The organism is Pseudooceanicola sp. HF7 (genome assembly GCF_011806405.1).
In the GTDB taxonomy this organism is placed as follows: domain Bacteria; phylum Pseudomonadota; class Alphaproteobacteria; order Rhodobacterales; family Rhodobacteraceae; genus Pseudooceanicola.
On record NZ_JAATOW010000005.1, the window covers coordinates 111386 to 168930 of the forward strand.

Annotated in this window: 48 protein-coding genes and 1 tRNA gene (2 of these 49 running past the window's edge); 23 read left to right on the forward strand and 26 right to left on the reverse strand. The window is 63.8% G+C overall.

Annotation, left to right across the window (positions count from 1 at the left end):
* The 9 genes from aroB to HCZ97_RS04505 form a co-directional block, all read left to right on the forward strand.
* Positions 1-451: the end of a 3-dehydroquinate synthase gene (gene aroB / locus HCZ97_RS04465; RefSeq protein WP_167687475.1), read on the forward strand. Its footprint begins 683 nt before the window's first position; 451 of the gene's 1134 nt are visible here — the last part of the coding sequence; the start codon falls outside the window, past its left edge; its stop codon occupies positions 449-451.
* 138 nt (positions 452-589) lie between these two features.
* Positions 590-1105, forward strand: coding sequence for a DinB family protein (locus HCZ97_RS04470; RefSeq protein ID WP_167687476.1), 516 nt, complete (start codon positions 590-592; stop codon positions 1103-1105).
* A 412-nt stretch (positions 1106-1517) separates the two neighbouring features.
* On the forward strand, positions 1518-1931 hold the full coding sequence (locus HCZ97_RS04475) for a universal stress protein (protein WP_167687477.1): 414 nt from the start codon (positions 1518-1520) through the stop codon (positions 1929-1931).
* Between the two features lie 78 nt (positions 1932-2009).
* A complete protein-coding gene (locus HCZ97_RS04480) occupies positions 2010-3650 on the forward strand; it encodes a BCCT family transporter (RefSeq protein ID WP_167687478.1) in 1641 nt (546 codons plus the stop codon).
* 134 nt (positions 3651-3784) lie between these two features.
* Positions 3785-5206 carry a deoxyribodipyrimidine photo-lyase gene (locus tag HCZ97_RS04485; protein ID WP_167687479.1) on the forward strand — a complete coding sequence of 474 codons (1422 nt, stop codon included), beginning with the start codon at positions 3785-3787 and terminating at the stop codon, positions 5204-5206.
* A gap of 118 nt (positions 5207-5324) precedes the next feature.
* Positions 5325-6449: an NUDIX domain-containing protein gene (locus HCZ97_RS04490; RefSeq protein ID WP_167687480.1), complete on the forward strand. Its 1125-nt coding sequence runs from the start codon at positions 5325-5327 to the stop codon at positions 6447-6449.
* A gap of 56 nt (positions 6450-6505) precedes the next feature.
* Positions 6506-7537: a cysteine synthase A gene (locus HCZ97_RS04495; RefSeq protein WP_167687481.1), complete on the forward strand. Its 1032-nt coding sequence runs from the start codon at positions 6506-6508 to the stop codon at positions 7535-7537.
* Between the two features lie 15 nt (positions 7538-7552).
* On the forward strand, positions 7553-10057 hold the full coding sequence (locus HCZ97_RS04500) for a DUF3772 domain-containing protein (protein WP_167687482.1): 2505 nt from the start codon (positions 7553-7555) through the stop codon (positions 10055-10057).
* 139 nt (positions 10058-10196) lie between these two features.
* A tRNA-Ser gene (locus HCZ97_RS04505) sits at positions 10197-10286 on the forward strand.
* 133 nt (positions 10287-10419) lie between these two features.
* Here the strand turns inward: HCZ97_RS04505 and HCZ97_RS04510 are convergent.
* On the reverse strand, positions 10420-10776 hold the full coding sequence (locus HCZ97_RS04510; RefSeq protein ID WP_167687483.1) for a hypothetical protein: 357 nt from the start codon (positions 10774-10776) through the stop codon (positions 10420-10422).
* Between the two features lie 346 nt (positions 10777-11122).
* Here HCZ97_RS04510 and HCZ97_RS04515 point away from each other — a divergent pair, with 346 nt between their 5' ends.
* Entirely contained in the window at positions 11123-11893 is a 771-nt protein-coding gene (locus tag HCZ97_RS04515; RefSeq protein ID WP_167687484.1) for a YbaY family lipoprotein, read from the forward strand.
* An 84-nt stretch (positions 11894-11977) separates the two neighbouring features.
* On the opposite strand, the gene HCZ97_RS04520 is transcribed toward HCZ97_RS04515, so the two are convergent.
* The 5 genes from HCZ97_RS04520 to HCZ97_RS04540 all read right to left on the reverse strand — a co-directional run bounded on the left by HCZ97_RS04520 (position 11978) and on the right by HCZ97_RS04540 (position 17321).
* On the reverse strand, positions 11978-12502 hold the full coding sequence (locus HCZ97_RS04520; protein ID WP_167687485.1) for an HdeD family acid-resistance protein: 525 nt from the start codon (positions 12500-12502) through the stop codon (positions 11978-11980).
* The gene (locus HCZ97_RS04525) at positions 12499-13026 is read right to left on the reverse strand and encodes an HdeD family acid-resistance protein (RefSeq protein ID WP_167687486.1); all 528 of its coding nucleotides are present in this window, start codon (positions 13024-13026) and stop codon (positions 12499-12501) included. Before HCZ97_RS04525 ends, HCZ97_RS04520 begins: the two co-directional genes overlap by 4 nt.
* A gap of 44 nt (positions 13027-13070) precedes the next feature.
* Entirely contained in the window at positions 13071-14618 is a 1548-nt protein-coding gene (locus tag HCZ97_RS04530) for a phospholipase D family protein (RefSeq protein WP_167687487.1), read from the reverse strand.
* A 348-nt stretch (positions 14619-14966) separates the two neighbouring features.
* Complete coding sequence (locus tag HCZ97_RS04535) at positions 14967-16286, reverse strand: GH1 family beta-glucosidase (RefSeq protein WP_167687488.1); 1320 nt, start codon at positions 16284-16286, stop codon at positions 14967-14969.
* Between the two features lie 3 nt (positions 16287-16289).
* Positions 16290-17321: a LacI family DNA-binding transcriptional regulator gene (locus HCZ97_RS04540; RefSeq protein WP_167687534.1), complete on the reverse strand. Its 1032-nt coding sequence runs from the start codon at positions 17319-17321 to the stop codon at positions 16290-16292.
* Between the two features lie 247 nt (positions 17322-17568).
* Here HCZ97_RS04540 and HCZ97_RS04545 point away from each other — a divergent pair, with 247 nt between their 5' ends.
* The 5 genes from HCZ97_RS04545 (at position 17569) to HCZ97_RS04565 (ending at position 23868) form a co-directional block, all read left to right on the forward strand.
* Entirely contained in the window at positions 17569-18837 is a 1269-nt protein-coding gene (locus HCZ97_RS04545; protein WP_167687489.1) for an ABC transporter substrate-binding protein, read from the forward strand.
* A 106-nt stretch (positions 18838-18943) separates the two neighbouring features.
* Positions 18944-19951: a carbohydrate ABC transporter permease gene (locus tag HCZ97_RS04550; protein WP_167687490.1), complete on the forward strand. Its 1008-nt coding sequence runs from the start codon at positions 18944-18946 to the stop codon at positions 19949-19951.
* A 12-nt stretch (positions 19952-19963) separates the two neighbouring features.
* Complete coding sequence (locus tag HCZ97_RS04555; RefSeq protein WP_167687491.1) at positions 19964-21112, forward strand: carbohydrate ABC transporter permease; 1149 nt, start codon at positions 19964-19966, stop codon at positions 21110-21112.
* A 9-nt stretch (positions 21113-21121) separates the two neighbouring features.
* Positions 21122-22780: an alpha-amylase family glycosyl hydrolase gene (locus tag HCZ97_RS04560; protein ID WP_254871338.1), complete on the forward strand. Its 1659-nt coding sequence runs from the start codon at positions 21122-21124 to the stop codon at positions 22778-22780.
* Between the two features lie 2 nt (positions 22781-22782).
* Positions 22783-23868 carry an ABC transporter ATP-binding protein gene (locus tag HCZ97_RS04565; protein ID WP_167687492.1) on the forward strand — a complete coding sequence of 362 codons (1086 nt, stop codon included), beginning with the start codon at positions 22783-22785 and terminating at the stop codon, positions 23866-23868.
* A gap of 4 nt (positions 23869-23872) precedes the next feature.
* Here the strand turns inward: HCZ97_RS04565 and HCZ97_RS04570 are convergent, their stop codons facing one another.
* A complete protein-coding gene (locus HCZ97_RS04570) occupies positions 23873-26113 on the reverse strand; it encodes an ATP-binding protein (RefSeq protein ID WP_167687493.1) in 2241 nt (746 codons plus the stop codon).
* A gap of 58 nt (positions 26114-26171) precedes the next feature.
* On the reverse strand, positions 26172-26645 hold the full coding sequence (locus HCZ97_RS04575; protein ID WP_167687494.1) for a molybdopterin-dependent oxidoreductase: 474 nt from the start codon (positions 26643-26645) through the stop codon (positions 26172-26174).
* Positions 26646-26952: 307 nt separating this feature from the next.
* Here HCZ97_RS04575 and HCZ97_RS04580 point away from each other — a divergent pair, with 307 nt between their 5' ends.
* Genes HCZ97_RS04580 through HCZ97_RS20805 form a run of 3 tightly spaced genes read left to right on the forward strand, consistent with a single transcriptional unit; the run spans position 26953 to position 31634 of the window.
* Entirely contained in the window at positions 26953-30003 is a 3051-nt protein-coding gene (locus tag HCZ97_RS04580) for a methyl-accepting chemotaxis protein (RefSeq protein ID WP_167687495.1), read from the forward strand.
* Positions 30003-31088: a chemotaxis response regulator protein-glutamate methylesterase gene (locus HCZ97_RS04585; RefSeq protein WP_254871339.1), complete on the forward strand. Its 1086-nt coding sequence runs from the start codon at positions 30003-30005 to the stop codon at positions 31086-31088. The genes HCZ97_RS04580 and HCZ97_RS04585 overlap by 1 nt, the downstream gene beginning before the upstream one ends.
* Before the next feature lie 12 nt (positions 31089-31100).
* Positions 31101-31634 (forward strand): chemotaxis protein CheD, encoded by a 534-nt coding sequence (locus HCZ97_RS20805; protein WP_368484320.1) that lies wholly within the window; start codon positions 31101-31103, stop codon positions 31632-31634.
* Between the two features lie 102 nt (positions 31635-31736).
* On the opposite strand, the gene HCZ97_RS04595 is transcribed toward HCZ97_RS20805, so the two are convergent.
* From HCZ97_RS04595 to HCZ97_RS04645, 11 genes are all read right to left on the reverse strand, one after another.
* A complete protein-coding gene (locus HCZ97_RS04595; protein ID WP_167687496.1) occupies positions 31737-32153 on the reverse strand; it encodes a hypothetical protein in 417 nt (138 codons plus the stop codon).
* Between the two features lie 1572 nt (positions 32154-33725).
* On the reverse strand, positions 33726-34418 hold the full coding sequence (gene phoB, locus HCZ97_RS04600) for a phosphate regulon transcriptional regulator PhoB (protein ID WP_167687497.1): 693 nt from the start codon (positions 34416-34418) through the stop codon (positions 33726-33728).
* Between the two features lies 1 nt (position 34419).
* Positions 34420-35154 carry a phosphate signaling complex protein PhoU gene (gene phoU, locus HCZ97_RS04605; protein WP_167687498.1) on the reverse strand — a complete coding sequence of 245 codons (735 nt, stop codon included), beginning with the start codon at positions 35152-35154 and terminating at the stop codon, positions 34420-34422.
* A gap of 28 nt (positions 35155-35182) precedes the next feature.
* Entirely contained in the window at positions 35183-35980 is a 798-nt protein-coding gene (gene pstB / locus HCZ97_RS04610; protein WP_167687499.1) for a phosphate ABC transporter ATP-binding protein PstB, read from the reverse strand.
* Between the two features lie 23 nt (positions 35981-36003).
* Positions 36004-37368: a phosphate ABC transporter permease PstA gene (pstA, locus tag HCZ97_RS04615; RefSeq protein WP_167687500.1), complete on the reverse strand. Its 1365-nt coding sequence runs from the start codon at positions 37366-37368 to the stop codon at positions 36004-36006.
* Entirely contained in the window at positions 37368-38831 is a 1464-nt protein-coding gene (pstC, locus tag HCZ97_RS04620) for a phosphate ABC transporter permease subunit PstC (protein ID WP_167687501.1), read from the reverse strand. Before pstC ends, pstA begins: the two co-directional genes overlap by 1 nt.
* Positions 38832-38963: 132 nt before the next feature.
* A complete protein-coding gene (locus tag HCZ97_RS04625) occupies positions 38964-40004 on the reverse strand; it encodes a substrate-binding domain-containing protein (protein ID WP_167687502.1) in 1041 nt (346 codons plus the stop codon).
* A gap of 157 nt (positions 40005-40161) precedes the next feature.
* Positions 40162-41199, reverse strand: coding sequence for an ATP-binding protein (locus HCZ97_RS04630; protein WP_167687503.1), 1038 nt, complete (start codon positions 41197-41199; stop codon positions 40162-40164).
* 40 nt (positions 41200-41239) lie between these two features.
* The gene (locus tag HCZ97_RS04635; RefSeq protein WP_167687504.1) at positions 41240-41767 is read right to left on the reverse strand and encodes a gamma carbonic anhydrase family protein; all 528 of its coding nucleotides are present in this window, start codon (positions 41765-41767) and stop codon (positions 41240-41242) included.
* Positions 41764-42405 carry a guanylate kinase gene (gmk, locus tag HCZ97_RS04640; RefSeq protein ID WP_167687505.1) on the reverse strand — a complete coding sequence of 214 codons (642 nt, stop codon included), beginning with the start codon at positions 42403-42405 and terminating at the stop codon, positions 41764-41766. Before gmk ends, HCZ97_RS04635 begins: the two co-directional genes overlap by 4 nt.
* Positions 42406-42555: 150 nt before the next feature.
* A complete protein-coding gene (locus HCZ97_RS04645; RefSeq protein WP_254871340.1) occupies positions 42556-43434 on the reverse strand; it encodes a YicC/YloC family endoribonuclease in 879 nt (292 codons plus the stop codon).
* Between the two features lie 416 nt (positions 43435-43850).
* On the opposite strand from HCZ97_RS04645, the gene HCZ97_RS04650 reads away from it, so the two are divergent.
* Positions 43851-44564, forward strand: a complete 714-nt coding sequence (locus HCZ97_RS04650; protein ID WP_254871341.1) for a PAS domain-containing protein — start codon at positions 43851-43853, stop codon at positions 44562-44564.
* A 150-nt stretch (positions 44565-44714) separates the two neighbouring features.
* On the opposite strand, the gene HCZ97_RS04655 is transcribed toward HCZ97_RS04650, so the two are convergent.
* The gene (locus HCZ97_RS04655; RefSeq protein ID WP_167687508.1) at positions 44715-46085 is read right to left on the reverse strand and encodes a class II 3-deoxy-7-phosphoheptulonate synthase; all 1371 of its coding nucleotides are present in this window, start codon (positions 46083-46085) and stop codon (positions 44715-44717) included.
* Between the two features lie 170 nt (positions 46086-46255).
* Between HCZ97_RS04655 and HCZ97_RS04660 the strand changes: the two genes are divergently transcribed.
* Positions 46256-47263, forward strand: coding sequence for a GlxA family transcriptional regulator (locus HCZ97_RS04660; RefSeq protein WP_167687509.1), 1008 nt, complete (start codon positions 46256-46258; stop codon positions 47261-47263).
* Positions 47264-47288: 25 nt separating this feature from the next.
* Here HCZ97_RS04660 and HCZ97_RS04665 read toward each other — a convergent pair whose 3' ends face one another.
* Positions 47289-48419 carry a PQQ-dependent sugar dehydrogenase gene (locus tag HCZ97_RS04665; RefSeq protein ID WP_167687510.1) on the reverse strand — a complete coding sequence of 377 codons (1131 nt, stop codon included), beginning with the start codon at positions 48417-48419 and terminating at the stop codon, positions 47289-47291.
* Between the two features lie 810 nt (positions 48420-49229).
* Between HCZ97_RS04665 and HCZ97_RS04670 the strand changes: the two genes are divergently transcribed.
* Positions 49230-49862 carry an invasion associated locus B family protein gene (locus tag HCZ97_RS04670; protein ID WP_254871342.1) on the forward strand — a complete coding sequence of 211 codons (633 nt, stop codon included), beginning with the start codon at positions 49230-49232 and terminating at the stop codon, positions 49860-49862.
* A gap of 99 nt (positions 49863-49961) precedes the next feature.
* Here HCZ97_RS04670 and HCZ97_RS04675 read toward each other — a convergent pair whose 3' ends face one another.
* Genes HCZ97_RS04675 through HCZ97_RS04690 form a run of 4 tightly spaced genes read right to left on the reverse strand, consistent with a single transcriptional unit; the run spans position 49962 to position 54217 of the window.
* Positions 49962-51173 (reverse strand): beta-ketoacyl-[acyl-carrier-protein] synthase family protein, encoded by a 1212-nt coding sequence (locus HCZ97_RS04675; protein ID WP_167687512.1) that lies wholly within the window; start codon positions 51171-51173, stop codon positions 49962-49964.
* Positions 51170-51433: an acyl carrier protein gene (locus HCZ97_RS04680; RefSeq protein WP_167687513.1), complete on the reverse strand. Its 264-nt coding sequence runs from the start codon at positions 51431-51433 to the stop codon at positions 51170-51172. The genes HCZ97_RS04675 and HCZ97_RS04680 overlap by 4 nt, the downstream gene beginning before the upstream one ends.
* 34 nt (positions 51434-51467) lie before the next feature.
* A complete protein-coding gene (locus tag HCZ97_RS04685; RefSeq protein WP_167687514.1) occupies positions 51468-52559 on the reverse strand; it encodes a UDP-3-O-(3-hydroxymyristoyl)glucosamine N-acyltransferase in 1092 nt (363 codons plus the stop codon).
* 38 nt (positions 52560-52597) lie between these two features.
* Positions 52598-54217 carry a murein L,D-transpeptidase gene (locus tag HCZ97_RS04690; protein WP_167687515.1) on the reverse strand — a complete coding sequence of 540 codons (1620 nt, stop codon included), beginning with the start codon at positions 54215-54217 and terminating at the stop codon, positions 52598-52600.
* A 329-nt stretch (positions 54218-54546) separates the two neighbouring features.
* Between HCZ97_RS04690 and HCZ97_RS04695 the strand changes: the two genes are divergently transcribed.
* Positions 54547-55116, forward strand: coding sequence for a DUF882 domain-containing protein (locus HCZ97_RS04695; RefSeq protein ID WP_167687516.1), 570 nt, complete (start codon positions 54547-54549; stop codon positions 55114-55116).
* Between the two features lie 141 nt (positions 55117-55257).
* On the opposite strand, the gene eutB is transcribed toward HCZ97_RS04695, so the two are convergent.
* Positions 55258-56274 (reverse strand): hydroxyectoine utilization dehydratase EutB, encoded by a 1017-nt coding sequence (gene eutB, locus HCZ97_RS04700; RefSeq protein WP_167687517.1) that lies wholly within the window; start codon positions 56272-56274, stop codon positions 55258-55260.
* A 213-nt stretch (positions 56275-56487) separates the two neighbouring features.
* Between eutB and HCZ97_RS04705 the strand changes: the two genes are divergently transcribed.
* Positions 56488-57545 carry the 5' portion of a M24 family metallopeptidase gene (locus tag HCZ97_RS04705; protein ID WP_167687518.1) on the forward strand. The gene runs 127 nt beyond the window's last position, so the window shows 1058 of its 1185 coding nt (coding positions 1-1058); its start codon is at positions 56488-56490; its stop codon lies beyond the right edge, outside the window.

The window sequence follows — 57545 nt, forward strand, 5'->3', positions numbered from 1 at the left end:
CAAACGCTCTTGCGAGATGAAGGCCGAGATCGTTGCGCGCGACGAGACGGAGCAGGGCGACCGCGCGTTGCTGAACCTGGGCCATACCTTCGGCCATGCGCTTGAGGCCGCGACGGGCTATTCCGACCGGCTGCTGCACGGCGAAGGGGTTGCCATCGGCTGTGCCCTGGCCTTCGAGCTTTCGGCCCGGCTGGGCCTTTGTGCCCAGGAGGATCCCAGCCGCGTGCGCGCCCACCTGTCCGACATGGGCATGAAGGTGGACCTGTCCGATATCCCCGGCGAGCTGCCCGATGCAGAAGCGCTGCTGGCGCTGATGGGGCAGGACAAGAAGGTGATCGATGGCCAGCTGCGCTTTATCCTGGCGCGCGGGATCGGTGAGGCCTTCGTCACCGCCGATGTGCCCCGCGATAGCGTGCTTGAGGTCCTGCAAGAGGCCCTCGCCCGTCGCTGAGCGCGGCTGCAGGCGTTCGTTCGCCCGCGCCATGACCCAAATCGCAGGGCCGCAGCGGGGCGTACCCCCCTGCGCCCCTTGCATTTTTCCCCGGCGCGCGGTGAAATCCCCCCGTCTTTGAAACGGCGGAGGCCCCCGATGATCACCCCGGCCTATTGTCTGACCATGGCGCGCTACAATGCCTGGCAGAACCGGAACATGCGCAAGGCGATGGAAACGCTCTCTCTTGAGGCGCTGACGGCAGACCGCGGTGCCTTCTTCCGCTCCATCCTGGGCACGGCGAACCACCTGCTCTGGGCCGATGCGATATGGATGTCGCGGCTGAGCACCTGGCCCAAGCCCGAGGTCCCCATCAAGGACGGCCCGCAGATGCATCCCACCCTTGGGGCCTGGTCGGCCGAGCGCTTTCGCATGGATGGTCATATCCTGGCCTGGGCAGAGAAGATCCGCGCGCTGGACCTGGTGGGGGATTTCACCTGGTTCTCAGGCGCGACCCAGAAGCAGCTGAGCCAGCCAAGGGGGCTGTTGGTGATGCAGGTCTTCAATCACCAGACGCACCACCGGGGCCAGATCCACGCAATGCTGACCCAGGCGGGCTGCAAGACCGAGGACACCGATCTGCCCTTCATGCCCAGCACCGGCCCTTGGATGTAAATCGGGGGCAGGGGCGCATCAGTTTGGCTTCGGCAACCTCTGCACCGACCTCGGCAAACCGGCCTTGCACCCATCAAACCCTGCGTCACCTAGCGCACCGGCGATGCAAATTTGCTTCACGCGTGTACTTCTTTCTGGACAGCAGGGCGCGCGCCGCTAGGTGACGCCCACGGCTGCGGCTGGCGGAAATCCCGCGAAAAAACGGGACCCGGCGGTTCGTGATCGGGTGGGGCATGTCAAGAGGATGAGACGGATCTGCAAGAGGAATGGCCGGGAATGTCGCTTTCAGCGCAAGATCATTCGGCTTCCGCCTATGCCTATGTTAAGCTCTTGTTAACGTCGCGTAATAGCCGGAGACGGCCATTGCATCCGTCAGCCCGCCACAGAGCGGGGATCTGCAAAGGAGGGCAGAATGTTCAAGAAAATCCTCATGCCGGTCGACCTGGCGCATCTTGAAAAGCTTGAGAAGGCTTTGAGTTGCGGCACGGAGCTTGCAAAGACATTCGACGCTGAAATTGTCTATGCCGGTGTGACCACGGCGCTTCCCGGTGCGCTGTCCCATACCCCTGCCGAATACGCCGAAAAGCTGAAGGCCTTCGCTCAGGAACAGAGCACTGCCAGCGGTGTGCGCTGTTCCTCGGTCTCCCAGATCAGCCACGACGTCTCCATCGACGTGGACAATGCGCTGCTCAAGTCAGTTGAGGAAACCGGCGCGGACCTGGTCGTGATGGCCAGCCACGTGCCGGGCATCGTGGATTACGTCTGGCCGTCCCACGGCGGGCGGTTGGCAAGTCACGCCAAGATCTCCGTCATGCTGGTGCGCTGACCCGGCAGATCACGGGGATCCGCCGCCAGGGGCTCCTCCCGCGCGGCACAGGAATTTATAATAACAAGGAGTGGACAGATGACGGACGAAAATGCCGACCAGGGCATACCAGCCCCGGAAGGGGCTGCCGATATCATCGACACCGATTACGAGATCGGACAGGACAATATCGACGGTCAGGTCGGGCCTTTCGGCTTCGACATCCATAACCCGGTCTTCCTGGTTTCGGGCCTGGCGATCGTCGCCTTCGTCTTTTACACGCTGGCGCTGCCCGAGCAGGCCGGTTCGGGTTTCACCTGGCTTTTCAGCACGGTGACCACCAGCTTTGACTGGTTCTTCCTGGGGGCTGCAGATTTCTTCGTGATCTTCTGCCTGCTGCTGATCGTCTCTCCGCTGGGCAAGGTCCGGCTGGGCGGGGCGGATGCGACCCCGGATTACAGCTACATCGGCTGGTTCGCGATGCTCTTCGCCGCCGGCATGGGCATCGGCCTGATGTTCTACGGCGTCTCAGAGCCGATGAGCCACTTCTCCAGCTCCTTCGGCGGCATCGCCAGCGAGGGCGGAGTGCGTACCGACTGGGCACCGCTGGGCGGCGCTGAAGGCGATGCAGAGGCCGCGACGCGCCTTGGCATGGCCGCGACGATCTTCCACTGGGGGCTGCACCCCTGGGCGATCTACGCCATCGTGGCGCTGGCGCTGGCCCTGTTCAGCTACAACAAGGGTCTGCCGCTGACGATCCGCTCTGCCTTCTACCCGATCCTGGGCGACCGGGTCTGGGGCTGGCCGGGCCACCTGATCGACATCCTGGCGGTCTTTGCGACGCTCTTCGGCCTGGCCACATCGCTTGGCTTCGGGGCAACCCAGGCCAATGCCGGCCTGAACGAGCTGTTTGGCGTGCCGATCAACGACACCGTGGAAGTTCTGCTGATCTCCGGCATCACCGCCATCGCCCTAGTCTCCGTGCTGCGGGGCCTGGACGGCGGCGTCAAGATCCTGTCGGAAATCAACATGGGCCTGGCCTTCCTGCTGCTGGTCTTCGTGCTGATCGCCGGTCCGACCATGCTGATCCTGACCGGCTTCGTGGATTACCTGGTAGCCTATGTTCAGTACCTGCCTGGCCTGGCCAATCCCATCGGGCGCGATGACGTGAACTTCAGCCAGGGCTGGACCGCGTTCTATTGGGCCTGGTGGATTTCCTGGAGCCCCTTCGTCGGCATGTTCATCGCCCGCGTCAGCCGGGGCCGTTCGGTGCGCGAGTTCATCATCTGCGTGCTGCTGATCCCCAGCCTGGTCTGCGTGCTCTGGATGTCCGTCTTCGGCGGCGTCGCGATCGACCAGGTCGTCTCTGAGGGCTACACCGCCGCGCAAGAGGCCGATCTGCCCATCCAGCTGTTCAAGATGCTTGATGCGCTGCCGCTGGCCGGCATCACCTCTCTGATCGGGATCGTGCTGGTCATCGTCTTCTTCGTGACCTCCTCGGACTCCGGCTCGCTGGTGATCGACACGATCACGGCAGGCGGCAAGGTCGACGCCCCGGTGCCCCAACGGGTCTTCTGGTGCATCTTCGAAGGCGCCGTGGCCATCGTGCTGCTGCTCTCTGCGGGTGGGCTGTCCAGCCTTCAGTCCATGGTGATCTCCACCGGGCTGCCTTTCACCATCGTGCTGCTCATCATGTGCTTCGCGATCTGGAAGGGCCTGCGGTCAGAGATGAAGGCCTGATCACGGCGAAAGCGCCCCCCGATCAAGGGGACACCTGACCAACGGAGACCCCGGCAGCCTGGCTGCCGGGGTTTTCTTTTTGATCTTCTGGAATTTTCCCTACGTAGACAGGGGAAGGAACAAAGGAAGACCGCATGCCCGCTGCCACGATCCTCTGGTTTCGCCGCGACCTGCGGCTGAGCGATCACGCCGCCCTTGATGCCGCCCTCAAGCGTGGCGGCCCCATCATTCCCCTTTATATCCGCGACAGCACCACCGACGGGCTGGGGGCCGCCGCCAAGCTGCGGCTGGAGCTGAGCCTGAAAGCACTCGCCGATCAGCTTAGCCAGATGGGCGCGCGGCTGATCCTGCGCTCTGGCCCTGCGCGGGAGGTGCTGGAAGAGCTGCTGCGCGACACCGGGGCAGAGGCCGTCTACTGGCACCGTCTTTACGATCCCGAAGCGATCGAGCGTGACAGCCGGGTGAAATCCGCCCTTGGCGACGCCGGGATAGAGGCGCGCAGCTTCTCCGGCCACCTGCTGTTCGAACCCTGGAGCGTCTCGACCCAGCAGGGCGGCTATTACAAGGTCTACAGCCCCTTCTGGCGCGCGGTGAAGGACCGCGAGCTGCCCGATACGCTGACCGCCCCCGGCACGCTGCCCGCGCCAGACCGCTGGCCGGAGAGCGAAGACCTGGCGGACTGGGCCCTGAGCAAGGCCATGAATCGCGGCGCAGCTGTGGTGGCCGCCCATGTGGAGGCCGGCGAAGCAGCCGCCCAGCAGAGCCTTGCGATCTTCGCCCGCGACCGGATCGAGGACTACCGCGCGCGGCGCGACTTCCCGGGCGAAGCGGCGACCTCTGATCTGTCCCAGCATCTGACCACTGGAGAGATCTCTCCGCTGGCCTGCTGGCACGCGGGGCTGCGCGCCGTGGAGGCGGGCAAAGAGGGGGCCGGGACCTTCCTGAAGGAACTTGTCTGGCGTGAGTTCGCCTATCACCTGATGTTCCACACCCCCCGGATCCTGACAGACAACTGGCGCGAGGGCTGGGAGGAGTTTCCTTGGGACACCGATGCCGACAGCCCGCAGGTGCTGGCCTGGAAACAGGGCCGCACGGGTGTGGCGCTGGTCGATGCCGCCATGCGCGAGCTCTTCGTCACCGGGCGAATGCACAACCGCGCCCGGATGATCACCGCCAGCTACCTGACCAAGAACATGCTTTGCGACTGGCGCATCGGGCGCGACTGGTTCGAGGACTGCCTGGTGGACTGGGACCCGGCGTCCAACGCGATGGGCTGGCAATGGGTGGCGGGCTGCGGACCGGATGCCGCGCCTTATTTCCGCATCTTCAACCCGGAGACCCAGGCGGAAAAGTTCGATCCCGACCAGAGCTACCGCCGCCGCTGGCTGGCAGAGGGGCAGGGGAATCCGCCGGACACCGCGCTGGCCTTCTACGAGGCCATGCCGCGGTCCTGGGACCTGTCGCCCTCTGACGATCCGCCCCGGATGGCGCAAAGCCTGAAAGAGGGGCGTGAGGCCGCGCTGGCTGCCTACCAGGAGCTAAAGGCAGAGGATTAGGCGCAGGTCCACGACGATCCGCGCAGCCACGCTTCGCTGTACCCTCTGACCTTGTGCGCCCCCGGCGCGCCATCTACCACTAAGGCGAACAGCGACAAGACACTTTCCGGAGGCCCCCTTGGCGAGCAATCTCTTTCTTTTCGGCACGCTGCGCCATGCGCCACTGCTGGAGGCCGTCGCCGGCACCCTGCCGCCCCTGCTGCCTGCGGGGCGCGAGGGATTCCGCATTGCCCCCTCGGGCGAGGGCGACTGGCCGGTGCTGGTTCAGGAACCCGGCGCAACGGCCCACGGCCTGCTGATCCGGGACATCCTTCCGGACATGCGCGATCGCATCGCCCATTACGAAAGCGCCTTCGACATGCACCTGCGCGAATGCCAGGTCGAGGTGAACGGGCAGGTGGTCCCGGCAGAGGTCTTCGTGCCGGCCAATCCGTCGAGCGTGCTCTCGGGCCATTGGAACCTGGACGCCTGGGTGGCCAACCGCGCCCCCGCCGATATCCTTGCCGCGCAAGAGATCATGGGGCTCTGGGGCCGCTACGAGGGCGATGAGCTGCGCTTTCGCGTCTCGCAGATCGAAGCGCGCGCCTATGCCCGCCTGCGCGCCCGAGATCAGGCCGTGCCGCATCGTGTCGGCACCGGGCCCCATGACCCGCAGGTGGAGCTGCTGTCGCGCCAGGACGAACATGCGGGGTATTTCTTTACCAGGACCTACCAGCTGCGCCATCGCACCTTCTCTGGCGGGATGTCACCCGAGGTCCGCAGAGAGGTCTTCCTGGCCCCCGATGCCGCCATCGTGCTGCCCTATGATCCGGTGCGCGACCGGGTGCTTCTGGTAGAACAGTTCCGCATGGGCCCCTTTGCCCGCGGAGAGGATCTGCCATGGATGCTTGAGCCGGTCGCCGGGCGCATCGATCCGGGCGAGGATCCCGAAACCTGCGCGCGCCGCGAAGCGAAGGAGGAAGCCGGGCTGGACCTGACGCGACTGCTGCACATCGCCTCCTGCTATCCGACTCCGGGCTGCGTGTCGGAGTATTTCCATTGCTATCTTGGCATTTGCGACCTGCCGGACCGCGCCCCGGGCACCTTCGGACTGGAAGAAGAAGCGGAGGATATCCGGACCCACGTCCTGAGTTTCGACGACGCAATGGAACTGATTTCTTCCGGCGAGGCCCGGAATGCGCCGCTCATCCTTTCGCTGATCTGGCTTTCGGGCAAGCGTTCCCAATTGCGGGGCGCAGCTTGAGTTAGCCTTGGGGCAGCGATACATCAGGATCGACAAAAGTTGGAAGGAAGTGCTCGATGTTCATCGCCCAGGATCTGGCTAGCGCCATTGGCCACACGCCGCTGATCAAGCTGCGTCGCGTGAGCGAGGAAACCGGCTGCACCATTCTTGGCAAGGCGGAGTTCCTCAATCCCGGCCAGTCGGTCAAGGACCGCGCGGCGCTCTACATCATCCAGGATGCGGTCAAGCGCGGCGCGCTGAAGCCGGGCGGGACCATCGTGGAAGGGACGGCTGGCAACACCGGCATCGGCCTTGCGCTGGTAGGGGCCTCCATGGGGTTCAAGACGGTCATCGTCATCCCCGAGACCCAGAGCCAAGAAAAGAAGGACATGCTGCGCCTTGCGGGCGCTGACCTGGTGCAGGTTCCGGCCGCGCCCTACCGCAACCCCAACAACTTCGTGCATTACTCCGAACGGCTGGCCCAGGAGCTGGCGCGCACGGAAGAGAACGGCGTGATCTGGGCCAACCAGTTCGACAATATCGCCAACCGTCAGGCCCACGTGGAAACCACCGGCCCCGAGATCTGGGAACAGACAGGGGGCGAGGTCGATGGCTTTGTCTGCGCGGTCGGCTCCGGCGGCACGCTGGCAGGCGTGGCCGAGGCGCTGCAACCCAAGGGCGTCAAGGTGGCCCTGGCCGATCCCATGGGCGCGGCCCTTTACAGCTATTACAAGACCGGTGAACTGGCGGCAGAGGGCTCTTCCATCGCCGAGGGCATCGGACAGGCGCGGATCACCGCCAACCTGCAGGGCTTCACGCCGGACTTCGCCTACCAGGTCCCGGACGAGGAAGCGCTGCCCTATGTCTTTGACCTGCTCAGCGAAGAGGGGCTTTGCCTTGGCGGCTCTTCCGGCATCAACGTGGCGGGCGCCGTGAGGATGGCAAAAGAGATGGGGCCGGGACACACGATCGTGACTGTTCTTTGCGATTATGGCACCAGATACCAGTCAAAACTTTTCAACCCCGATTTCCTGAGGGAAAAGGGGCTTCCGACGCCGGGCTGGCTTCGTGAAGCGCCCCGCTCCATCCCGGGAGTATTCTCGGAATAAGACGAAAGAAGGCCCATGCTTCGGACCATCGCGACCCTCCTCCGCCTGCTGATCGTTGTGACATTGATGGCAGGGGGGCCGGGGATCGCGTTGGCCCAGCAGGCCGGATCCTCTGGTGCCGCCGCCCAGTCGGGCGAGGGCCCGCATGCACTGAGCGAGTCCGACCTGAAGGAATGGGAAGCCCTGGCCGACCAGGCCGAGGAGCTGGTCAACAACGACTCCGCCTCGGACGCCGCGCTGACAGAGGTGCGGGGCAAACTGTCCTACTGGCGCGGCCGCTTCGACGATGCCCAATCGGCCAACAGTGCGGCCATCCAGGCGGTGCAGGCCCAGCTGGACACCCTGGGCGATCCCCCGGCAGAGGGGGAACCGGCCGAGTCGGAAGCGGTCGCGGATCAGCGCGAAACGCTCCAGTCGCGCCTTGATGAGCTACGCGCGCCGGCCCGCGCGGCAGAGCTTTACTACGCAGAGGCCGACAGCCTCATCAGCTCGATCGACGCGATCCAGCGTAGCCGGCAGGCAGATGAGTTCCTGGAGCTCACTCCGACGCCGCTGAACCCGGCAACCTGGCCGACAGCACTTAGCGACCTCACGGGCTACTTCGAGGCCATCGTCACCAATGTCTCCGGCAACTGGGACGATGCCGGCAAGCGGTCAGAATTCCGCAATAACCTGCCGCTAATCCTGATCATGCTGGTGGCCGCCGGGGTGCTGGTCATGCGCGGCGTGAGCTGGCTTGAGAGCCTGGCCAACCACTTCATCGGCGATGACCGCTCCGCACAGCGCTGGCTGCTGCGCTTCGTCGTGTCGCTGGCACAGATCGTCGTACCGGTCTCCGGCCTTGTACTTGTCTCTGTTGCCGCGGCCCGCAGCGGGCTTTTCGGGGCGGAGGGCAACGCGCTGCTGCACAGCCTGCCAGCGGTGGGTGTGCTGCTTTATACCGCGCGCTGGCTGGGGCATTACGTCTTCCCTGTCTCCGACAACGTTGATGCCTCAGTCTATCTCAGCACCACGCAACGGCGCGAAGGGCGGGTCTACCTAATCACCTACGGCGCGCTGATGGGCATCCTGGTTATGATCAAGGCCGCTGCCGAGGCCGCGGACTGGCCCGATCAGACCTCGGATGTGCTGGTCCTGCCGGTGCTGGTGGTCATGGCGCTCTTCATGCTGCGGATTTCGCGCTTCATCATCCTGATGGGTCAGTACACCGAGGATGACGGGGAAGAGCACGGCTTCCGCAAGCAGCTGGTCATGGTGCTGGGGCGGGTCGTCTTTTTCGCCGCCATTCTGGGGCCGATCCTGGCCGGCATTGGCTATTTCACCATGGGCGAAGCGCTGATCACCCGGACCGGCAGCAGCCTGATGGTAATCGCGCTGCTGTTCATCCTGCAACGCCTGATCATCGAGATTTACGTTCTGATCACCCGGGACCGGGACGGCGTGAAGGACGCGCTGCTGCCGGTGCTGCTGGGCTTCCTGCTGACGCTCTGCTCTCTTCCGATTTTCGCCCTGATCTGGGGCGCGCGGGTCACCGACCTGCTGGAGCTCTGGACGCGCTTCCTGCAGGGCTTCTCTGTTGGCGGGCTCACGATCTCTCCCAGCAACTTCATCATCTTCGCGGTGGTCTTCGTGGCCGGCTACGTGGTCACGCGGGCGGTGCAGGGGGCACTGAAGACCTCTGTCCTGCCCAAGACCAAGCTGGACCTTGGCGGGCGCAACGCGGTGGTCTCAGGCCTTGGCTACGTGGGGATCTTCCTGGCCGCGCTGGTGGCCATCACCATGGCGGGGATCGACCTCAGCTCTCTTGCCATCGTCGCCGGTGCGCTGTCCGTCGGTGTCGGTTTCGGCCTTCAGACCATCGTGTCGAACTTCGTGTCGGGGATTATCCTGCTGATCGAACGCCCGATTTCCGAAGGCGACTGGATCGAGGTCGGCGGGCAGATGGGCTTTGTTCGCTCCATCTCCGTCCGCGCCACCCGGATCGAGACCTTCGACCGCACCGATGTCATCGTGCCCAACGCCGACCTCATCTCTGGCCAGGTGACGAACTGGACACGCGGCAACCTGGTGGGCCGGCTGATCGTCAAGGTCGGCGTCGCCTATGGCACCGATACCCGCCGCGTGCATGGCATCCTTCAGGAAATCGCGGAAGAACATCCGATCATCGTGCTCAGCCCGCCGCCGGGCGTGGTCTTTGCCGGCTTCGGGGCAGATTCGCTCGATTTCGAGATTCGCGCGATCCTGCGGGACGTCACCCAGATCATCGACGTGCAGACAGAGCTGAACCACCAGATCGCCGAACGATTCGCCAAGGAAAACATCGAGATTCCCTTCGGTCAGCGCGATATCTGGCTGCGCAATCCCGAGGCGCTGGCCAAGGCGGCCATCGAGGCCCGCAAGGACGGGGCAGAACAGAAAACCGCGCCGCCCGCAAAGCCCGCCGATTCCTCGCATATTACGCGCGACGACATGCATGACGGCGACGACGGAGAAGCAGAGGCAGACCCGGACGCCGAATGATTTCGACCTGCCGGGGGCAGTTGACGCAGCGATCCATGGGGTCGCGGCACAGGGGCGCAAATCATTGGTCAGAAAAGTTGAAATTAGACGATCTTGGCCCTTGAACTCCCCCGGCTGGTAGGGCTAAAGAACGCCCCACGGAGAGGTGGCCGAGTGGTCGAAGGCGCACGCCTGGAAAGTGTGTAGGCGGGAGACCGTCTCCAGGGTTCGAATCCCTGTCTCTCCGCCATCATCACAAGCTGATGATATTGCAGCGGAAAACCGGGTCCCTTTGGGGCCCGGTTTTCGTTTGTGCAGGGTCTACTGAGTTCAGGTGGCCCGATGTCCCCAAGGGGGCACCGGGCCGGGAAAGAGCGCTGCAGTTACTTCACCACGTGCCAGACACCGCCCACGCCATCGCCGTTGGTCTGCCCCGGGCGCTTGTCGCCCGCCCAGTAGTAAAGCGGCATCTCCTTGAAGGCCCATTGGGCCTTGCCGTCCGCGCGGGTCACAAGGGTGAAATCCCCCTCAGCCGCGGCATCCGAGCCGGCGAGGAAGGGTGGCCAGCTGTCAGCGCAGCCCCCGGCGCAGTTGCTGACACCGGGCGCGTCCTTGTCGAAGATGTAGAGGGTCATGCCGGCCTTGTCGGCCATCACGCCGGAGTCCGAGACGGCGGCAGGCGCGGCCAGTGCGGCGCTTGTGCCAAGGGTGAGGGCGGCGATCAGGGCAGTCAGTTTCATAGTGTGTCTCCTTGGATGGGCGACGGACCACCCTGGCCCGTTCGCTGACAAGGCTTTGTCGCCTTAGCTCGGGCAACGGTTCAAAAATCGTCGAAAGTTTCTTTGCCAGTTTTCTTTTTGGGGGCCAGGCCACGCGGCGAAGCCGTATCGGCAAGAAGACAGACGGGCCGGGAGGGCGCAAAAGTTTCCCTTGTCGCCTCAAGGTTGTGGCGTCACCTTGAAGAAAGATCTTGCCGTCCGCTGCAGGGAACGCCGCGTCAGACGCCTTCTTCCAGGCAAGGGCATGATTATGTGTGACATTCGGGACCGGCCAAACGCCCATCCCTGATCCAGAAGGAGACAGTAGATGACCCCGCTCAAACGCGTGTTGCCGAAGGTGCTTGCAGGGGTGCTGGCCGCGCTCAGCGTCACGGCCCCGGCGCTTGCCCAATCCGAAACGGTCGAGGTGACAATCACTTACCGCGAACGAATGGCCCTGCCGCCGGACGCGGTGCTGGAAGTGAAACTTCTGGATGTCTCTCGCATGGACGCCCCGTCGACCACCATCACGGAAGGCAGCTTTCCGATCTCGGGCGTGCCGGTCATGGTGCCCATCACCTATGACCCCGCAGAGATCGACGACCGGATGAGCTATTCCGTCTCGGCCCGGATCCTCTCTGGCGACAGCGTGATCTTCCGCTCGACCTCGGCCTATCCGGTGATCACCCGCGGCGCGCCGGACACCGTTGAAATGGTGTTGGAACGCAGCGCGACCCCGGTCACCCCTGCGGCCCCGCCCCCCTTTGCCGGCATCGCCTGGGCCGCGACCGAGATCACCGGGCGCGCCCTGGTCACCGATGACCCGCCCACCATGACCGTGGACGGAGAGGGCAACATCGCGATCTACGCGGGCTGCAACCGCTACGTCAGCAAGATCGCGACCGACGGGGACAGCCTGCGCTTTCTCGGCCCGCTTGCCGGGACGATGATGGCCTGCCCGGACGCGCGCATGAAGCTGGAATCCGACACCATCGCGGCGCTGGATGACAGCGTCAGCTTCGTGCGCTACGGGAACAACCTGACCTTCTCGAACGAGGCGGGTATCGCCGTTCTGCGGTTCCAGGAACGGCCCGAGTAAGATCCGACGAAAAGCCCTGCATCAAGGCAAAAGAGACCCCGTACCAGGGCTGGTGCGGGGTCTCTTCCTTTTCGTGAGGCGCTGTCAGGCCGGATCTTCGGTGCGCTTGCGGCGCAGCGCCAGGCTGATCATGAAGGCGCCTACTGACAGCAGTTCGATTGCCAGCACGATGCCCAGGGCATTAGCCAGGAAGCCCGGGAACCCGGTCAGGATGATCAGGCCCAGAACCGCCGAAACAGCGCCCGCGATGAGCACGGGCAGAAAGATCTGGTCCCGCTGAAGATGGCGCACCGACCAGACCTTGGCCGCGCCGGAGCCCAGCAGCAGGAGGCCCAGCAGCAGCCGGACAAGGCTGCCATCCCCGAAAGGTCCGAAGGTCAGGGTCAGACCCATGAAGATCGCCAGCACCGCGAGGACGCCCGCGCCGGCGCGGGTCTGCAGGGAGGGCGACCTATAGGCCGAATAGGCCTGCAGGGCCCCCACGACCAGCAACGCCAGCCCCGTGATGGTGGCAGTGGTTGCGACGGCGGAGGCCGGGTTGAACAGGGCAAACAGCCCGCCAAGGACCGCGATGCCGCCGGTCCCCATAAAGATCATCCAGTGTTTCATGCGACAAGCTCCTCTTGGGATTTGCGGCCCAGCGAGATGGCGATCAGGCTGACCCCGTTAAAGAGCAGCTCGATCCCGAGGTAGATCCCCAGGACCGCCGTGGCCGAGGCCGGGAAGTTAGAAAAGATCATGAACGCCAGCAGGATGGAGACCGCGCCGGACAGGATCAGCAACCAACGGAACTGGGCGTATTCGGCCTTCATAGCCATGATGATCCGCATCACGCCGATGACCAGCAGGGTCACGGCGGCGGCGATGGTCAGCGACACGATCCCGATCAGCGGGTGGCCGACAAGGTTGTAGCCCATCCAGGTGATCACAAGGCCCAGCAGGATCGCCAGGATCCGCGATCCCCAGCCGTTGTCCCCGAAGGCAGAGATGATCATCATCACCCCGACCACCATGAAGGTGCAGCCCGCCAGCAGGTTGGCTGTCAGCGAGGCCACGAAGGGATTGAACAGCGCCAAGAGCCCCCCGATGACGGAAAAGATCCCGGCCAGCAGCCAGAGAAACCAGTATTTCATGTCATTTACCCCCGTTTCGCTCCGGGCCGCCCTCTGGTCGACCTTCAGAGCATCCATTCCACCGGGAACACCCCGATGACCACGATCGCGATTTGCTGGAACCAGGTGGCGCCAGGCTCTTCCTGGTAGATCTTCATCTCTCCCTCCGGGTTCTGTTCGATCCAGGCCATCTTACCCTCGACCGTCAGGACGGGCTGGTAGCTGACCCCGGGAACGCCCCGGTCAAAGGCCCGGCTGATGCGCTTGGCCATGGCCGGGCTGTCGATCAGGTAGCCCATTTCGCAGTTCAGCTGGGCCGAGCGCGGATCAAAGTTGAACGACCCGATGAACAGACGCTCGTCATCCATGGCAAAGGTCTTGGCATGCAGGCTGGCCCCCGAGAGGCCAAAGGGCCTGAGCTGCTTGGCCGGTACCGCGGGCAGGCCACCGCGCAATTTCAGCTCGAACAAGTCGACCCCGGCTTCCAGCAGCGCCCGGCGATACTTGGAATAGCCCGAATGCACCATCAGGACATCGGTCGTGTTCAGGGCATTGGTCAAGATATTGACCTGCTTGCCGCCCATGGCCAGATCGCCGAAAACCTCGACCCCCAGCTTGCCAGGCACGAAATAGGCCGAGACCAGATCCAGCCGTGATGTCGTCTGACGCAGGATCTCGGCCAGTTTGACCACCGTCAATTGATCGGGGCGGGCGGTGCCCAGGCCCTTGACCGGATCATCCGCGATCAGCTGCACATCGGTCCATTCCAGCCGCGCCGTCTCAGGCCGGAAGCGCTCCATCGTGGCGATGCTTTCGCCAAAGAAGTCTTTGGCATCCTGGCCCTGCACGATCTCTTCAACGCGTGCCTGGAACCCGGGCAGATCGCCGTTTCCGTCGATCACCTTTTCCACGCCATAGACCGACTGGCTGTTCCAATAGGCGTCAAATACCTCTTCGGTTTCGCGCACCACCTTGCCGGTCGCCAGCACGTCCAGGTCGACATAGAAGCTGTCCTGCCCAACCTTGAAGTATTCGTCCCCCACGTTGCGCCCGCCTATGATCGCGGCGACGCCGTCGACCACGAAGGACTTGTTGTGCATCCGCCGGTTCATGCGGAAGAAATCAAGGGTATAGCCCATCAGCTTGGGCGAGCGCACGGTCGAGGGGTTGAAGAGCCGGATATCGAAGTTCTCATGGCTGTTCATCGCGGCCATGTAGGCATCCATGCCCGGCACGCCATTGTCATCCAGCAGCAGGCGCACCTTCGCCCCGCGCTCGGCCGCGCGGTAAAGCGCATCCATCAGCAGGATGCCGGAGGTGTCGTCGGACCAGATGTAATACTGCGAGTCGATGGAGCGTTCGGCGGCCTCTGCCAGCGCGATCCGCGCGGCCAGCGCATCCGGGCCGGCCTCCAGGGACATGACGCCGGTCTTGCCCGGATGATCCGCCCCGATCCGCTTGGCAAAGGCCCCCAGGTAAGTGCTGTCATCGACGGGCAGGGCCAGGCTCTCGGCCCGGTCGGAGATATCAGGAAGGGGGTAAAGCAGGCGCCCGCCAAGGATGAAGACAGCCAGCAGGACGGTCAGGACCAGCAGCGCACGCAGGACTTTCATGATCAAGGGTGCGCCCTCCGTCGCTTTGGCCCACAAGCGGGAAAGGGCAGGGCGGATCGCAAAGGCATCGGTGCTGTTCCCGTTCTGGAAGACCCCGTCGGGACAACGATCCACTGCGGCAGGAAGCCTGTCTTACCCGGCCCCGGTTTGTTGCTCGATGATCGCTCCCGGTTGCAGAAAGAATGCCCACCACATGGCCACGTTGCAATTAATTATTCTTAATCAACCTTGAATATTCGGGACTTGCGCCGGAAATGCCAGCCCGGCGCCTTCCCCGCGGGGAAGATGACTATACGCACCGGATACCAAGTAAAAAGGCCCGGAGTTGTCGCTCCGGGCCGGTTTCGATCAGCTCAGCGCCTCTTTCAGCGCGTGGTAAGAGGCCTTGGGCGTTCGCACCATCGTGTCGAAATCGACGTGGATCAAGCCGAAGCGCTTCTCATAGCCAAGCGCCCATTCGTAGTTGTCCAGCAGCGACCATAGGAAGTAGCCCTTGACCGGCGCGCCCTCGGCAATGGCGCGCTTCACGGCCGCCAGGTGGGCCTCGATATAGGCCGTGCGCTCTGGGTCCTCGATCTTGCCATCGCTCAGCACATCGGCGTTCGCCATCCCGTTTTCCGTCACATACAGCGGCAGGACCCCGGTGTATTCCTGCGCCGTGCGGGTCAGGAACTTGTAAAGCCCCTCCGGGTAGATCTCCCAGCCCATCTGGGTCTTGGGCAGGGGGCCTTCGGCCTCTTCATGAGAGGGCCAGGGATCACTGTTCGGCTTCATCAGCTTGCGGGTATAATAATTGATGCCACACCAGTCGACCGGGCTGGCGATCACGTCGAAATCATCCTGCCAGTTGGCCGGCATATGTGGGCCAAGCCCCTCCATCACGTTTGCGGGGTATTCCTTCTTGAAGACGCCACCCAGGAAAAACCGGTTGTAATAGCCGTCGTAGAGATCGGCGGTGGCGCGGGCCTCTGGGCTGGCGTCAGCCGGATCGGCCCATTCCATGTTGAAGACACCGCCCAGGTTGTCCATGCCAAGGCCGCGCATCGCCTGGATCGCGCTGCCATGGGCCAGAAGCACGTGGTGCATGGCGCGGGCCGTGGCACGGATATCGCGCAGGCCGGGGGCGTGATGGCCAAGGAAGTGGCTCAACCAGCCGACGCACCAGGGTTCGTTGATCGGCGCGACAGAATGCATCCGATCCCCGATGCGGCCCATGATGACCTCCGTGAAATCGGCGAACCAGCCGGCGATATCCCGGTTGCGCCAGCCGCCCAGGTCCGCCAGCGCGGAGGGAAGTTCCCAATGGTAGAGCGTCGCGCAAGGCTTGATCCCGCGTTCCAGCATCGCGTCGGTGAGCCGGTCATAGAAATCGAGGCCTTCGGGGTTCGGCGTGCCGCGCCCCTCTGGCAGAACCCGCGCCCAGGAGGTCGAGAACCGGTAGCAATCGAAGCCCGCGGCAGCGACCAGGTCCAGGTCTTCCTCGTAGCGGTGGAAGTGGTCGCAGCCCCGATCGCCATTCTCGGCGCGGACCACGTTGCCGGGGGTTGCGGCGAAACTGTCCCAATGGGTCGGGCCGGCGCCCCCGAAGGCATGGCCTTCGATCTGGTAGGCAGAGGTCGCAGTTCCGAAGAGGAAGTCCTGCGGGAAATCCTTGCGGGTGAAATTCATGGGTCAGGTCCTTTTCGGGGCAGGTCCGGTGGAGCTTCCGACAACCAGCTCCGCTTCAAGCATCTTCTGGATCGGCACCACGGAGGGGTCCTTGATCAGCTGCACCAGGCTTTCGGCCAGCAGCTCTCCTGCCTGGCGGACAGAGGAGCGCGTGGCGGTGAAGATCGGCATGTCCGAGCCGTTCTTGAGATACGACAGGTCATCGTCATGGGTGATGACAGAGACATCGGGCCCCATGCGCAAGCCCGCCTCCTGGATCGCGCGGCGCACGCCGAGCGCCGCGATCATGGAGGCGCAGAGGAAGGCGGTGGGCGGGTCTTCGGAGGCCAGCAGGGAAACGGCCAGGCGGTGGCCGTATTCCTCTGTCATTTCCTCGCTGTGCATCAGCGCGGGATCAGTGGGGATGGCGCTGTCCGCATGGGCATCCAGGTAGCCTTGCCGGCGGCGGAAGGCGAAATCCATGTGATCAAGGCCGTTCAACAGGGCGATGCGCCGGTGGCCGAGGTCAATCAGGAACTGCGTCGCGCGCTCAAAGGACCGGCGGTTGTTCACGTCGACCCAGTTGTAGGGTTCGGAAACGCCGGATGAGCGGCCATGAACGATGAAGGGCAGGCCGATCTCGTTCAGCAGCGGGATGCGCGTGTCAGAGATCGCGGGCCCCTGCAGGATCACCCCGTCGACCACTCGGCGGGCGTTGAACTCTCGGTAGATCCGGCTCTCGTCGATGTCCGGCACACGGGTGAAAACCATGTCGTAGCCATGTTCCGACAGCGCCTGCGAAGCCCCGGCGACGAAATCCCCGAAAACCGGGTTCACCATTTCATGCTTGAGCGTGGTGGGAATGACCTGACCGATCATCATCGTACGGCCCGTGGCCAGCCCCTTGGCACGGCTGTTGGGGGTGTAACTGTAGCGCTGCGCAGCCTCCATCACCCGCTGCCGCGTGGCCTCGCTCACTTCCGGGTAGCCGTTCAGGGCCCGGCTGACGGTGGTCTGCGACAACCCCAGGGCCTCCGCCAGGGATTTGAGGTTCATTGCCATTCAAAGCGCTTTCAATTCGTCGTTCGATCCATATGTGTCGGCAAAGACATGACAGGTCAATGCCCTTGTTCTCAACCGCCGGGATACGGCTCTTAGCCCTGCAATAGATGGAATTTGATGCCAGTGGTTGACAGGTGAGGACACAAGGCGCTCTAACATTCTTCACTCAAAGCGCTTTGAAATTCGATTCGCGCTGGATGATGAAAACGCCGGCTAGGCGGATCTGTGGGAGGATTTGGAAATGCGAAATTCACTGTTGATGAGCGCCGCCATGGTGGCGCTGACGGCCGGCGGGGCGCAGGCCGAGCTGGTCACCGTCTTCGGCCCCTGGCTGGGCCCGGACCAGGAAGACGTTGAAGCCGTGCTGGACGGTTTCGCCGCGGCCAGCGGCTACGAGGTCTCCTATGTCGGCTCCGACAGCTTCGAACAGCAGATCGTGATCGACGCAGAGGCAGGATCGGCCCCGAACATCGCAATCTTCCCGCAGCCTGGCCTGGCCGCGGACATGGCCAGCAACGGCTTCCTGACGCCGATGCCCGACGGCACCGGGGAGTGGCTCAAGGAACATTACGCAGCTGGCGAGTCCTGGGTCGACCTGGCGACCTTCCCTGGTCCGGACGGCTCTGACGGGCTTTACGGCTTCTTCTACAAGGTCGATGTGAAATCCCTGGTCTGGTACGTGCCCGAGAACTTCGAGGACGCCGGCTACGATGTGCCCCAGACCATGGAAGAGCTGAAAGCGCTGACCCAGCAGATCGCCGACGAGGGCGAGACCCCCTGGTGCATCGGCCTGGGATCCGGCGGCGCGACCGGCTGGCCGGCGACCGACTGGGTCGAGGACATGATGCTGCGCACCCAGCCACCCGAAGTCTACGACGCATGGGTTTCCAACGAGACCAAGTTCAACGATCCTGCCGTGGTCGAGGCGATCGAGGAGTTCGGCTGGTTCGCCACCAATGACGACTACGTCTCTGGTGGGGCATCTGCCGTGGCATCCACCGACTTCCGCGACAGCCCCAAGGGGCTCTTTGCCTCTCCGCCGCAGTGCTACATGCACAAGCAGGCGTCCTTCATTCCCAGCTTCTTCCCGGAAGGGTCGGTGATCGGCGAAGATTCCGATTTCTTCTACTTCCCGGCCTATGAAGAAGCCGACCTGGGCCAGCCCGTGCTTGGGGCAGGGACGCTCTGGGGGATCACCAACGACAGCGAAGGCGCGCAGGCCCTGATCGAATACCTCAAGACACCCGAGGCACATGAGATCTGGATGGCCCGGACCGGCTTCCTGACACCCTTTAAGGATGTCGATACCTCCGTCTTCTCCGATCCGACGCTGAAGAAGATGAACGACATCCTGCTGAACGCCACCACCTTCCGTTTCGACGCATCGGACCTGATGCCCGGCGCTGTCGGCGCAGGGGCCTTCTGGACCGGCATGGTGGATTACACTGGCGGCAAACCCGCTCAGGAAGTTGCTGACGACATCCAGTCCGCCTGGGATACGATCCAGTAATCGGGATCCGAATTCCCTGATTCGTCATCGAAACAACTGAGCCAAGGCGGGCAATCCGATCCTCCCGGATTGCCCGCCTTTCAAGACCGACGGGAGCACCGACAAAATGAACCCAGTCTTTCAGGGGATCATCACCATCGTGGTTGGGGTGACGGGCTGCATTGCCTATTTCTACCTCTCCAACCTGATCCTGGACCGGGTGCTGTTCCCGGCCCGCGGACCACATGCGGGGCGCAACATCAACCGGGCCAACCTCTGGCGGCCCTGGTTGTTCATGTTTCCGGCCATCTTTGCCCTCAGCCTCTACCTGGCCTATCCCGTCTTCGAGACGCTGCGCCTGTCGCTGACACAGCGCGTGCCCGGCGGTGGCTATGAGTGGGTGGGGCTGAGCAATTACATCCGGATGGGCCAGGACGCGAAGTTCTGGGAAGCCATCATCAACAACATGCTCTGGCTGCTGATCGTGCCGGCGGCCTCGACCGCCTTCGGTCTGATCGCGGCCCAGCTGACCGACCGCATCAGGTGGGGCGGGCTGGCCAAGTCACTGATTTTCATGCCCATGGCGATCTCTTTCGTCGGGGCGGCGGTGATCTGGAAACTGGTCTATGACGCGCGCCCGATCGAGCTTGAGCAGATCGGCATCCTCAACGCTGTCTACTTGGGTCTTGGCGGGGCAGAGCCTCAGACCTGGCTGACCATTCCCTTCTGGAACAACATCTTCCTGATGATCGTGCTGATCTGGATCCAGACCGGCTTTGCCATGGTGATCCTGTCCGCGGCCCTGCGCGGCATCCCAGAGGAAACCGTGGAAGCGGCCATCGTCGACGGTGCCAACGGCTGGCAGATCTTCTTCAAGATCCAGGTCCCGCAGATCCGCTCCACCATCCTTGTGGTCTGGACCACGATCACCATCATCGTGCTCAAGATCTTTGATATCGTCTTTGCCATGACCAACGGCCAATGGGGCACGCAGGTTCTGGCCAATTACATGTACGACAAGCTTTTCGTGGCCCGCGACTGGGGGATGGGATCGGCTTCGGCCATGGTCATCATGCTGCTGGTGCTGCCGATCCTTGTCTGGAACGTGCGCAACGCGCGCCGCGAAATGCGCTGAGGAGACTGGCCAATGGACAATATCGCAGGCCGCAAATCCTCGCTCACATGGGCCGTGAATGCCTCTGTCGTGGTGCTGGTGGTGCTTTGGCTGCTGCCCACTGTGGGGCTTTTCGTGTCGTCCTTCCGCACGGGCGACCAGATCGCCACCAGCGGCTGGTGGAAGGCGCTCTTCCCATCCGAACAGAACCTGACGCTGCGCGCCGCCGGGCCCGAGGCCCAGGTCGAAGAAAACGGCCTTTACGTGATCGAGGGGACGTTCTTCGAAGAAGGCGCCACGCCCGAGATTTCGACATGGGGCACCTCTTCGCGGGACATCGGCATCTATGAACCGGGCGACACCGGTGAGTTCCGCGACGGCTCCACCATCACCCTGTCAGCGGACGGCAGCTACCGCATGGAAAGCGCCGAGCCCTTCGAGGGCAGCCGCGGCCCGCGGGTCTTCGTCACGGCGCAGACACCGCCTGAGCTGACGCTTGAGAACTACCGCAACCTGCTGTTCGATCCCAACAACGTGGACGGGATGAGCCGGGCCTTCCTGAGCACGCTGACGGTGACCATCCCGGCCACGGTGATCCCGATCCTAGTGGCGGCCTTTGCCGCCTATGCGCTGGCGTGGATGGACTTCAAGGGCAGGGCGCTGCTGATCGCCTGCGTGGTCGGCCTGCTGGTCGTGCCGCTGCAACTGGCGCTTATCCCGCTTCTGAAGCTCCACCTGGCGATCGGCATCGGCAAGGGCTACCTGGGCGTCTGGCTGGCCCATACCGGGTTCGGCCTGCCCATGGCGATCTACCTGCTGCGCAACTACATGGCCGGCCTGCCGCGCGACATCATCGAGAATGCCCGCGTGGACGGCGCCACCGAATACCAGATCTTCATCCGCATCATCCTGCCGCTCAGCTTCCCGGCGCTGGCCTCTTTCGCGATCTTCCAGTTCCTGTGGACCTGGAACGACCTGCTGGTGGCCAAGGTCTTCCTGATCGATGCGACGGGCCAGACCACGGTGATGACGGCCAAGATCGTGGAACTGATGGGCACGCGCGGCGGCAACTGGGAGATCCTGGCCACGGCGGCCTTCGTCTCCATCTCCGTGCCGCTGCTGGTGTTCTTCCTCATGCAAAAATACCTGGTCCGCGGATTGCTGGCCGGATCGGTGAAATAGGATTCAATGATGACGTCTCAGATCATGAACACGAAGGGCAGCACCCAGGCCATTGATGCCGAATGGTGGCGCGGCGCTGTGATCTACCAGATCTATCCGCGCAGCTTCCAGGACAGCAATGGCGACGGGATCGGCGATCTGGCCGGGATCACCCAGCGGCTTCAGCACATCGCCTCTCTCGGGGCGGATGCGGTCTGGATCTCTCCCTTCTTCACCTCGCCGATGAAGGATTTCGGCTATGACGTCAGCGATTACTGCGATGTCGACCCGATGTTCGGCACGCTGGAGGATTTCGATGCGCTGATGGCCGAGGCAGAGAAGCTGGGCCTGAAGGTGCTGATCGACCTTGTTCTGTCGCATACCTCGGACCAGCACCCCTGGTTCCTGGAAAGCCGCGCCAGCAAGGACAACCCCAAGGCCGACTGGTACGTCTGGGCCGATGCCAAGCCCGATGGCACCCCGCCGAACAACTGGCTGTCGATCTTCGGAGGCTCCGGCTGGGAATGGGACAGCCGGCGGATGCAGTATTACCTGCACAACTTCCTGACCACCCAGCCGGACCTGAACTTCCACAATCCGGATGTGCAGGAGGCCCTGCTGGACGTGGCCCGCTTCTGGCTTGAGCGTGGCGTGAACGGGTTCCGCCTGGATACGATCAACTTCTACACCCATGACGCCGAACTGCGCGACAACCCCGCGCTGGATCCGGCCCGGCGCACGGCCAAGACGGCACCCGCGGTGAACCCTTACAACTGGCAGGAGCACGTCTACGACAAGTCGCGCCCGGAAAACCTGACCTTCCTGCGCAAGCTTCGCGCGGTGATGGACCCCTATGGCGCGGCCGCCGTGGGCGAGGTGGGCGATGAACAGCGCGGGCTTGAGATCCTGGGGGAATACACCTCTGGCCCCGATCTGATGAACATGTGCTACGCCTTCGAACTGCTGTCGGGTGACACGCCCACGGCCAGCTACATCAAGGAGGTCATGGACCAGATCGACGATGTGGCAGCCGACGGCTGGGCCTGCTGGGCCTATTCCAACCACGACGTGGTGCGCCATGCCTCTCGCTGGCGGCTTCAGGACAATTCCATGCGGGCCTTCAACACGCTGATGATGTGCCTGCGCGGCTCCGTCTGCATCTACCAGGGCGAAGAGCTGGGCCTGCCTGAAGCCGACGTGCCCTACGAGGCGCTGCAGGATCCCTATGGCATCCGCTTCTGGCCCGAATTCAAGGGCCGGGACGGCTGTCGCACGCCCATGGTCTGGGAAGCACAGTCAGAGAACGCGGGCTTTGGCGTGGGACACCCCTGGCTGCCCGTCAGCTCTGCCCAGGCCGCGATGGCCGTGGATCAGCAGGAAGCGGACCCCGAGACGCTTCTGCACCACTACCGCCGCGCGATCGCCCTGCGTCACGCCCATGCGGCGCTCCGGTTCGGCGATCAGACTCCGCTTGAGGCGGACGGCGATCTTCTGGTCTTTACCCGCGCCTCCGCGGACGAGGATATCTTCTGCGCCTTCAACCTGGGCTATGGTGAGGTCACCACGCAGCTGCCGGCGGGCAACTGGCAGAACCTGGCGGCCGCGCTGTCCGGGACGGAGGCCGGCGACGATGGCGCCATCGCCCTGCCGGCCTGGGGCTATACAATCTACGGACGGAAGGCGGGCTGAACATGGCTGATCTGAAGCTTACCGACGTCAAGAAGACCTATGGCGGAACAATCAACGTCCTCAATGACATCAACCTGGATATCAAGGCCGGGGAGCTTGTCGTCTTTGTCGGGCCTTCGGGCTGTGGCAAGTCGACGTTGCTGCGCATGATCGCCGGTCTTGAAAAGATCACCGATGGCACGCTTGAGATCGACGGGCAGGTCATGAACGACGTGCCTCCGGCACAGCGCGGCATCGCCATGGTGTTCCAAAGCTACGCGCTTTATCCGCATATGACCGTGCGCGACAACATGGCCTTCGCGCTCAAGCTGGCCAAGAAGAGCAAGGCAGAGATCGACGCGGCCATCGACAACGCCGCAAAGGTGCTACAGCTGGAACCCTACCTTGATCGTCTGCCCAAGGCGCTCTCCGGCGGGCAACGGCAGCGGGTCGCCATCGGGCGTTCCATCGTCCGGGATCCGAAGATCTATCTCTTCGATGAGCCGCTCTCAAACCTGGATGCGGCGCTGCGCGTCGCCACCCGGATCGAGATCGCCAAGCTCAAGGAGGCCATGCCCGACCGCACCATGGTCTACGTGACCCATGACCAGGTCGAGGCGATGACCCTGGCCGACCGCATCGTGGTGCTGGCAAACAAGGGCATCGCCCAGGTCGGCAGCCCGCTGGACCTTTACGAGCGGCCAGAGAACGAGATGGTGGCGCAGTTCATCGGCTCCCCGGCCATGAACCTCATGGGCGGCGTGATCAGCGGCACGGGGGAACAGACAACCATCACCATGGACAGCGGTCACACCGCCGTTTCCGACATACCGACCGCACCCGAAGACATGGGCAAGAAGGTCAACATCGGCGTGCGGCCCGAGCACCTGACCCCGGTGGAGCAGGGCGGTTTGTTCTCTGGCACCGTCGATATCGTGGAGAAGCTGGGCGAGGTTACGCTGCTGTACTTCGAGCTGCAGGGCGAAGAGGCCGCGGCCATCGCGAAGCTGCCCGGCGTTCATGATGGTCTGCGGGGCACGGTCATTGGCCTGTCCGCGGCGCCGGAGCATATTCACCTGTTCCACGAAGGGCAATCCATGCGGCGTTGATCGGTCAGGAGTAGCGATCGCGGTTGCGCCCGCCACCACCGCCGGGCCCGGACTGCGTGGCCTCCAGCAGGAGGCGGCGCAGGATCCGCGCCCGGATCGGCTTGGCGATCACATCGTCCAGCCCGGCCTTCTTCAGCCGCTCGGTCACCTCTTCCCCGACATGGGCGGTCAGGGCGATGATGCGCGCCTGCCCGGAAAGCCCCTGGCCACCGCGAATGGCGCGGGTCGCCTCGACCCCGTCCATCACCGGCATGGAGACATCCATCAAGATGATATCATAGGGATGGGACTGGCTGGCATCCACGCCCAGCTTGCCATTCTCAGCCTCCGTCACGCGGTGCCCATCGCGTTCCAGCATGCGGCGGGCGACGAAACGGTTGGTCGGATTATCCTCGACCAGAAGGATATCAAGCGAGGGGATCTGCGGCATTTCTTCCGTCTTTGCAGGTCGAGTAGCGCCTTGGGCTGCGACGGGCGGCAGTGGCAGGAACAGCCGGAACTGCGTGCCCTCGCCGGGAGAGCTCTCCACCTCGATCCGGCCCATCATCGCCCCGGCCAGGCGCAGGGCGATGCCAAGCCCCAGACCCGTCCCCTGGATCTGGCGGTGGACGGCCCCGTCCAGCCGCACGAAATCATCGAAAATCCGGGCCTGTTCTTCTGCCGACATGCCGATCCCGGTATCGCGTACCTCGATCACGACCTCGCTGCCCTCCGCGCGGCGGGTCGTGATTGCCACCTCGCCGCCTTCGGTGAACTTCACCGCGTTGGACACGAGGTTCAGCAGGACCTGCCGCACGCGCGTGGCATCCCCCAGCACCCAGCCGGCGGGCGAACTGTCCGCACGGTAGAGGAGGTTGCGCAGGTTGCGTGCGCGCGGCATCTCGCTGGCCAGGATGTCTTCGATCAGCCGGTCCAGGTCGAAGGGGGCAGGGTGGATGACCACGTCGCTGCCTTCGATCTGGGTGATGTCCAGCACGTCGTTCACCAGTTCCAGCAGGGTCTGGGCAGAGCTGCGCACGACGTTCAGGTAGGTCTCTTCCTCTGTCGGATCATTGCTTTCCTCCATCAGGTCGATGGTGCCAAGGATGCCGTTGAGCGGCGTGCGCATCTCATGGCTGATGACCCCCAGGAACCGGGCCTTGGCCCGTTCCCCGGCCAGCGCCTTGTCGCGGGAGTCTTTCAGCTCGGCCTCGCTGGCGACCTGGTGGGAAATGTCGCGGATCACGCAAACGAGGATGGGGAAGGCCTCTGCCTCGTTGATGTCCATGGACAGTTCGACCGGGAAGCTTCGGCCTGACCGGGTTCGGCCGAGAAGGCGGAAACAGGTTTTCGGACCGTCCTGGCAGGCCTTAAACAAGGCGTTCCCGGTCACCTCTTGCGGGCCATCGGCGGTCTCCTGGGACAGGAACAGACCTGCGGACAGATCGCGCTGTTCGTCCTCCGAAAAGTGGAACATGTCGCGCGCGGCGCGATTGGCCTCCCGCAGGCGGCCACTTCGATCGAAGACAAGGATCGCGTCCTGGGAGGTTCCAAAGATCGTCTCCAGCCGTGCAGAGGCCGCCAGCTTCTGTTCCAGCCGCTTCTGGGAGACCTGCGCAAGGGAGCGGAACAGGATGACCATCGCGCTCAGTGCGGCAAGCAGAACGCCGGTGGCGGCGGCAAGCACCTTCAGGACATGGGCCATGCCGTTGCGGGCCTGATCAGACATGCCCACGAAGATGCGGTTTCCAAGTGTCAGGATCCGGCGAATGTCCTGCCGTTTTTCGGCCAGATCGGCTTGCAGTTCGTCAAGCCCGGCCAGAAGTGTCGCGTCATCGCTGTCGATCAGCGTGGTCTTTTCGTAGAAGGCATCCCTCAGTTTCAGGAAATCATCACGCAAACTCGGGTCCAACAGCGCCTGAGCATAAACGGCAGAGCGGGAGAGCGTCGCGAAGCGGCTGTAGAGAATGTCATAGCGATCCCGCACATCCCGCAGGGCAGGACCCAGATTCTCGTCCGACAAGAGCTGGGAGTGCAACTGCGCGAGGCCCACGGCCCGTTGCAGTTCCAGGTATTCGACCTCAAGTTGGGAAAGAGTCCACTGGATGTTGTCGGTCGGAGAGGAGGCCAGCTCTGCCAGTTTCTGGCGCACATCGGTCATCAGGAAGACGATGACGATCATGCACAGGGCGGTGATCGTGCCCAGGATGCCCAGGCGCAGGACCCCGGTGTCCAGGCTTGTCCGCCAAAAGAAGGGCTGCGCCATTTGAATGCTCCGCGACCCGCACAGGTCCGGCCTCGATTGGCCGGACGGGAGCGTTCTGTCAGTCCTTGACCGCCATCCGGTCAAGTTGCCAAATGGAGTTGGCATAGATGACCTCTGTCTGGAAAGACGACGCAGAATCATAAGGATAGACCAGCCAAAGCGGTCCCTTGCTGCGTAGCGTCATCGGCTTGCCATTCCGCTCGTAAGCCAGGACGGCCCCATCGGGGTGAAAATCCGCGATCGGGATCGTGATCGAATAATCATTGGCGGCCGTCAGCTCCAGGGTACCGCTGTCGACCCCCAGGTGCTCAAGAAGCGCCACCATACGGACACCGCGAAACTGCTGCACGCCCTCCGTCCAGATTGTCGAGGTCTCGAATTCAGTGACGGGCAGGGCCGAAAGATCATGCGCGCTCATTTCCACGACGCGGTCTGGCAGGGTAATTGTCAGGATGACCCGATCCTGGGCCATGGCATTGACGGGAAGAAGCGCAACGATAACGCCCCAGATGAGCAAGAGCACGGTCTTCATGTGGAATCCTTTCCATATGGGCATTGCCAAGCAGACTGGCGGGTCATGGGGTTTGGCTACCCACAATACCTTAACGATAGCTGTAGACCGGATTTAATTCCCAGACCATTCGATCGAAAACGCTCCCCGGAAGGTCCGGAACCACTGAGCGGGCCGGCCGGCCTTGAGAATTTGCGATAAAATGCCGGATTGGCGCAGAGCAGATGGCATCCGGATTAAACCTATGTTCACGCCTGTTCTTCCATACCTCCGTTCAATTGCGGCGATCCGACTGCGTTTCGCCACGGCTGATATCCAGGGGATACACATGGGGCTTTCCAGAATCCGCATCGCGCTCAGGCTTCCTGCTGCCTTTCTACTGCTCGTGGCAATATCGCTCGGGGTACTGGGCATCCTGTCCTACAAATCCGCCAAGTCCACACTGATGGAGGCGGGCGAGGCCGAGATGCTGGACATCGTCAACACCCAGGCACAAGAACTTCGCAACTGGTCCCAGGAGGTAGAGACCGACCTGACGATGCAGGCGGAAAGCCCCTTGCTTGCCAATGCCCTGCGCGCCTTCGCGGCTGGCTGGGATGCCCTGGGTCCGACCGCGGCGGAGCAGATCCACGCACTTTACGTTGGCGATTCCAGGTTGCCACCGTTCCAGCGTTCGGAGGTCGCGGATGCCGGAGACGGCTCCGTCTATTCTCGCGCCCATGCGCGGTTCCACAATCACTTCCGCTCCCTGATGAAACGCGGGTCCTACCGGGACGTTTTTGTTTTCGATGCCGACGGCAACATGGTCTATTCGGCCGCGAAACAGGATGATTTCGCCTCGCACGTCGGCGCGCTGACGGGCGGAGCCTTCTTCAGCAAGGTGGGGGAAGTCCTTGCGGATCCCGCGAACCAGCAGCTGAGCTTTGTCGACTTCTTCGACTACGGCAACTCGTCAGAGAACTCCGCCTTCCTGATTGCCCCCGTCTCCGGCGCAGACGGAGCGATCCTGGGCGCGATTTCCTACCGGATCGACTCCGCTACGCTCAGCACCCAGATCGGCAAAAGCGCAGGGCTGGGCGAAAGCGGCCAAAGCTTTGCCATCGGCTACGACGGCATTGCGCGCACGCAGGCACAGGGCTGGCAGGATACGCCGCTGCCCGCCAATTCGCCCCTTCTCGAGGCGCGCAGCGGCCGGGATGGCGTCTTGCTGGAAGATCTGGAAAACTCGGATCTGAAAGGCCAGCTGACCGCCTTTGCCCCGGCCTCGGTCTTCGGCACCGAATGGATTGCCATTGCCAGCAAGAGCCAGGCAGAGATCCTGGCCTCCGTCAGCCAATATGTGACCAACACCCTGATCTTCGGCGCCATCATCCTGGCGGTAACGGCGGCCATCGGGCTCTGGATCGCCATGGGCGTCTCACGCCCGCTGCGCGACGTCTCTCACTGCATAGAGGAGGTCTGCGAACAGAACTACGACATCACCGTGCCGCACACGGGTCGCGGGGATGAAATAGGCGATATCGGACGCTCTCTTGAAGAGCTGCGCACGCGGCTTTCGGGCACCCATGCCCTGGCACGGGAGATGTCCTTCAAGAGCGCCGCGCTCGAAGCAACCTCCGCCGCACTGATGATGACGGACGAAGACTTCACGATCACCTACATGAACGATGCGGTCAAGACCATGCTGCACAGCCGCCTTGAGGATTTCCAGGTCGTCGCAAAGGACTTTGACCCCGATGGCCTGATCGGCACAAACATGGATGTCTTCCATGGCAAGCCGGAAATGATCCGCCAGCTGATCCAGCGCCCGGACGCGCTGCCGTTCCGGACCGATATCCGGGTCGGCTCCGCACGCCTTCAAATCGAACTCAACGCGGTCTGGAACGAAGACAAGGAAATCGCCGGCCTGGTCGTGGAATGGGTCGATGTCACCGAAGAGCGCCGCAAGACGGCCGTCCTGAACGCCATCGAAGGCGGACAGATCATGGCGGAATTCGACCTTTCCGGCAAAACCCAGAACGTCAACGCGAACTTCCTTGAAATAACCGGCCTTTCCAGGGACCTGGCCATGGGGCGCCATCTTGACCAGGTGATGAAACTGGAAACCCAGGACGGGGAAGAGACCGATATCCTGGCAACTGTCCGCACGGGCAATCCAATTCAGGGGCGCTTCCGCGTCAGCTCTCAGGATGGCTCTGACGCGATCGTGGATGGCGGCATTTATCCCGTGCTGGATCGCCGCAAGGACACCACAGGGGTGACGCTGATCGGGACGGATGTGACCGCCGCGCAGCTTGAACTGCAAGAGGCAGAGGCCCGCCAGAAAGCCATGCAGGCAGCACAGCAAACTGTGGTCGAGGCGCTGCGTGTCGGCATGCGCGATATCTCTAACGGCGATCTGACCTCTCGCCTGGAGACACCCTTCGCGCCGGAATACGAACAGCTGCGCACCGATTTCAATGACGCGCTGGCCAACCTTACCCGCGCCATGTCCAACATTTCCTCCGAAACCACCGCCATGCACCACGAGACCTCTGAGATCGTGAAGGCCGCGGATGAGATGTCCGCGCGCACGGAACGCCAGGCGATGACCCTGCAGGAAACGGCCTCCAGCCTGGATGAGCTGACCACCAATATCACGCAGACCGCAGATGGTGCGGCCAAGGCCAACCAGGTGGTCTCCGAGGCCCGCGAAAGCGCTGAATCCAGCGGGTCCGTGGTCGACGAAGCCGAAACCGCTATGGCGGAGATCGCCGAATCCTCCAAGGAAATCATGAAGGTGATTTCCGTGATCGACGATATCTCTTTCCAGACCAACCTCTTGGCCCTCAACGCCGGTGTCGAAGCCGCAAGGGCAGGGGAGGCAGGCCGGGGTTTCGCTGTGGTCGCCACCGAAGTGCGTGCGCTGGCGCAGCGCTGTGCCAATGCCGCCGCAGAGATCAACCAGCTCATCACGGTCTCCGGTCAGCACGTCAACCGCGGTGTCGAACTGGTCGGCGTGACCGGCGATACGCTGAAGAATATCGTCGGCTCGATCTCCGATATCTCCAGCTACATCGCCGAGATCGCTCAGGCGGGCAAAGAGCAATCCATCGGCCTGGCCCAGGTCAATTCCGCGGTAAACCAGATCGACCATGTCACGCAGCAGAACGCCGCCATGTTCGAAGAGACGACTTCGGCCAGCCACGCGCTTGCGCAACGTGCCAACCGGCTGACAGAGACCATCGGCCACTTTAAGGTCGGCGATATGGAGGCGCGCGCCAAGCCCACGCCACTGGTGCGCAAGCCCAAGGCCAAGCAGCAGCCGCCGGCAACCCAGGGCAACCTGGCGGTTGCACCCGCTGAAAGACCGGAAGCGAGCGACTGGGAAGATTTCTGATGCCGATGTCGCGCCAAAATGGAAAGTCCCCCAAGGTTGACGGAAGGAAGACCAAGGTCCTGATCGTGGATGACCAGCCCTCTGTCCAGACCCTCATACGGCACGCCCTGTCCAAGGACGACAGGATCGAGGTGGTCGGAGCGGCCAATGATGCCTACCAGGCCCGCGAGCTGATTAAGAAGCTGAACCCGGACGTCATAACACTGGACGTGGAAATGCCACGCATGTCCGGGCTGGAGTTTCTGGAAAGGCTGATGCGCCTGCGGCCAATGCCGGTGATCATGTTCTCGTCGCTGACGACGCAGGGCAGTGAACACGCGGTGCGAGCCCTGTCTCTTGGCGCCGTGGACGTGCTTCCAAAACCCACCGGGGGCCTGGATGACGCGATCCTCAAGAAACTCGCCACGCGCATCGTGAGCGCCACCAGGTTCAACCGGACCAAGGTGCCCTCGATGAACCGGTCGGTCGACCAGGACGATATCATCAAGGAGTCGATACATCGCTGGAATGGCAAGATCGTCCTGCTTGGGGCCTCCACCGGCGGGGTTGCTGCGGTGGAAACCGTCTTGCGAAGGATGCCGGCGGATTGCCCGCCGATCGTGATCTCTCAGCACATGCCAGAGAGCTTTCTGAAGAGCTTCATCAAGCGCCTTGATGAGCATCTGCCGCAAAGGGTGATCGAGGCCGTGGATGGAGATGAACTTCTGCCGGGGCATGTATACCTGGCGCCGGGCGGCAAGGAACATACCGGCATTCGCCGCGTCGGACGTCGCTACGAAATTGCGTCGATTGCGGCGCCAAAAAGGAACGGACACATCCCGTCGGTAGACGAACTGTTCATGTCTGCAAGCGAAACTGCGGAAACAGTGACGGCCGTCCTGTTGACAGGAATCGGGAAGGACGGCGCGGATGGTATGCGCGGTCTGAAGCAGCGTGGAGCGTACTGCATTGGACAGGATGAAGAAACCTGCGTCGTATACGGCATGCCACGCGCCGCGGCGGAGATGGGTATCCTTGATGAACAACTTCCACTGGAACAGGTGGCACGGGCAATCTGTGCAAGTTGCGACTCCCGCAGGGGCTGACAGGAGCGAGTAGTGAAGCGAGCAGCAGGCCGTGGGCCGAACATCAACATCACCCAGGGTGAATATGCGGTTTCCGATCACGTCGGGGGCGTTATCACGACGATCCTGGGATCCTGCATTGCCACCTGCATCTGGGATCCGGTGCGCAATGTCGGCGGAATGAACCATATCCTCGTGGCGCGGTCTCATACCTCCATGGGGGTGAATGACTTTGCCGGGGTCAATGCGATGGAGCTCCTGATCAATGGCCTGGTTCGGCTGGGGGCGGATCGCACGCGGCTGAACGCGAAGGTGTTCGGCGGCGCGCGGATGATCAGCGGCCTGTCCGACATCGGCAATACCAACGGCGCCTTCATCACGGAATTCCTTGAAAAGGAAGGGATTCCCTGCCTGGGCAAGAGCCTTGGCGGCACCTCTGCGCGGCAGATCAAGTTCTTCCCGGCGGAGGGGCGCGTGATGCAGCGCACGGTTGCCGGCGCGCCGGAAGTGGTGGCACCGCCCAAGGCGCCGGAACGTGCGACCCGGAACGATGTGGAGCTTTTTTAAGGTCTTAGGTCAGGCCGTTGCAGGACAAGGCCCAGAGCGGTCTGGCATTGGGTTGGGTTTGCGCTGGCGTGTGGCCTGCGCGGGCGATCAGCTGGAAGTCCGTTATCTCAAGCGGGACGTCCGTGATCTCAACCAGTCGAGCTGGCATTCGCTTTCGATGGAATCCGGGAAAGCGGAGCGCAGGGAATTCACTGCCACATCAAGGCTTTGGCCGGCGTCCAGCAAGAGACAGGCGGCCATGGTACCTGAGCGTCCAGCGCCGTAGTGGCAGGACAGGGCCACCGTTTGGCCGGCAGAGAGGATGCTGGTGAGATCGGGTTGGAGGGCCTCCCAGGCGGCTTCGAAGGAGGCGTCTGGGGCCTGGTAATCGGGGATGGGCATGTGGCGCAGGGGCAGGGAGATCTCTGCCGCCTGGGCTTCGAGGAGGTCCCAGGCGCCCGGGGGCAGTTCCTCTTTTTCCAGTAGGATTATCAACAGCTTGCAGCTTGAAAGTGCGGCATCCGTCAAGGTGGCGCGCATTCGGGCGGGATCCAGTGTGGGGGATCCGCTTTCTGGCAGGAAAAGTCCCGGAAGTCCGAGGGTTACGATGCGACCTGAAGATGGATGGGCCAGTTGGGCGCGGATGCTCGTGGGCTGTGCCATGAGCTCCGCACGCAGCGGTTCCGGGTATTTTTCCGGGTCTTGGTCGGGCATCGCGTCGCGACTCCTGGGGCACCGGTGCCGGTGCGAAGGATCTGGGATCTCTTATGTGTACCTGTATTCAGGCGTGCAATCAAAGGGATAGATGCAGAGCGGCAGGTAAACCGCAGGTATTGGCGCTGACTGGCCTGGAAATGGGCCGGCGCTCCTCATGACATTCATGGTCGGGAGGCCGCGCGAGTTTTGCGCGGGGTTTTGGCCTGGGCGGGTCTGAGGGTGGCAGGTTTTCAAGGGCTGACTGATCGCGGAAAACCGGCGTCGGTGGGACGTCTGTATCGTGTCGGTATCACGTCGGTATTACGTCGGTGCGCAGCGCACGGTGGTGAGAGGATGCGGTAAGGAGTTTGCGGCAGTCTTGACCCGTTGCGGCGATGGTCCGGGGTTCGGGTGGCTGAGGCTTTGGCGGATGCGGGTCATGGGAGCCTTGGGTCAGGAAGCGGAGCTGCGCCGCATGGAGTGCACGGGATGACGGGTTCGAGCGGAACAGAGGCGCCGGGGAATGACGACCGGCACAGAGCATGGGCTGTGACGTGGTGCTGGCGGCCAAGGATGCGCGGTGGAGGTAATGAGCGCGATCAGAGAGAGCGGCAGTCTGGCGCGGATCTGTGGTGTGGCCAATGATCCGGGATGGCGCGTTGGACCAGGATGCGCAGCGGCGGGCATCCGGGCAATCCTGCGGCGCGACGGTGCTGAGCGCGACGAGAGCGAACGGCGTGCCGGGCGTGCTGTCAGAGATCCGGCACATCGGCGGCCAGCGCGCTGGCAGCGAAGTGCGCGGCGTTGGTCGATACCACGCAGAGGCCCAAGCGCGTGTCGGGCCGAGGATCGCGGCTGGCACGTGGAACTCAGCACCGAGAGGCTTTCGATGCCAGGCCGCGCTAAGAGGTTTCAAGGCCTGCGCCGCGTCAGATCCAGTGGCAGAGGCAGACGGATCACGACGCCTCGCTGAGTGGTTCGGCTGCGTGAAATCTCTGGCGGGAGTGTCACCGCATAGCGTGATACAGTGGTGAAACAGACCCCGACAGAGGGGTCAGGTGAGTCACCATAAGCTATCTATTAAGCATTATTACGTTAAATATCAGATAGATACAGGCATGTATTCATGCTCTGTATTTATCTGATATTTACATAATACCGATTATGAGACTCATTATGGAGGGGAGAGGGAGACAGCCCTGTCGCTGCAAATCCCCTTGAAACGCTGGTGTTTGACGCTGGGTTTACCAGAAGCCCGCGGATCCGTTGCGGCTTTGGCAGCTATGGCGACAGGTCTGTCCGGCCGCTCAGTCTGGCCCGCCAGTCAGACCCCGGAGCCTACGGGATCACAGACCACCAACGGCAAAGCCCGCGCCGGGATCCGGCACGGGCCATTTCTGTCACGTGCCAGCTCTGTCAGCCAAGCGCGTAGCCGGCACCGCGCACGGTGCGCAGCGGATCATCCCCGCCATGGGTGCACAGCGCCTTGCGCAGACGCCCGATATGCACGTCCACGGTGCGGGTATCGACATAGATGTCCCGGCCCCAGACCCGGTCCAGAAGCTGTTCACGCGACCAGACGCGGCCCGGCTTTTCCATGAAGGTGGACAGCAGACGGAACTCCGTCGGCCCCAGCTTCAGCTCTTTCTCACTGCGGGTCACGCGGTGGGTTTCGGCATCCAGGATGATGTCTTCGTATTCCAGCCGCTCCCCCATGGAGGCCGGACGCGTGCGGCGCAGCTGGGCGCGCACGCGGGCCATCAATTCGATCACCGAATAGGGTTTGACCACGTAGTCATCCGCGCCCGTCTCAAGCCCGCGCACGCGGTCGACTTCCTCTGAGCGCGCGGACAGCATGATGATCGGCACGCCCCGGGTTTCGGAGCGCATCTTGAGCTGGCGGCAGACCTCGATCCCGGAAAGATTGGGCAGCATCCAGTCCAGCACGATGATGTCGGGCGCGACCTCTTCCACCAGCAGCATCGCCTCTTCCCCGTTTTCCGCGCGGGAGACGCGAAAGCCTTCGGCTTCCAGGTTGTAGGCCAGGACTTCGCGCTGTGCCGGTTCGTCTTCGACCACCAGGACGGTGGGCTGCTGATCAGAGGCCATGTCAGTTGCCTCCGCGCTGCGGCACATCCGGCGCCATGGAGGAATCGACCGAGGTCTTGTCCCCTTTCACGCGGGGCTCACCGGGGGTTTCGCCCGTGACGAGGTAGATCACCTGCTCTGCGATGGAGGTGACGTGATCGCCCATGCGTTCGGTGTTCTTGGCCATGAAATGCAGGTGCATGCAGGCGGTGATGTTGCGCGGGTCTTCCATCATGAAGGTCAGGAATTCGCGGAACAGCGCGTTGTACATCTGGTCGACGTCGCGGTCGCGTTCGATCACTTCCTGGGCCAGGGCCACGTCGCGCTGGATATAGGCATCCAGAGCGTCGCGCAGCATGCCTTCGACCTCTCGTGCCATGCGGCGCAGGGCGGCATTGGCGCCGGTGATCTGCTGCATCTGCAACAGCACCGAGGTCCGCTTGGCCATGTTCTTGGCGTAATCCCCGATCCGTTCGAGGTTATTGGAGATCTTCAGGATCGACAGCACCACCCGCAGGTCGCCCGCCGTGGGCGCGCGCAGGGCGATGATGCGGGCGGTTTCTTCCTGGATCAGCTCTTCGAGCGCGTCGATGGCGGCATCGCCCTGGCGGACCTGCTCTGCCAGTTCCTCGTCCCGGCCTTCCAGCGCCTGGCTGGCTTCAAGGATCGCCTGTTCGACAAGCCCCCCCATCTTCATGATCCGGGCCTGCACGGATTCTAGGTCACGATCGAAGGCGCTCGCAATATGTTGCGACATGTCTCTGACTCCCTGGTGGTCTCTGGGCTCAGCCGATGCGGCCGGTGATGTAGCTTTCCGTGCGCGCATCCACCGGGTTGGTGAAGATCTGCGAGGTCTCGCCGAATTCCACCAGGTTGCCGAGGTGGAAGAAGGCGGTCTTCTGGCTGACACGGGCGGCCTGTTGCATGGAGTGGGTCACGATGACGACCGAGTAGCTGGTGCGCAATTCGTCGATCAGTTCCTCCACCTGGCCGGTGGCGATGGGATCGAGCGCCGAACAGGGTTCGTCCATCAGCAGGACTTCCGGTTCCGTGGCCACGGCGCGCGCGATGCAGAGCCGCTGTTGCTGGCCGCCCGACAGGCCCGTGCCCGGCGCATGAAGGCGGTCCTTGACCTCGTTCCAGATGGCGCCGCGGCGCAGGGCGCGTTCGACGATGTCGTCCAGGTCGGCCTTGTTCTTGGCCAGGCCGTGGATGCGCGGGCCATAGGCGACGTTGTCGTAGATCGACTTTGGGAACGGGTTGGGCTTCTGGAAGACCATGCCGACCTTGGCGCGCAGCTGCACCGGGTCGACGCGGGGGTCGTAGATGTCTTCCTGGTCCAGCAGGATCTGGCCTTCGACGCGGCAGATGTCGATCGTGTCGTTCATCCGGTTCAGGCAGCGCAGGAAGGTCGATTTCCCGCAGCCCGAGGGGCCGATGAAGGCGGTGACGGTCTTGTCTTCGATGGCGACGTTCACGTCCTTGATGGCGTGGGTCTCTCCGTAGAAGACCTGGACGTTGTTGGCGGAAATCTTGATGTCCTTGGTGTCCACTGTGTTCTCCAGGGCCGGCGAGTCGTACATGTTACTGATCCCTTCCATAGCGGTTACCAGCGGCGCTCGAAACGCCGGCGCAGGATAATGGCGATGAAGTTCATGGTGAGCAGGAAGACGAGAAGGATGATGATCCCGCCCCAGGCGCGTTCGTAATAGGCCGGGTCGGCCCGTTTGGCCCATTCGTAGATCTGGGCAGGCATGGCGGAGTTCGGGTCCAGGAAGCCGGCCGCGATGCCATCGGGGAAGTTGGAGGCGATGTAGCCCACCATCCCGATCAGCAGCAGCGGCGCGGTTTCCCCAAGCGCCTGGGCCAGGCCCAGGATGGTGCCGGTCAGGATGCCGGGCATGGCCAGCGGCAGCACGTGGTGGAAGACCGATTGCATCTTGGAGGCCCCTACCCCGAGCGCGGCATCGCGGATCGAGGGCGGCACGGCCTTGAGCGAGGCGCGGGTGGAGATGATGATCGTCGGCAGCGTCATCAGCGTCAGCACCAGGCCCCCCACCAGCGGCGCGGATTGCGGCAGCTCTGCGAACTGGATGAAGACCGCCAGGCCCAGGATCCCGAAGACGATGGAGGGCACGGCCGCGAGGTTGGAGATATTCACCTCGATCACGTCGGTGATCCAGTTCTTGGGCGCGAATTCCTCAAGGTAGATGGAGGCCGCGACACCGATGGGCAGCGACAGGAAGAGCACCACCAGCATCATGAAGAAGGAGCCGACCATGGAGGCGCCGATCCCGGCCTGTTCGGGGCGGCTTTCGGAGGCATCGGTGCCAAGGATGAAATCAAGGTTGAAGCTGCGCTTGAGGATCCCGGCGTCGCGCATCTGGTCCACAAGGTCCAGGTGTTCGGCATCCAGGTTCTTGTCACGCGCCAGGGCTTCGCGGGTGACGCGGCCCTTTTCGTAGCCATCCACGCGCGAGGAGGCCAGCACCTTGAACACCACCGTCTGGCCGATCTGGTCGGGATGGGCGATGGCGTAGTCGCGCACCTGGGCCGGCACGGAGGCAGAGATCATCTTGCGCAGGTCCGCGCCCTTGTCGAAGGGGCTGTCCAGGCCATGTGCGGCCATCAGATCCAGCAGCGCCTGGTCGATCATGCCGTTGTAGCCGAAGGTGGAGGTCTTCTTGATGACCTCCGGATCGCCGGTCTGATCGGGGTCCAGCTTTTCCTGGCTCAGCTGCACGGGCAGCTCGATGAAGGTCTGGGTGAAGGCCGGGGTGCCGTTGCGCACGATGGCCACCAACAGCACCACCAGGAAAAGAACCCCCACGCCCACGGCAGCCATGCCATAGAAGCGAAAGCGTTTTTCGGCAGCGTTGCGGCGCTTGGTGCGGCTGTCCTGGGCCAGCAGGCTGGTCTTGCCTTGGGGCAAGGGCGTGCTGTCGGGACCGGAGAGGGATGCGTCGGTCATTAGTCGTATTGCTCCCGGTATTTGCGCACGATCCAGAGCGCGAAGACATTCAGGGCGAGGGTGATGACAAAGAGCGTCATGCCAAGGGCGAAGGCCACCAGCGCCTCGGGAGAGGCGAAATCGGCGTCCCCGGTCAGCTGGCTGACGATCTTGGCGGTGACGGTGGTCATCGCTTCAAAGGGGTTCATGCTGAGCCGGGCCGCGGCCCCTGCCCCAAGCACCACGATCATGGTTTCCCCGATCGCGCGCGAGGCCGCCAGGAGCACCGCGCCGACGATGCCGGGCAGCGCCGCGGGCAGGATCACCTGCTTGACGGTTTCGGACTTGGTCGCGCCCAGCCCGTAGGAGCCGTCGCGCATGGACTGGGGCACGGCGTTGATGATGTCATCGGAGAGCGAGCTGACGAAGGGGATCAGCATGATGCCCATCACGAGGCCGGCGGTCATCACCGCGGTGCCGCCCGACATCCAGCCAACGCTGTCGGGCCCGAAGGCCGTCAGCAGCATCGGGCCGACGGTCAGCAGCGCGAAAAGCCCGTAGACGATCGTGGGGATCCCGGCCAGCACCTCAAGCAGCGGCTTGGCGAAGCTGCGCACGGATTTCGGCGCGTATTCTGAGAGGTACACGGCCGCGAACAGCCCGATGGGAACGGCCACCGCCAGCGCGATCAGGGAGATGTAGAAGGTGCCCCAGAACAGCGGCAGGATGCCCAGTTCGGACCCGCCCCCGAAGGAGGGCGCCCAGGTCGTGCCGAAGAAGAAATCGGTCCAGGGATAGAGCTTGAAGAACTGGATGGTATTGGCCAGCAGCGAAAAGACGATGCCCAGCGTGGTCAGCACCGCCAGGGAGGCGGCCAGGATCAGCAGTGCCAGCACCACCTTTTCGACGGAGTTGCGCGCGCGGTAATCCTTGTCCGTGCGCAGCACCGCCAGGGCCATGCCGGCCAGCGCCAGCAGCCCGACGACGATGTTGCGCAGCGTGTCGGCGGTGGCGTTGCGCGCGCGGTAGCTTTTCGCGGCCTCCAGCGTGACCGCATCCACGTCCGATCCCACCGCCACGCCGACAGAGCCCAGCAGGCCGCGCACGTCGGTGCTGCCGGCCTGCATGGCCTCAAGCTGCGGCGCGGTGATCTGCCCGGTGGTCACGGCCGTTTCCAGGCCGCTCGCCACGCGGTGGACATCGGACATGATCAGGCTGAGCTCACCAGAGGTTTCATAGGCGGTTTCGGGGATCATGTGCTGCACGCTGCGCTCGATCACCATGGGCTGGGCAACCAGCCAGGCACCCAGCACCAGAAGCGCGGGCACCAGCACGAAGAGCGCGGCGTTGTAGCCGTAGTAGGATGGCAGGGAATGCATCAGGCGGCCATCGCCACCTGCCGAGGCCATCGCCTTGCGACGGCCCAGCACATATCCGATGACGGCAAGCGCCAAGACGAAGAGAAAGATCCAGGTTGCCGGCATGGGATACTCGCTGGAAGAACGTTTGGGACAGCGCCGTGTCTTGGAAAGCGCAGGTCCGGAAGGAAAACCCGCCTTCGTCATGAAGGCGGGGGGTGGATGGCGCGGCCCGCAGGCAGCGCCACCCGGGGTCGATTACATATTGGAACCCATGGTCTTTTCGTCGGCAACCATGGACTGGGTGTCGGCGAGCTCCGGATCGGAGACGAGGCCATAGTTGGAGAGCGGGCCGGAGGGGCCTGCGATGTCATCGGAGACGAAGAACTCTGCATAGTCCTTCAGGCCGGGGATCACGCCCAGGTGTGCCTTCTTGATGTAGAAGTACAGCGGACGGGAGACCGGGTAGTCGCCGGCGGCGATGGTTTCGGTGGTGGGCTCGACGCCGGACATGGTCGCAACCTTGAGGGCATCGGTGTTGTTTTCGTAGAAGGCCAGGCCGAAGACGCCGATTGCGTTGGCGTTGGAGTCGATCCGGGCCAGCGTTTCGGTGTAATCGCCGTCGATGTCGACGGATTTGCCATCGGTGCGCACGGCGATGCAGGCATCTTCCGCGTCATCTTCGGACATGCCGGAAGCGGTCATGGCTTCCAGGGCGCCGGTGGCTTCGCAGCCAGCTGCCAGGACCTTTTCCTCGAACACTTCACGGGTGCCGTGCTTGGTGCCGGGGATGAAGGCCAGGATCTCGGAGTCGGGCAGATCGGCGTTGAACTCGGACCACTTGGTGTAGGGGTTGTCGACCAGCTCACCGTCCACGACCACCTTGGGGGCCAGGGCGTTGTAGATGTCTGCCGGTTCGAAGGCGGTGTAGGCCGGGCCGTCCAGCTGGGAGGCGAAGACGATGCCGTCATAGCCGATGCGGACCTGGATGATGTCGGTCACGCCGTTGTCGGCGCAGGCCTTGATTTCCTTTTCGCGGATCGCGCGGGAGGCGTTCGCGATGTCGATGGTGTTCTCACCGACGCCTTCGCAGAAGCGCTTCAGACCAGCGGAAGAGCCGCCCGATTCCACGACCGGGGTCGGGAAGTCGAAGTTCTCACCGAAGGCTTCGGCCACGATGGAGGCATAGGGCAGAACGGTGGACGACCCGGCGACCTGGATCTGGTCGCGCGCGGAGGCCGCGGTGGCGGAGACGGCGGCAACGGCCAGGGCCGAGGCGGTCAGTTTCATGAAGGACATGGAAAGCTCCTGTTGTCTTGATCTGGCTGCCCGATGGATCGGATGGTTGGGGGCGGCCTGCCCGCCCCTGCTAGGCCCTGCCCGCAATGCTTTTGTGACAACAGTGTAACGCTTTTATGACACATCGCCATGCCGCCGCGTAAAGCAGCGCGAGGCGTCACTCCGCCGGCAGGGAAAGCCGGACAGAGGTGCCCTCGCCCAGGCGCGAGGAAATCCGCATCCGGCCCCTGTGGCGGTTCACGATGTGCTTCACGATGGCCAGCCCCAGCCCGGTGCCGCCCATTTCGCGCGAGCGGTGCGAATCCACGCGGTAGAAGCGCTCTGTCAGGCGGGGGATATGCACCTCGTCGATGCCGGGGCCATGATCGGTGATGGTCAGCGCGATGCCGGGGCCGCGCAGCTCATCCATCTGGGTGACGGGGGTGAGCGTGACATCCACCTGCCCCGCGCCGCCGTACTTGATCGCGTTCTCGACCAGGTTGGTGAGCACCTGGCGCAGCTGGTCGGGATCGCCCTGCACGAAGACCGGGGTTTCGGGCGTTTGCAGCACCAGATCCACCTGGGCATCCGCGGCAAGCGGCGCCAGCGCGCTGCGCACCGATTGCATGAGGCCCTGCACCTCGACCCGTTCGGTGGGGCGCACGCGGGCCTCGCCCTCCACCTGGCTGAGAGAGAGCAGGTCCTTGACCAGGCGCTCCATCCGGCCGGCTTCATTCGCCATGATCTCTAGAAAGCGCTCGCGGGCGGCCGTGTCCTCCCGCGCGGGGCCGCGCAGGGTCTCGATGAAGCCGATCAGCGCGGTCAGCGGCGTGCGCAGCTCATGCGAGACATTGGCGACGAAATCGCGGCGCATCAGCTCTGCGGTCTCAAGCTTGGACATGTCCTGAAAACAGACCACCGCGCCCTGCCCCAGCGGGCTGTCGACGTAGGAGCAGGTGACCTCGTAACTGGTTTCCTGGCCCCGGCGCGAATCCAGGTAGCGGGTACTTTGGGGCTGACGGTCGCGCAGGCAGGATTCCACCGCGTCCAGCACGGCTGGTTGCCGGATCACGGTGATGAAATGCCGCCCCGTGATCGAGGGGCCGAACAGGCCGGCGGTCTTGGCATTGGCGGCGATGATGCGTTCGCCGCGCCCCACCAGGAGCGCGGGCAGCGGTATGGCGCTGAGCAGCGCCGTGAGGGAAGCATCGGTCATCGGGGCGCTGGTCCTGTCTGTTGCATCGCGCGGCGGTCTTTCAGAGCGCCTGCAGGCCGTCGCGGAAGCGACGCATGTTCTCACGGTAATGGGCGGCCGAGGCGCGCAGGCGCGCTTCCCAGTCCGCGCCCAGCTCGCGCACCACCTTGCCGGGGGATCCCAGCACCATGGAATTGTCCGGGATCTGCTTGCCCTCTGTCACCAGGGCCCCTGCCCCGATCAGGCAATTGCGCCCGATCACCGCGCCGTTCAGCACAGTCGCGCCCATGCCCACAAGGGAGTTTTCCCCGATGGTGCAGCCATGCAGCATGGCCTTGTGCCCGATGGTGCAATCTGCCCCGATGGTCATGGGAAAGCCCATGTCCGTATGAAGCACGCAGTTTTCCTGCACGTTGGAGCCCGCGCCGACATGGATCAGCTCATTGTCCCCGCGCAGGGTGCAGCCGAACCAGATCGAGCTGCCGCTCTCCAGGCGCACGCGCCCGATCACATTGGCATCCGGGGCGACCCAGAAATCCCCGTCCTGCGGCGTTTCGGGCGCCACACCATCCAGGCTGTAGAGCGTCATGCGCGGTCCCCGTATTCGGTGTTCAGGGTGCGCACCACGTCCATCACGCCGGGTTGCTGCGTCAGGCGCAGCCGTTCGGCGCAGATGATGGTGCGCAGTTTCTCTTCGGTGGCGTCCAGGTCATCGTTCACCAGCACGTAATCATATTCCGGCCAGTGGCTGATCTCGTCCAGGCTCTTGGCCATGCGGGTGGCGATCACCTCTGCGCTGTCCTGGTCGCGGGTGACCAGCCGGCGCTCAAGCTCCTGCATGGAGGGGGGCAGGATGAAGATCGACAGAACGTGCTTGCCCAGGGCGGAGTTCTTGATCTGCTGTCCGCCCTGCCAGTCGATATCGAACAGCAGGTCGACGCCCTGGTCGATCGCCGTTTCTACCGGCCCGCGCGGCGAGCCGTAGGAATTGCCGAAGACCGTGGCATGTTCCAGCATCTGCTGGCGCGCCACCAGGTCGTCGAATTCCGCGCGGCTGTGGAAGTAGTATTCGCGCCCGTGTTCCTCACCGGGGCGCGGCGCGCGCGTGGTGGCAGAGACAGAGAAGCGGATGTCGTGATCCCAGGCCAGCAGCCGCTTGGAAAGGGTCGATTTCCCCGCGCCCGAGGGCGAGGAAAGGATGATCAGAAGTCCGCGCCGATTGCTCATGTAGCTCTCTTCCATTCCTTGCGGTGTCTTTTCGGGCCATGCCCGATCTGGCCCGATTTGGCCCCGGCGGGCGGCGCCATGGGGGCCCGAGAGGACCCCGGTGTTCAGGTTCCCGGTTATGCAGGTTTTCCCGGCCCCGGCAACCGCGTGCTATTCCAGGTTCTGGACCTGTTCGCGCAGCTGGTCGATCACCGCCTTCAGCTCAAGCCCGATGGCGGTCAGCGCGGGATCCTGCGCCTTGGAACACAGGGTGTTGGCTTCCCGGTTGAATTCCTGGCTGAGGAAATCGAGCTTGCGGCCCACCGGCCCCTCTTCGCCCAGCAGGGCGCGGGCTGCCGCGATATGGGCGCGCAGGCGGTCAAGTTCCTCTGTCACATCGGCCTTGATCGCCAGCAGCGCCAGTTCCTGGGCGATGCGCTGGGGGTCGTGATCGGCAGCGCTGTCGCTGATCCGGCGCAGCGCGGCCTGAAGCGCCTGGGCGGCCTTTGGCTGGCGGGCCTCTGCCGCTTCGCTTGCCGCCTGGGTCAGCGTTTCGATCTGGGCGACCTGGTCCAGCAGCACCTGGGCGATGGCGGCGCCTTCGCGGGCGCGCATGTCCAGGAAATCCGCCAGCAGAGGTTCGAAATCTTCCATCAGCAGCGGCAGGATCTGGCCCGCATCCTCTTCCGGGACGCTGACATCGAGCACGCCGCGCATGGGCAGCAGATCCGCTGCGCGCGAGGGCGCAAGGGTCACGCCGCGCGCCTTTGCCGCTTCCTCCGTGGCGCGCAGGGCCTCAAGAAGGGCGGCAAGCTGGTCCTTTTGCAGGGTCAGTTTCGCGCTGCCCTCTTCGCGCGTCAGGCGCAGGTTGAGGGTCACGCTGCCGCGCGCCATGGACTGGCTCAGTCGCGCGCGCAGACCCGCCTCAAGCCCCGTCACCCAATCGGGCACGCGCAGGCGCAGGTCCAATCCCTTGGAGTTGACCGAGCGAATCTCCCAGCTCCAGATCAGGCCGCGGGCGCCGCCTTTTGCCGATGAAAACGCTGTCATGGATCGCGCCATTTGCCTGCTCCTGTCCCTTGTTGTGCTGGAAGACAGCATCATCTTGCCGGTTGCCTCTGTATCGCGCGCTGGAAACCTTGGACGCAAGCCCCGGAAAAACATGACGAAAAGGTCAGGGCTTCCCAAAGCGCTCTGAACGAGGTTAACCATCGCCGCAGTTTTCCAAAAAAAGCACCGACAATTCTGGCATATTAATCCTTAGGTAAACTCTATGAAGATATGTTTAACCAAGTTTGAGGGCCGATATTACACACGGGCCCATGCGGTAGAGATACCGGACAGATTATTACGCTCTGATTGTGGACTTGGCTGATCGGCATAGGGGCTGAATCGAGAAAAGCAGGAGTATCGCAATGAGACAGGACGGAGGAGACGGCAGTCGCGTCGTCAGTTTTTCCAACTTCATGACTGCGAGCAAATTCAACGCCGTCCAGGAAGTCGAGGCCTATTGGGAAGCGATCCGCGCCGGACGCCTTGTGCCGCGCCGGGCGGATATCGATCCCCGCGGGATCGAACGGGCGCTTGAATTCGCCTTTGTGCTGGAGCGCGTGGCCCCCGGGATCGCCCGGTTGCGCATCGCCGGATCGCACCTGTCCGACCTGATGGGGATGGAAGTGCGCGGGATGCCGGTCAGCTCTTTCGTGACGCCGCAATCGCGCAACCGCATGGGCGATGCGCTGGAGCAGGTCTTTGACAGCCCGGCCAAGGTCACGGTGGACCTGGAATCCGAAGGCGGGCTGGGCAAGCCGACGATCACGGGCCGCATGATCCTGCTGCCGATGAAAAGCGACCTGGGCGACATCAGCCGCGCGCTTGGCTGTTTCGCCACAACGGGCGAGATTGGCCGCACGCCGCGCCGCTTCGAGGTGACCGATACCCATGTGCGCCCGCTTCTGGGGGATTTCATGGCCAAGCAGCCGGAACCGCAGGAAACCCGGCCCGCGCGGCGCAAGGAACAGATCGTCACGGAAACGCCCCAGCCCCATCATGGCAGCCGTGTGCCGGAACCCGGGGATGCCTTCGACCGCGCGCCCCGCAAGGCGACCGCCACGGGCGCTGTCCGCATGAAACCCGGCCCCCGGCCTTACCTGAGTGTCGTGGACACCGACCGGGACTGACACTGCCAAGACTGGTGCTGCCCTCCTCCGGGAAACGGCGGCAGAACGGAAAAGGGCCACCCCTGCGGGTGGCCCTTCCGTTTGTTCACCGATGGCATTCCGCCCCGATCCTGTGCGGCAACGGGCCCGGTGCGCGGGCCCGTCCGTTCCTTAGCCGGCAGCTGCGGCCAGACGGGTTTCGCGCAGGCTGGTCAGCTCTTCGGCCACCAGGAAGGCCAGTTCCAGCGCCTGGGTCGCGTTGAGACGCGGATCGCAGGCGGTGTGGTAGCGGTCCGAGAGGTTCTCATCCGAGACCGCCTGGACGCCGCCGGTGCATTCGGTCACATCCTTGCCGGTCATCTCGAAGTGGACGCCGCCGGGGATCGTGCCCTCTGCGCGATGGATCGCGAAGAACTCCTGCACTTCGCTCAGGATGGAGGCGAAGGGCCGGGTCTTGTAGCCGCTGGAGGACTTGATGACGTTGCCGTGCATCGGGTCACAGGACCAGACCACGTTGGCGCCTTCTTCCTGCACGGCCTTGATCAGGCGCGGCAGGTGATCGCCGACCTTGCCCGCCCCGAAGCGCGCGATAAGCGTCAGGCGGCCCATCTCGTTCAGCGGGTTGAGCTTGGCCATGAGCACCTTGAGGTCCTCGGCCGTGGTGGTGGGGCCGCATTTCAGGCCGATCGGGTTCTGCACCCCGGTGCAGAATTCGACATGCGCGCCGTCGGGCTGACGGGTGCGGTCGCCGATCCAGATCATGTGGCCGGAGCCGGCCAGCCAGCGCCCGGAGGTCGAATCGACGCGCGTCAGCGCCTCTTCGTATTCCAGCAGCAGGGCCTCGTGGGAGGTGTAGAAATCGACCTCGCCCAGCTCATGGGTGGTTTCCGCCTTCAGGCCCGCCGCGCGGATGAAATCAAGCGCATCCTGGATCCGGTTGGCCATGTCGCGGTAGCGCGCGGCCTCATCGGCCTCTGTGAAGCCCAGGGTCCAGGAGTGCACGCGGTTCACATCCGCATAGCCGCCCTTGGAGAAGGCGCGCAGCAGGTTCAGAGAGGCCGCGGCCTGGGTGTAGGCCTGCAGCATCCGCTGGGGATCGGGAATGCGCGCTTCGGGGGTGAAATCGAAGCCGTTGATGATGTCGCCGCGGTAGCTGGGCAGCTCGACGCCATCCACGGTTTCCGTGGGCGCGGAGCGCGGCTTTGCGAACTGGCCGGCCATCCGGCCAACCTTGACCACGGGCACCTTGGCGCCGAAGGTCAGCACCATGGCCATCTGCAGCATGACCTTGAAGGTGTCGCGGATCTGGTCGGCACCGAATTCGGCAAAGCTTTCCGCGCAATCGCCACCCTGAAGCAGGAAGGCCTCGCCACGGCCGGCCTTGCCCAGCTCGTCACGCAGCTTGCGCGCCTCGCCTGCAAAGACCAGCGGAGGATACTTGGAAAGCTGCGCCTCTGCGGCTGCAAGCGCTTCACGATCCTGATAGTCAGGCATCTGCACCCGCGGCTTGTTGCGCCAATCGGATTTCTGCCATGTACCCATCTTGTCCTCCGGGGTCATTCGATGATTGAGGCGTCAAGCCTATACCGGAGATGGCAAGGAAGGGCCAATATTTATTTGCGACTCTTGACCTCTCTGGCGCGCTCTGTCCTGATGCCGCGATATCGCATTCCGGGCATCCCGCCCCGCACCCAGTCGTCAGCAGGTACTCAATGTCCGGGAAAACACCCTCGGTCCAGGTCGTCTCTCTTCCGCCCGCGAAGCCCCGCCGCTTTGTCTTTGTTCTGTTGAACAATTTCTCGCTGCTGGCCTTTTCGTCTGCGATGGAATGCCTGCGGATTGCCAACCGCATGGCCGGCCAGGAGCTTTACAACTGGGAGATGCAGAGCGTCGATGGCGAGATGGTCTTCTGTTCCGGCGGGGCCGGGTTCCAGGCCACGGGCGCCCTGGGAGAGCTGACGCGGGACGATTACGTGCTGCTGTGTTCCGGCATCAAGGTGCAGGACGAATGTTCCCGCAAGCTGATGAACTGGCTGCGCCGGGAGGCCCGCAAGGGGCTGGTGCTGGGCGGGCTTTGCACCGCCTCTTATGCGCTGGCCAAGGCCGGGCTGCTGGACGGCAAGCGCGCCACCATCCACTGGGAGAACCAGGACAGCTTTGCCGAGGAATTCCCGGACGTGCATCTGACCAAGTCCGTCTTCGTGGCAGAGGGCGGCCGGCTGAGCACCGCGGGGGGCACCTCTTCCATCGACCTGATGCTGAAGCTGATTGCCGATCAGCATGGCGAGGACCTGGCCAATGCGGTGGCCGACCAGCTGATCTATTCCTCCATCCGGACGGACCAGGACACGCAGCGCCTGTCGGTGCCCACGCGGATCGGCGTGCGCCATCCCAAACTGTCCAAGGTCATCCAGATGATGGAGGCCAATATCGAGGAACCGATCAGCCCCGGCGTGCTGGCCAGTGACGTGGGCATGTCCACCCGCCAGCTGGAGCGGCTGTTCCGGCGCTACCTGAACCGCAGCCCGAAACGCTATTACATGGAACTGCGGCTGCAGAAGGCGCGCAACCTGTTGATGCAGACCGACATGAGCGTGATCAACGTGGCCCTGTCCTGCGGCTTTGCCAGCCCGTCGCATTTTTCCAAGTGCTACCGGGCGCAGTACCAGACCACGCCTTACCGCGAACGCGGCAGCCAGGGCACGCGGCTGTCTATCTGATCCGCTCCCGGCTAGGTCGCCGGCCCTATGTCGCGGGGCGCAGGCGGTAGAGCGTGCCGTCATCCTCTGACAGGAACCACAGGGCGCCATCGGGGCCGCTGAGCACGGCGCGCACGCGGGCGGTTTCGGGCAGCTTGATCTGTTCGACCTCTTGCAGCGGGTTGCCCGCCAGCCGCGCGATGTAATCGAACTTGAGCGCGCCGACGAAGGCATCGCCCTGCCAGCCCGGAATGGCGTCGCCCTGGTAGAAGGTCATGCCGGAGGGCGCGATGGAGGGATCCCAGTAGGTCACCGGCTGCTCCATGCCCGGCGCCTCTGTCCCGATGCCGATATCGGTGCCGTTGTAGTTCTGCCCGTAGGCGATCACCGGCCAGCCGTAATTGGCCCCGGGCCGGATGCGGTTCACCTCGTCCCCGCCACGGGCGCCATGTTCGTTGATCCAGAGCTGGCCCGCGCCATCCAGCGCCGCGCCCTGCGGGTTGCGATGGCCGTAGGACCAGATTTCCGGCCGGGCATCGGGGGTCTGCACGAAGGGGTTGTCCGCAGGCACCGAGCCGTCGCGGTTCAGCCGCAACACCTTGCCGTTGTGCACCGAGAGATCCTGCGCCATCTCCGACTGGCCGCGATCCCCGATGGTCAGGAAGATCCGCCCATCGGGCGCCTCCACGATACGGGAGCCGAAGTGCCGGGTGGCAGAGCCCGCCGGGGTCATGCGGAACAGCGTTTCGACCTTTTTCAGGGTCGAGAGGTCGTCCGACAGTGTCCCCATGGCCAGCGCCGTGCCGCTGCCGCCGTCGTAGCGGGCGGCATAGGTAAAGAGGATCTCCCGGCTTTGGGCGAAATCGCGGGGGACCAGAATATCCAGGAGGCCGCCCTGCCCGGCCACCGCGATCTTCGGCAGGCCAGCGACGGGCGTCGCCTGACCGTCGCGGATCGCAAGCAGCCGTCCGCGCCGCTCCGTCACCAGCACCGTGCCATCGGGCAGGAAGCCGACGCCCCAGGGCCCGTCAAGGCCGGAGACCACGGGTTCCACCACCAGTTCCTGCCCCTCGCTGTCCAGCGCAAGGGCGGGTTTCGGGGCCAGGGAGGCCCCCGTCAGACCAAGGATGAGGGCCGCGAGTAGGGCCGCGCTGCGCCGTGCCGGAAATTTATGCATCACCCAGGGCACTCCTGTCTTGCGTTTCGTTTTCCCGGTAAAGGTTAGTGCCACCCCAGAGCCGCGCAAGCCTGGGTAGATCACGGTTTCATGAGCCGGAAGCGCGCCTGTCGGGCCGCGCCGGGTGCACCGTGCCGCACCCGCGCGTAGCGTCGGAACATGGGCGCGCGCGCCGGACGCTACCCCCCGCATTTCCGCCGATTGCGGGAAGCTAATTTCCCTTTTCTTGACAAGGCATTAGCCCGGGCGGCGCGGGACGCTCCGGAAAAATCCCGATCAACGCCGGGTTGCACATCCTTGCTTAACTTCTTCATGCCAGGATCCAAGCTGTTCCGCTTCCGGTGAGAACCCGGTGTGGGACGGACTTCCTCCCTGTCAGACTGGCCGCGCCCTTCGGGTGCGGCCTTTTTTGCGTCGAAATCTCCGCCTGTCATGGCCCGGGGGTGTCGGTCGCAAAGTCGTTACTTTCACTGTTGACGGTTCCCCGTAAACCACCTAGCGTCCCTATCAAATACAAGTCGGCCAGTCCGACGGGGAGAAAAAGTCGGGAAAGGGGTCCATTCGGGCTCCTTTTCTGCATCTGCCCCATCGGCCTATGCGGGTGCCGCGCCGGCTTGCGCGCGGGGCCACGGGTGCGGCGATCCCCGGACTGCAAGACGCGCGCTTCGACCCATCCTGCTGAAATTCGCCGATGCCGCTGAGATCCCAAGGAATTGACAGGCGCGCAGCGGCAAGGGGCCTGACACTTGTCCCTGCCCGTGCTAAGCGGACGAGGACAGAAGGAAAAACGGGACCGACATGTCTGCAATCTTGAGAGTCACTACCGCCATGGCCCTGACCGGCCTGCTTGCCCTTCCCGCCTTTGCCCAGGAGGCCGCCCCTGAGCAGCCCGCCGGCGAGGCAGAAGATTTCAACGCCCTGCCGCTTGGCGAATCCGCCAATGAGGATCCGCAGCCCGGCCAGGTCTACATCAAGGAAGATGTGGGCGACTGGGCCCTGCAGTGCGTCCGCGCCGAGGAAGGCGAAGAAGAAGCCTGCCAGCTTTACCAGCTGATGCGCGATGAGCAGGACAACCCCGTGGCAGAGATCATCGTCTACAAGGTCGATGACGACCCCCCCGCCGTGGCCGGCGCCAATATCGTCGCACCGCTTGAGACCCTGCTGCCCGCAGGCCTGGTGATGAGCGTCGATGGCGGTGAGCCGCGCAAATACCCCTTCGCGGTCTGCAACCGCGTCGGCTGCGTGTCCCGCATCGGGCTGACCCAACAGGACCTGGACGCCTTCAAGCGTGGCAAGCAGGCCCAGCTGGTCATCCGCCCCTATGGCGCACCGCAGGTGGAAGTGAAGCTTCCGCTGTCGCTGAGCGGCTTCACCGATGGCTTCGCGAAATCCACTGTGATCCCCAAGCAGGCGCCCCAGCAAATGCCGGAACAGCAGCAGTAAGCCGCGACGCCTGACAAGCCCAGAAATGCGAAACGCCGCCCCGCAGAGATGCGGGGCGGCGTTTTCATGTTGAGTGGTGTGAAGGCGGCGAGGCGCGCCTTAGCTTGCCCGGCGAAGGGCCAGCACGGCGTTCAGCCCGCCAAAGGCAAAGGCATTGGACAGCGCATATTCCACCTTGGCTTCGCGGGCCTCGTTCGGGACCACGTCCAGCGCGCATTCGGGATCGGGCTCTTCATAGCCGATGGTCGGGGCGATCACCCCGTCGCGCAGGGCCATGATGCAGGCCAGAAGCTCTACCGCGCCGGTGCCGCCGATCAGGTGACCATGCATCGACTTGGTGGAAGAGATCATCACCGTATCCGCATGCAGCCCGAAGACATCCGCCACGGCGGCGCTTTCGGTCTTGTCGTTGGCGGCGGTCCCGGTGCCATGGGCGTTGATATAGCCCACCTGCTCCGGCGTGATGCCCGCATCGCTCATGGCGCCGGCGATGGTGCGTGCCGCGCCCTGCTTGGAAGGCATGACGATGTCAGAGGCATCCGAGGTCATGGCGAAGCCGACCACCTCTGCCAGGATATCGGCGCCGCGCTTCTTGGCGTGTTCATATTCTTCAAAGACGAAGATCCCCGCGCCTTCGCCCTGGACCATGCCGTTGCGGTTGGCGCTGAAGGGGCGACAGGCGGTCTTGGACATGACGCGCATGCCTTCCCAGGCCTTCACCCCGCCAAAGCACAACATGCTTTCGGAGCCGCCCGTGATCATCACCGGCGACATGCCCGTGCGCACCATCTGGAAGGCCTGGGCCATGGCGTGGTTGGAGCTTGCGCAGGCAGAGGACACCGTGAAGGTCGGGCCCTTCAGGTTGAATTCCATGCTGACATGGCTGGCCGCGGCATTGTTCATCAGCTTGGGCACGACGAAGGGGTGAACGCGGTTCTTGCCCTCTTCGTAGACCGAGCGATAATTCTCATCGATGGTGGTCATGCCGCCACCGGAATTGCCAAGGATGGCCCCGGTCTTGTGCGCCAGCTCACCGGCGAAGTTCAGGCCGGACTGGTTGATCGCCTCGCGCGCGGCGACCAGGGCGAACTGGGTGAAACGGTCGTAAAGCGCCATCTGCTGCCGGTTGAAGAGCCCTTCGGAGGAAAAGCCCTGGACCTGCGCGCCGATGCTGACCATGAGCCGGTCCGCATCGCGCACGTCCAGCGGCGCGATGCCACAGCGGCCTTCGCGCATGGAGGCAAGCGTTTCGGCCACATCATGGCCGAGGGCATTGATCGTCCCTGCCCCGGTAATGACGACGCGTTTCACGAATGCTGTTCCGCCACCAGCTTTTCGACCCCCGTGACGATGGACTTCACATCGGAGATGTCGAAATCGCTTTCACTGGGATCATTGGCGTTGAACGGGACCTGCACGTCAAAGGCTTCCTCGATCGCGAAGATGCTTTCGACCAGCCCCAGCGAGTCGATCCCCAGGTCTTCCAGCGTGTGGTCCATCGAGACGTCGGACGGCTCGAGAACGGCCTGTTCGGCGATGATCTCGACCACCTTCTGCTTGATTTCCGCCATGTCGGTGTCCCTCTTCCGAACGTTCAGCGCCGATTTAGTCTTTCTCTCCGCGCTTGAAAACTGCTTTCTGTAGCTCTGCCACCTGTGCGGCAAGACGCGGCAGGCGCCGCAGCGCCTTGTAGCTGGCCATGTGCTGATCCATCTTGACCGCCGGGCTGCCCATCACGAAACGGCCTGCCGGCACGTTCGACAGGATGGCCGAACCGCCACCCCCGATGACACCATCGCCGATCTTGAGGTTGTCCGCCACACCGACCCTGCCCCCGAAAACGACATTGTTGCCGATCTGGGTGGAGCCCGCGATCCCCGCGAAAGCGGCGAACAGGCAGTCGCGCCCGATCACGCAGTTGTGTCCGATGTGGCAGTGATTGTCGATCTTGGTGCCCGATCCGATCTGGGTCGGGCGCACGGTGCCGGCATCCACGGCGACGAGGCTGCCAAGTTCCACGTCATCGCCGATCACGACGGAGCCCAGCGAATGGATGCGCACCCAGGCCTGGGCCTCTGGCGTGAATTCGGAATCCAGCGTGGCGCGGGCGCGTTCGACGTTGCTTTCCTCTGGCGTGACAAAGCTGAAGCCGTCGCTGCCGATCACCGCGTTGGGATGGGCGATGAAGCGCGCGCCGATTTTCACGCGCGGCCCGATCCGCACACCCGGGTGCAGCAGCGCGCCGGGGCCGATCTGGACATCGGTGCCGAGGTGGCATTGCGGGCCGATGACGGTGCCCGCGCCGATCCGCACACCGGCGGCGATGATGGTATAGGGGCCAACGGAGACGTCGGCCTCTAGATGGGCGGAGGGATCGATGATGGCGGTGGAATGGATGCCGGGGGCGAAACCGGGGCCAGGATCCATCATCGCCGTCAGGCCGGACATGGCCATGCGCGGGCGCGGAGAAAACAGCGCCGCCTCAAGGCCATAGGTTTCCCAGTCCGCCCCTTCCCAGAGAATCGCGGCGCGGGCCTTGCCCTTGGGCAGGTCCTCGGCGAACTCGGGCTTCATGGCCAGCGCCAGGGTATCGGCCGTGGCCGAGGCGGGCTCTGCCACGCCTGTGACCGTGAGGCTGGTATCGCCCAGGGCCTTGCAGCCCAGGGCTTCTGCGATGTCTTGAATGCTATGTGCCATTTGGCCGGACGCTCCCCATGCTGCCTGTCGGCACGGGTTTAGCCGCGAACCGGGTCCAGAGTCACCCCCTGGGCGGCAAGCGCATCCCAGATCTTCGCATCCCTGCCGTAGATATCCTGGCGGAAGCCGATCTGGCCCTTGGGGCTGACGACCGCTGTGCGGTAGATCAGGTGCACGGGCACATGGGTTTCCAGGTTCACCTGTGTCTCACGACCGCTGCGAAGGCGCGACTGGAAGAAGCTTTCGGGATCGTCTTCCTGGACCGCCAGCAGCGCATAGGCGAAATCGAAGGGATCCTGCAGGCGGATACAGCCGTGAGAGAAGGCGCGGACGTTGCGCTGGAACAGGCTTTTTGACGGCGTATCATGCAGATAGATGTTGTTCTTGTTCGGGAACATGAACTTCACCAGCCCAAGCGCATTGCTGTTGGAGGGCGGCTGTTTCATCGCGAAGGGGAAGTTGCTGGCATTGAACTGGGTCCAGTCCACTGCATCGCGCGGCACCACGCGACCGGCGCGGTCGATGATGTTCAGCTGGGAGGCGGCATTGGGATTGCGCTGGATCTGGGGCAGGTATTCCCCCACCACGATGGAGCGCGGGACGTGCCAGGTCGGGTTGATGATGAGATGCTCCATCTCATCGGAGAACTCCGGCGTGCGACGGCCATCGCGGTTGGCCCCGACGACGGAGCGGGTTTCAAAGGTGACATGGTCGAAATCCACGATCCGGGCCGAGAAATCGGTCAGGTTCACCAGCACGTGGCGATCGCCGCGCGGCATGTTCAGCCAGCGTTCGCGCTCCAGCGCGACGGTGATGCTTTCCAGCCGTTCGGAGACGGGGATGTTGATCTGCTCCATGGTGGCGGGACCGGCCACACCATCCTCTGCCAGCCCGGTGTCACGCTGGAAGGCCGAGACGGCAGCTTCCATGGTGGCATCGTAAGAGGCAGAGACGCTGGGCTTCATGTAGCCAAGGGCGGTCAGGCGGTCGCGCAGCGCGATGACCTCGCGCCCGGTGGCGCCGGGTTTCAGCACGTCGATATGGACCTGCGCGCCGTAGCCGCCGCGCGCCATCATGTCCTGCAGACGGAACTTGGCCTTCAGCAGGCCCAGGTATTCCGCCGTCTGGGGCGGCAGCGCGCGGATGTAATCGGCCGGATCGCCGTTCTGCAGGCCATCAAGGTAGGTCGCAGCGGATTGCAGCGGCACCTTGCGCAGGATCAGCGGCACCACCTTCGACGGCGTCAGGATCCCGGTGTGCAAATCGCTGGCGAGGTCGAGGTAGATCTTGGACAGCTCGATCTCTAGCCGGGCGAGTTCTGCCGCGCCGCGCACGTTGCTCATCCGGGCGATCAGCGCATCGGGCTGGTACTTGCTTTCCGGCAGGCCATGCAGGGGCGCCATGCGCATCCCCATGATCAGGGCCGCGCGCCGCGCCTGGGAGGCCGAATCCCCGGCCGTCCAGATCGGGGCATAATCCCGTGCACGATAGTATTCCGAAAGCTCCGTATCCGAGGACAGCGCCTGCGCGAAGGCAAGGTTACGCGGCGTCACGTCAAGGCCTTGGGTGGTTTCCTGGGCGAGCGCCGGGCCGGACGCCATCAAAGTAAGCGCCAGCAGGGCGGCGCGCCCTGCCCGTCTTGGAATGGGTGCTTTCATTGCGTTCCGAGGTCCTTTTATTCTGCTCGTCGTGTTTGGAAACAGCGTTCCGTCAGTATCTTACCGCTGTCCATTCACATAAAGGTCAACGCAATACCTCTTTTTCACAACGCAGCTTAGCGGCAACGGTTCCTTCCCGGAATGCGGGAATCCCCTACTTTTCTTGGCGAATTCTCGCCGAATTTACGGAAACTTCAGCCTGGTCGGGCAATGAAGGGTTTGAGACAAATCCTCCCTATGGCATAACGGACCTGCATCTGGGGATGAGATGACACTGGAGCTGCGGACCACCGCGGCCCTAAAAACAAGAGCGACGGGACAGCGCTACAATGAACGAGCAAGGCTTCGCGAGGATTTCGCGTCGCTCCCTTCTGGGAGCATTTGCGGCTACGGCCATCACAGCAGCACCGACCTTTTCGAAAGCCGCTGGCTTTCTGAGAAACGCAGGCGATATCAGACGGATCCAGATGTATTCCGCCCGGACGGGTGAACACCTGGACATGATCTACTGGATCGAGGGGGAATACCTCTCTGATGCGCTGAACGAGATCACCACATTCATGCGGGACTGGCGCAACAACCAGACCATCAAGATCGACCTGCGCACGGTCGATATCATGGCCGCCGCGCATAACCTGATGGATGTGAACGAACCCTACATGCTTCTGTCGGGCTATCGGTCGCCCCAGACCAACGCGATGCTGCGGGCCCGCTCCTCCGGCGTTGCAAAGAACTCGCTCCACATGAAGGGTCAGGCCGCGGATCTTCGGCTGGCCTCGCGCAGTGTGAACCAGATGGCCCGCGCGGCCAGTTCCTGTCACGCCGGCGGCGTCGGTCGCTACAGCGGCTCCAACTTCGTGCACATGGATTGCGGCCCCGTCCGCTCCTGGGGCGCCTGAGCCTGAAGGGGCCGGGCCGCAGCAGCGGCGGGCCCTCGACCACCTGGGACATCACCGGCCCCCACCGCGCGGGGCCGTCCTGATCTGGTCCCGTCCGGATCTGCAAGGCCGCCACTTTCGGGCGGCCTTTTTCGTTTCATTTCAAGGTGTATAGGGCGCGCCCTTCACCCTGTGGCCGCCCAGATCCACGTCCTGTCCGGCCATGATCCTTGTGACCTGCGTCATGTCCATGTTGCGCCCTGTCAGCACGGTCGCCACAGGACCCGTCGCCGTGACCTTGCCTGACAAAAGCCCGGCGATCCCCACGACAGAGGCGCCCTCTGCCACCATGCGATCCTCGAAATAGAGCGCCTGCATGGCGTGGTAGATCTCTTCCTCTGTCAGCAGCACCACCTCATCCAGCAGCGCGGCGCAGATCGGCAGGGTCAGGGCATTGGCGGCCCCGATGCCGCCGCCCAGGCTGTCAGCCAGGCTTGCCACCTCTTCCACCGCGACCGGCTTGCCCGCCGCGATGGAGGCCGCCATGGCCGCGCCCCGGTCCATCGTCAGCCCGACGATCCGTAGATCCGGGCGCAGGGCCTTGGCCGCCAGCGCCATGCCCGCGGCCAGCCCGCCGCCCGACAGCGGCACCAGCAGCAGGGAGAGCTCCGGCAGGGCCTCGACAATCTCAAGTCCGATGGTGCCCTGGCCGGCGATCACGCCGGGATCGTCGAAGGGCGGGATCTCTGCCAGGCCCTCTTCGCGCGCCAGCCGCTGGCTTTCCGCATGGGCGTCATCCTGACTGCGCCCGATGATGCGCACCTCTGCGCCCAGGGCGCGGATGCCCTCGACCTTCACCGGGGGCACCAGTTCGGACATGCAGACCACCGAGCGCAGGCCCCGCGCCTGCGCCGCATAGGCCACCGCGCGGCCGTGGTTGCCGGTGGAACAACAGGTGACGCCAGCGACATCGGGCCCCAGACGCGCAATGGCATTGAGCGCGCCGCGCAGCTTGAAGGCGCCAGTGGGCTGGCAGATCTCAAGCTTCAGCCAGAGCGGCTGGCCGATCCTGTCCGACAGCGCCGAGGGCACAAGCGGCGTGCCATCCGCCTGCCCCTGGATCGCCTTTGCGGCCGCGCGGATCTGTGCCAGGCCGGGGGCCTCTTGCGGGACCCTCATGGCGCCCAATCTGCAAGCGGCGGCAAAGGGAAAGTGATTTGCATGGCGACGCTCCCCTGGGACGGATTGACGTTTCCGGAACGGAATTTTCCAATGATGTGCACAACGATACCCGAGTCGCAAACGATCCGCCGGGTCTGGGGCCTCTGCCCTTGCTCAACGCGCCTCGATCAGGCATCGCCAGAAACAAATGTACACAAGTTGGAATTTCAAATGGCCACCAGCAAAGCGCCCTTCTCTCCGGCCGAATACCAGCGCCGGATCCGCATCACCCGCGCGGCCATGGCCGAGGCCGGGATCGATGTGCTGTTCATCACCAACCCCTCCAACCAATACTGGCTGACCGGCTATGACGGCTGGAGCTTCTACGTCCACCAGGGCGTGATCCTGCCGATGGAGGGCGATCCCTACTGGTGGGGCCGCCTGCAGGACGCCAATGGCGCCAAGCGCACCGTCTGGATGAACCATGAACACATCCTTTACTACGCGGACCGCTACATCCAGAGCACCGATTGCCACCCGATGGAGGACCTGGCCAGCCACCTGCGCATCATGGGCTATGGCGATGCCCGCATCGGCGTGGAGAAAGAGACCTATTTCTACACCGCCAAGGCGCAGGAAGTCCTGCTGGACGGCCTGCCGGAGGCAACGATCATCGATGCCTCGAGCCTGGTGAACTGGAAACGACTGATCAAGTCGGACGAGGAACTGGCCTTCATGCGCCGTGCCGCGCGGATCTCTGAGCTGGTGATCGAACGCGCGATGGAGCTGGCAGAGCCGGGCATGCGCAAGCACGACCTGGTGGGAGAGCTCTACAAGACCGCGGTGCAGGGCGAAGAGGACAGCTGGGGCGATTACCCGGCCATCGTGCCGCTGCTGCCCTCGGGCGAGGATGCTTCGGCCCCGCACCTGACCTGGAACGGCGAGGCGCTGAAATCCGGCGAGGCGACCTTTATCGAGCAATCGGGCTGCTACCGGCGCTACCACGCGCCGTTGTCGCGCACGATCTTCCTGGGCAAGCCGCCGCAGTTCATGATCGACGCCGCCGATGCGCTGACCGAAGGGCTGAACGCGGGGATCGAGGTTGCGCGCCCCGGCAACCGCGCCTGTGACATCGCCCGCGCGCTGGACGTGGAGCTGATGAAGGTCGGGATCGAACGGCCCAACCGCTGCGGCTATGCCGTGGGCCTGTCCTACCCGCCGGACTGGGGCGAACACACCGTGTCGCTGCGCGCGATGGATGAAACGGTGCTGGAACCCGGTATGACCTT

What these genes read in the sequence shown, in the direction of transcription:
- HCZ97_RS04625 (WP_167687502.1), bottom strand. Translation starts at nt 40,004, where the DNA reads ATGTCCTTCATGAAACTGACCGCCTCGGCCCTGGCCGTTGCCGCCGTC.
- HCZ97_RS04630 (WP_167687503.1), bottom strand. Translation starts at nt 41,199, where the DNA reads ATGACCGATGCTTCCCTCACGGCGCTGCTCAGCGCCATACCGCTGCCC.
- HCZ97_RS04575 (WP_167687494.1), bottom strand. Translation starts at nt 26,645, where the DNA reads ATGAAGACCGTGCTCTTGCTCATCTGGGGCGTTATCGTTGCGCTTCTT.
- HCZ97_RS04655 (WP_167687508.1), bottom strand. Translation starts at nt 46,085, where the DNA reads ATGGGTACATGGCAGAAATCCGATTGGCGCAACAAGCCGCGGGTGCAG.
- HCZ97_RS04515 (WP_167687484.1), top strand. Translation starts at nt 11,123, where the DNA reads ATGACCCCGCTCAAACGCGTGTTGCCGAAGGTGCTTGCAGGGGTGCTG.
- HCZ97_RS04500 (WP_167687482.1), top strand. Translation starts at nt 7,553, where the DNA reads ATGCTTCGGACCATCGCGACCCTCCTCCGCCTGCTGATCGTTGTGACA.
- HCZ97_RS04525 (WP_167687486.1), bottom strand. Translation starts at nt 13,026, where the DNA reads ATGAAATACTGGTTTCTCTGGCTGCTGGCCGGGATCTTTTCCGTCATC.
- HCZ97_RS04570 (WP_167687493.1), bottom strand. Translation starts at nt 26,113, where the DNA reads ATGGCGCAGCCCTTCTTTTGGCGGACAAGCCTGGACACCGGGGTCCTG.
- HCZ97_RS04540 (WP_167687534.1), bottom strand. Translation starts at nt 17,321, where the DNA reads ATGAACCTCAAATCCCTGGCGGAGGCCCTGGGGTTGTCGCAGACCACC.
- HCZ97_RS04550 (WP_167687490.1), top strand. Translation starts at nt 18,944, where the DNA reads ATGAACCCAGTCTTTCAGGGGATCATCACCATCGTGGTTGGGGTGACG.
- HCZ97_RS04535 (WP_167687488.1), bottom strand. Translation starts at nt 16,286, where the DNA reads ATGAATTTCACCCGCAAGGATTTCCCGCAGGACTTCCTCTTCGGAACT.
- HCZ97_RS04565 (WP_167687492.1), top strand. Translation starts at nt 22,783, where the DNA reads ATGGCTGATCTGAAGCTTACCGACGTCAAGAAGACCTATGGCGGAACA.
- HCZ97_RS04595 (WP_167687496.1), bottom strand. Translation starts at nt 32,153, where the DNA reads ATGCGCGCCACCTTGACGGATGCCGCACTTTCAAGCTGCAAGCTGTTG.
- pstB (WP_167687499.1), bottom strand. Translation starts at nt 35,980, where the DNA reads ATGTACGACTCGCCGGCCCTGGAGAACACAGTGGACACCAAGGACATC.
- HCZ97_RS04690 (WP_167687515.1), bottom strand. Translation starts at nt 54,217, where the DNA reads ATGAAAGCACCCATTCCAAGACGGGCAGGGCGCGCCGCCCTGCTGGCG.
- HCZ97_RS04585 (WP_254871339.1), top strand. Translation starts at nt 30,003, where the DNA reads ATGCCGATGTCGCGCCAAAATGGAAAGTCCCCCAAGGTTGACGGAAGG.
- HCZ97_RS04660 (WP_167687509.1), top strand. Translation starts at nt 46,256, where the DNA reads ATGTCCGGGAAAACACCCTCGGTCCAGGTCGTCTCTCTTCCGCCCGCG.
- HCZ97_RS04635 (WP_167687504.1), bottom strand. Translation starts at nt 41,767, where the DNA reads ATGACGCTCTACAGCCTGGATGGTGTGGCGCCCGAAACGCCGCAGGAC.
- HCZ97_RS04650 (WP_254871341.1), top strand. Translation starts at nt 43,851, where the DNA reads ATGACTGCGAGCAAATTCAACGCCGTCCAGGAAGTCGAGGCCTATTGG.
- phoB (WP_167687497.1), bottom strand. Translation starts at nt 34,418, where the DNA reads ATGGCCTCTGATCAGCAGCCCACCGTCCTGGTGGTCGAAGACGAACCG.
- gmk (WP_167687505.1), bottom strand. Translation starts at nt 42,405, where the DNA reads ATGAGCAATCGGCGCGGACTTCTGATCATCCTTTCCTCGCCCTCGGGC.
- HCZ97_RS04665 (WP_167687510.1), bottom strand. Translation starts at nt 48,419, where the DNA reads ATGCATAAATTTCCGGCACGGCGCAGCGCGGCCCTACTCGCGGCCCTC.
- HCZ97_RS04470 (WP_167687476.1), top strand. Translation starts at nt 590, where the DNA reads ATGATCACCCCGGCCTATTGTCTGACCATGGCGCGCTACAATGCCTGG.
- HCZ97_RS04520 (WP_167687485.1), bottom strand. Translation starts at nt 12,502, where the DNA reads ATGAAACACTGGATGATCTTTATGGGGACCGGCGGCATCGCGGTCCTT.
- HCZ97_RS04685 (WP_167687514.1), bottom strand. Translation starts at nt 52,559, where the DNA reads ATGGCACATAGCATTCAAGACATCGCAGAAGCCCTGGGCTGCAAGGCC.
- HCZ97_RS04545 (WP_167687489.1), top strand. Translation starts at nt 17,569, where the DNA reads ATGCGAAATTCACTGTTGATGAGCGCCGCCATGGTGGCGCTGACGGCC.
- pstA (WP_167687500.1), bottom strand. Translation starts at nt 37,368, where the DNA reads ATGACCGACGCATCCCTCTCCGGTCCCGACAGCACGCCCTTGCCCCAA.
- phoU (WP_167687498.1), bottom strand. Translation starts at nt 35,154, where the DNA reads ATGTCGCAACATATTGCGAGCGCCTTCGATCGTGACCTAGAATCCGTG.
- HCZ97_RS04680 (WP_167687513.1), bottom strand. Translation starts at nt 51,433, where the DNA reads ATGGCGGAAATCAAGCAGAAGGTGGTCGAGATCATCGCCGAACAGGCC.
- HCZ97_RS04560 (WP_254871338.1), top strand. Translation starts at nt 21,122, where the DNA reads ATGACGTCTCAGATCATGAACACGAAGGGCAGCACCCAGGCCATTGAT.
- HCZ97_RS04475 (WP_167687477.1), top strand. Translation starts at nt 1,518, where the DNA reads ATGTTCAAGAAAATCCTCATGCCGGTCGACCTGGCGCATCTTGAAAAG.
- HCZ97_RS04495 (WP_167687481.1), top strand. Translation starts at nt 6,506, where the DNA reads ATGTTCATCGCCCAGGATCTGGCTAGCGCCATTGGCCACACGCCGCTG.
- HCZ97_RS04645 (WP_254871340.1), bottom strand. Translation starts at nt 43,434, where the DNA reads ATGACAGCGTTTTCATCGGCAAAAGGCGGCGCCCGCGGCCTGATCTGG.
- HCZ97_RS04530 (WP_167687487.1), bottom strand. Translation starts at nt 14,618, where the DNA reads ATGAAAGTCCTGCGTGCGCTGCTGGTCCTGACCGTCCTGCTGGCTGTC.
- HCZ97_RS04485 (WP_167687479.1), top strand. Translation starts at nt 3,785, where the DNA reads ATGCCCGCTGCCACGATCCTCTGGTTTCGCCGCGACCTGCGGCTGAGC.
- HCZ97_RS04580 (WP_167687495.1), top strand. Translation starts at nt 26,953, where the DNA reads ATGGGGCTTTCCAGAATCCGCATCGCGCTCAGGCTTCCTGCTGCCTTT.
- HCZ97_RS04695 (WP_167687516.1), top strand. Translation starts at nt 54,547, where the DNA reads ATGAACGAGCAAGGCTTCGCGAGGATTTCGCGTCGCTCCCTTCTGGGA.
- HCZ97_RS04480 (WP_167687478.1), top strand. Translation starts at nt 2,010, where the DNA reads ATGACGGACGAAAATGCCGACCAGGGCATACCAGCCCCGGAAGGGGCT.
- HCZ97_RS04510 (WP_167687483.1), bottom strand. Translation starts at nt 10,776, where the DNA reads ATGAAACTGACTGCCCTGATCGCCGCCCTCACCCTTGGCACAAGCGCC.
- eutB (WP_167687517.1), bottom strand. Translation starts at nt 56,274, where the DNA reads ATGAGGGTCCCGCAAGAGGCCCCCGGCCTGGCACAGATCCGCGCGGCC.
- HCZ97_RS04555 (WP_167687491.1), top strand. Translation starts at nt 19,964, where the DNA reads ATGGACAATATCGCAGGCCGCAAATCCTCGCTCACATGGGCCGTGAAT.
- pstC (WP_167687501.1), bottom strand. Translation starts at nt 38,831, where the DNA reads ATGCCGGCAACCTGGATCTTTCTCTTCGTCTTGGCGCTTGCCGTCATC.